The organism is Blautia ammoniilytica (assembly GCF_025566965.1).
Lineage (GTDB): Bacteria > Bacillota > Clostridia > Lachnospirales > Lachnospiraceae > Blautia_A > Blautia_A ammoniilytica.
Genome location: NZ_JAOQJL010000012.1, coordinates 1 through 42857, shown reverse-complemented (window position 1 = coordinate 42857; position 42857 = coordinate 1). Strand labels below are relative to the sequence as shown.

33 protein-coding genes are annotated in these 42857 nt (G+C 42.6%); 5 read left to right on the top strand and 28 right to left on the bottom strand.

Annotation, left to right across the window (positions count from 1 at the left end; all coding sequences use genetic code 11):
• Positions 1-13: 13 nt before the first annotated feature.
• The 4 genes from codY to OCV61_RS07605 form a co-directional block, all read right to left on the bottom strand.
• Positions 14-802 carry a GTP-sensing pleiotropic transcriptional regulator CodY gene (gene codY, locus OCV61_RS07620; RefSeq protein ID WP_158421317.1) on the bottom strand — a complete coding sequence of 263 codons (789 nt, stop codon included), beginning with the start codon at positions 800-802 and terminating at the stop codon, positions 14-16.
• 160 nt (positions 803-962) lie between these two features.
• On the bottom strand, positions 963-3041 hold the full coding sequence (gene topA, locus OCV61_RS07615) for a type I DNA topoisomerase (RefSeq protein WP_158421316.1): 2079 nt from the start codon (positions 3039-3041) through the stop codon (positions 963-965).
• Between the two features lie 38 nt (positions 3042-3079).
• Positions 3080-3964 (bottom strand): DNA-processing protein DprA, encoded by an 885-nt coding sequence (dprA, locus tag OCV61_RS07610; RefSeq protein WP_158421315.1) that lies wholly within the window; start codon positions 3962-3964, stop codon positions 3080-3082.
• 25 nt (positions 3965-3989) lie between these two features.
• Positions 3990-5525 (bottom strand): YifB family Mg chelatase-like AAA ATPase, encoded by a 1536-nt coding sequence (locus OCV61_RS07605; RefSeq protein WP_158421314.1) that lies wholly within the window; start codon positions 5523-5525, stop codon positions 3990-3992.
• 251 nt (positions 5526-5776) lie between these two features.
• Here OCV61_RS07605 and OCV61_RS07600 point away from each other — a divergent pair, with 251 nt between their 5' ends.
• Positions 5777-5992 carry a helix-turn-helix domain-containing protein gene (locus OCV61_RS07600; RefSeq protein ID WP_158421313.1) on the top strand — a complete coding sequence of 72 codons (216 nt, stop codon included), beginning with the start codon at positions 5777-5779 and terminating at the stop codon, positions 5990-5992.
• Between the two features lie 84 nt (positions 5993-6076).
• Here the strand turns inward: OCV61_RS07600 and OCV61_RS07595 are convergent, their stop codons facing one another.
• The 6 genes from OCV61_RS07595 to OCV61_RS07570 all read right to left on the bottom strand — a co-directional run bounded on the left by OCV61_RS07595 (position 6077) and on the right by OCV61_RS07570 (position 17797).
• Positions 6077-7492 (bottom strand): amidophosphoribosyltransferase, encoded by a 1416-nt coding sequence (locus OCV61_RS07595; RefSeq protein WP_158421312.1) that lies wholly within the window; start codon positions 7490-7492, stop codon positions 6077-6079.
• 78 nt (positions 7493-7570) lie between these two features.
• Positions 7571-9529, bottom strand: coding sequence for a fructose-1,6-bisphosphatase (locus OCV61_RS07590; protein WP_158421311.1), 1959 nt, complete (start codon positions 9527-9529; stop codon positions 7571-7573).
• A gap of 9 nt (positions 9530-9538) precedes the next feature.
• Positions 9539-14044: a PolC-type DNA polymerase III gene (locus OCV61_RS07585; protein ID WP_158421310.1), complete on the bottom strand. Its 4506-nt coding sequence runs from the start codon at positions 14042-14044 to the stop codon at positions 9539-9541.
• Positions 14044-15105, bottom strand: coding sequence for a flavodoxin-dependent (E)-4-hydroxy-3-methylbut-2-enyl-diphosphate synthase (ispG, locus tag OCV61_RS07580; protein WP_158421309.1), 1062 nt, complete (start codon positions 15103-15105; stop codon positions 14044-14046). Before ispG ends, OCV61_RS07585 begins: the two co-directional genes overlap by 1 nt.
• A gap of 145 nt (positions 15106-15250) precedes the next feature.
• Entirely contained in the window at positions 15251-16402 is a 1152-nt protein-coding gene (locus OCV61_RS07575; RefSeq protein WP_158421308.1) for a toxic anion resistance protein, read from the bottom strand.
• 102 nt (positions 16403-16504) lie between these two features.
• A complete protein-coding gene (locus tag OCV61_RS07570; protein ID WP_158421307.1) occupies positions 16505-17797 on the bottom strand; it encodes a 5-bromo-4-chloroindolyl phosphate hydrolysis family protein in 1293 nt (430 codons plus the stop codon).
• 226 nt (positions 17798-18023) lie between these two features.
• On the opposite strand from OCV61_RS07570, the gene OCV61_RS07565 reads away from it, so the two are divergent.
• Positions 18024-19049, top strand: a complete 1026-nt coding sequence (locus tag OCV61_RS07565; protein WP_158421306.1) for a branched-chain amino acid aminotransferase — start codon at positions 18024-18026, stop codon at positions 19047-19049.
• 63 nt (positions 19050-19112) lie between these two features.
• On the opposite strand, the gene OCV61_RS07560 is transcribed toward OCV61_RS07565, so the two are convergent.
• Together OCV61_RS07560 and thyA are read right to left on the bottom strand one after the other, a co-directional pair.
• Positions 19113-19604 (bottom strand): dihydrofolate reductase, encoded by a 492-nt coding sequence (locus OCV61_RS07560; protein ID WP_158421305.1) that lies wholly within the window; start codon positions 19602-19604, stop codon positions 19113-19115.
• A 26-nt stretch (positions 19605-19630) separates the two neighbouring features.
• Positions 19631-20479 carry a thymidylate synthase gene (thyA, locus tag OCV61_RS07555; RefSeq protein WP_158421304.1) on the bottom strand — a complete coding sequence of 283 codons (849 nt, stop codon included), beginning with the start codon at positions 20477-20479 and terminating at the stop codon, positions 19631-19633.
• Between the two features lie 134 nt (positions 20480-20613).
• Here thyA and OCV61_RS07550 point away from each other — a divergent pair, with 134 nt between their 5' ends.
• Positions 20614-21111: a VanZ family protein gene (locus OCV61_RS07550; protein WP_158421303.1), complete on the top strand. Its 498-nt coding sequence runs from the start codon at positions 20614-20616 to the stop codon at positions 21109-21111.
• A gap of 123 nt (positions 21112-21234) precedes the next feature.
• On the opposite strand, the gene OCV61_RS07545 is transcribed toward OCV61_RS07550, so the two are convergent.
• From OCV61_RS07545 to OCV61_RS07520, 6 genes are all read right to left on the bottom strand, one after another.
• Entirely contained in the window at positions 21235-21666 is a 432-nt protein-coding gene (locus OCV61_RS07545) for a DUF308 domain-containing protein (RefSeq protein WP_191868057.1), read from the bottom strand.
• A gap of 18 nt (positions 21667-21684) precedes the next feature.
• A complete protein-coding gene (locus OCV61_RS07540) occupies positions 21685-23427 on the bottom strand; it encodes an ABC transporter ATP-binding protein (RefSeq protein ID WP_158421301.1) in 1743 nt (580 codons plus the stop codon).
• Complete coding sequence (locus tag OCV61_RS07535; RefSeq protein ID WP_158421300.1) at positions 23427-25160, bottom strand: ABC transporter ATP-binding protein; 1734 nt, start codon at positions 25158-25160, stop codon at positions 23427-23429. Before OCV61_RS07535 ends, OCV61_RS07540 begins: the two co-directional genes overlap by 1 nt.
• 6 nt (positions 25161-25166) lie before the next feature.
• Positions 25167-26726, bottom strand: a complete 1560-nt coding sequence (gene malQ / locus OCV61_RS07530; protein ID WP_330382901.1) for a 4-alpha-glucanotransferase — start codon at positions 26724-26726, stop codon at positions 25167-25169.
• A 17-nt stretch (positions 26727-26743) separates the two neighbouring features.
• A complete protein-coding gene (locus tag OCV61_RS07525; RefSeq protein WP_158421298.1) occupies positions 26744-26923 on the bottom strand; it encodes a hypothetical protein in 180 nt (59 codons plus the stop codon).
• Between the two features lie 67 nt (positions 26924-26990).
• Positions 26991-27920 (bottom strand): alpha/beta fold hydrolase, encoded by a 930-nt coding sequence (locus OCV61_RS07520; protein ID WP_158421297.1) that lies wholly within the window; start codon positions 27918-27920, stop codon positions 26991-26993.
• Between the two features lie 450 nt (positions 27921-28370).
• On the opposite strand from OCV61_RS07520, the gene OCV61_RS07515 reads away from it, so the two are divergent.
• Positions 28371-29753, top strand: a complete 1383-nt coding sequence (locus tag OCV61_RS07515; protein ID WP_262582740.1) for a DUF5067 domain-containing protein — start codon at positions 28371-28373, stop codon at positions 29751-29753.
• 234 nt (positions 29754-29987) lie between these two features.
• On the opposite strand, the gene OCV61_RS07510 is transcribed toward OCV61_RS07515, so the two are convergent.
• Positions 29988-30560: a M48 family metallopeptidase gene (locus tag OCV61_RS07510; RefSeq protein ID WP_262582739.1), complete on the bottom strand. Its 573-nt coding sequence runs from the start codon at positions 30558-30560 to the stop codon at positions 29988-29990.
• Positions 30561-30659: 99 nt separating this feature from the next.
• Here OCV61_RS07510 and OCV61_RS07505 point away from each other — a divergent pair, with 99 nt between their 5' ends.
• Positions 30660-30875: a DUF378 domain-containing protein gene (locus tag OCV61_RS07505; protein WP_158421296.1), complete on the top strand. Its 216-nt coding sequence runs from the start codon at positions 30660-30662 to the stop codon at positions 30873-30875.
• A gap of 263 nt (positions 30876-31138) precedes the next feature.
• Here OCV61_RS07505 and OCV61_RS07500 read toward each other — a convergent pair whose 3' ends face one another.
• The 9 genes from OCV61_RS07500 to OCV61_RS07460 all read right to left on the bottom strand — a co-directional run bounded on the left by OCV61_RS07500 (position 31139) and on the right by OCV61_RS07460 (position 42615).
• Positions 31139-34438, bottom strand: a complete 3300-nt coding sequence (locus OCV61_RS07500) for a DUF5107 domain-containing protein (RefSeq protein ID WP_158421295.1) — start codon at positions 34436-34438, stop codon at positions 31139-31141.
• 334 nt (positions 34439-34772) lie between these two features.
• Positions 34773-35681: a dihydrodipicolinate synthase family protein gene (locus OCV61_RS07495; protein ID WP_262582738.1), complete on the bottom strand. Its 909-nt coding sequence runs from the start codon at positions 35679-35681 to the stop codon at positions 34773-34775.
• 4 nt (positions 35682-35685) lie between these two features.
• On the bottom strand, positions 35686-36414 hold the full coding sequence (locus tag OCV61_RS07490) for an N-acyl homoserine lactonase family protein (protein ID WP_158421293.1): 729 nt from the start codon (positions 36412-36414) through the stop codon (positions 35686-35688).
• A 14-nt stretch (positions 36415-36428) separates the two neighbouring features.
• Positions 36429-37604 (bottom strand): mandelate racemase/muconate lactonizing enzyme family protein, encoded by a 1176-nt coding sequence (locus OCV61_RS07485; RefSeq protein WP_158421292.1) that lies wholly within the window; start codon positions 37602-37604, stop codon positions 36429-36431.
• On the bottom strand, positions 37604-38563 hold the full coding sequence (locus OCV61_RS07480; protein WP_158421291.1) for a Gfo/Idh/MocA family protein: 960 nt from the start codon (positions 38561-38563) through the stop codon (positions 37604-37606). The genes OCV61_RS07485 and OCV61_RS07480 overlap by 1 nt, the downstream gene beginning before the upstream one ends.
• Before the next feature lie 2 nt (positions 38564-38565).
• Positions 38566-39408 (bottom strand): carbohydrate ABC transporter permease, encoded by an 843-nt coding sequence (locus OCV61_RS07475; RefSeq protein WP_158421290.1) that lies wholly within the window; start codon positions 39406-39408, stop codon positions 38566-38568.
• Between the two features lie 4 nt (positions 39409-39412).
• The gene (locus OCV61_RS07470) at positions 39413-40300 is read right to left on the bottom strand and encodes a carbohydrate ABC transporter permease (RefSeq protein WP_158421289.1); all 888 of its coding nucleotides are present in this window, start codon (positions 40298-40300) and stop codon (positions 39413-39415) included.
• Between the two features lie 66 nt (positions 40301-40366).
• Positions 40367-41683, bottom strand: a complete 1317-nt coding sequence (locus OCV61_RS07465; protein ID WP_158421288.1) for an ABC transporter substrate-binding protein — start codon at positions 41681-41683, stop codon at positions 40367-40369.
• A gap of 32 nt (positions 41684-41715) precedes the next feature.
• On the bottom strand, positions 41716-42615 hold the full coding sequence (locus tag OCV61_RS07460) for a dihydrodipicolinate synthase family protein (RefSeq protein WP_158421287.1): 900 nt from the start codon (positions 42613-42615) through the stop codon (positions 41716-41718).
• Between the last annotated feature and the right edge of the window lie 242 nt (positions 42616-42857).

The window sequence follows — 42857 nt, the reverse complement described above, 5'->3', positions numbered from 1 at the left end:
ATCCCAGCCCTGTTCAGGCTTTCTTATTATTCTTCTGGGCTTTGATCTCCTCCAGTTCATCGAAGATCACTTCATTCAAAACCTTAATATAAGTTCCCTTCATACCTGAAGAACGTGATTCGATCACACCTGCACTTTCAAATTTGCGAAGTGCATTCACAATAACGGAACGGGTGATCCCTACTCTGTCAGCAATCTTGCTGGCAACCAGTATCCCCTCATCCCCATTCAATTCATCAAAGATATGGATGATGGCTTCCAATTCCGAAAATGATAAAGTATTAAAAGCAGACTTCACAACCTGCTTCTTACGGTCTTCCTCCGCATTCTCTTCATGCACCGCCCGCATCATCTCCAGCCCTACAACAGTAGTGCCGTATTCGCTGACAATAATATCTTCTATATCATATGGCCGGTCCTTACGGTACATAAATACCGTGCCAAGTCTCTCACCTGCAATGTCAATGGGATTGATAATCCCCTGGTAGCTTGCAGATACATGCTCAAACCCAAGCGTCTGGAGATTTACATTTTCTTTGGTAGACAGAACGCCCAGAAACCTTTCATTCAACATTCCATCCACATAGCCGCCAACTTTATCTTCAATCAGTTCTGTGATTTCCTCAACTCCAGGACATAAGCTTATACCTAATACCTTACCCTTCTTACTAAGTACAAGAATGTTGGAGCTTAGAGTCTCCATCAGAACCTGGCAGATATCATTAAATACCACCTTGCTGGAGCTGCTGTTGTGAAGAAGCTTGTTAATCTTCCTTGTTCTATCCAGTAACTGAACGCTCATATTGTCCTCCTTTCACTTCTTTTATGAAGCAATCCTGTAATCTGATATAATCATACTACACGTTTTGCAGGATATTTACAAGACATTTTTTACTATTTTTTTATTTTACCCGATTTTTCAGGAAATATATCTTATTAATAAATATTGACTGAAAAATGCATTATTTATCCTCATCATCGGTTGTTTTCTGTTCCACATATCCACAGGTTTCCTGGCTGCATACCAGTTTATTGCCTTTTTCCACCATATAATTACCACATTTTGGGCATTTCTTCTTAGACGGCTTCTGCCAGGACATAAAATCACATTCCGGATTGTTCTCACAGCCGTAATATTTTCTGCCCTTTTTGGTCTTTTTCAGCACAACCTCACCGCCGCACTTAGGACACTGTACACCAATCTTTTCATAATATGGCTTAGTGTTTCTGCACTCCGGGAATCCAGGGCATGCAAGAAATCTGCCATGGGGACCATATTTGATCACCATATGACGTCCGCAGTTATCGCAGATCACATCTGTAACTTCGTCCTGGATATCTACTTTTTCCAGTTCCTTCTGTGCAGCATCCACATCTGCTTTCAGATCCGGATAGAAATTACGGACAACTGTCTTCCACTGTACTGTCCCTGCTTCCACGCAGTCCAGAAGACCTTCCATGGTAGCTGTAAAATTCACATCTACAATACTTGGAAATGCCTGTTTCATAATATTATTTACAACTTCACCCAGTTCGGTTACATAAAGGTTCTTCTGCTCTTTTGACACATACCTTCTGCTGATAATCGTGGTAATGGTAGGCGCATAAGTACTTGGGCGTCCGATTCCCAGTTCTTCCATGGTTTTTACAAGGGAAGCCTCTGTATAATGAGCCGGCGGCTGTGTAAAATGCTGCTGTGGCTTTAATTCCTTTAAGGAAAGCTTCATGCCCTTTTCCAGACTCTGGCTTAATACATTGCCCTTCTTCTCATCATCTTCCTGGGTGTATACACACATAAAACCGTCAAAGGCCACCTTGGAAGCTGCAACTGTGAAGGTATATTCCCCTGCCCGGATCTTCACAGATGTGGTCTCATACTTGGCTGCTGCCATCCGGCTGGCTGCAAAGCGTTTCCAGATCAGCTGATAAAGCCTGAACTGATCTCTTGAAAGGGAGTCCTTGATCATCTGAGGAGTCCTGCTGATATCTGTAGGTCGGATCGCTTCATGGGCATCCTGGATCTTCTGTCCCTTTTTCACTGTTTTTTCGAAATGGGAAACATACTGCTCACCATAATTGTCTCCAATATAAGCTCTTGCAGCACTGTCAGCTTCCTCAGAGATCCTGGTAGAATCTGTACGCAGATAGGTGATCACACCTACTGTGCCGCTGCCCTTGATATCCACGCCTTCATACAGCTGCTGTGCCAGACGCATGGTCTTCTGCGTAGAAAAATTCAATGTTTTGGCAGCCTCCTGCTGAAGAGTACTGGTAGTAAAAGGAAGTGGCGCATTCTTGGTGCGTTCTCCTTTCTTTACCTCGGAAATCTCATACTCCTGCCCCTCCAGAGCCTTCAGTACCTGGTCCATCTCCTGCTTATTATGGATCTCCATCCGCTTGTCTGTGCCATAGAATCTGGCTTCCAGTGGCTTTTTCTCTCCATTTACAATGAAGTTTCCATCCAGGCTCCAGTATTCTTCCGGAATAAAAGAATTGATCTCATCCTCTCTGTCGCAGATGATACGTAAAGCTACAGACTGTACCCTTCCTGCACTTAAGCCTCTCTTCACCTTTACCCATAAAAGAGGACTGATGGTATAACCCACCATACGATCCAGCATACGCCTTGCCTGCTGTGCGTCCACCAGGTTCAGATTTAGTTCTCTTGGATGCTTCAGCGAATCCTTTACTGCAGTCTTTGTGATCTCATTAAAGGTGATCCTGTGCATTTTCTTTGGATCCTCTTTCAGAGCCTGTGATAAATGCCAGGAAATAGCCTCTCCCTCACGGTCAGGGTCCGTTGCAAGATAGATCTTATCTGCTTTCTTCGCTGCCTTACGAAGTTTGGCAAGCAATTCTCCCTTTCCACGGATGGTTATATATTTCGGTTCAAAATCATTATCCACATCAATGCCAAACTGACTCTTTGGGAAATCCCGTACATGTCCGTTTGATGCCTCTACTTCATAATTTGCCCCCAAAAATTTCTTAATTGTCTTTACCTTTGCAGGTGACTCAACTATCACCAGATACTTTGCCATGATAACTCTCCTAAGCTAAATCATAATGTAGTCACATGTTACTTACATCTAACATAATGCTGTCTGCCCACCTCACTGGCAAGCCCCAATACCTGAAGCTGCATCAGCAGCCCGCTTGTTTTTCCTGCTGAAAATCCTGTTTTTTGAATAAAATAATCCAGGTTTTCAGGTCGTAAATCGAGACAACTATACACCAATTCCAAATCTCTTGCAAGTCCTAAGTTCTTTTTTTCTCCTGCTGTCTCCTTCTTTTCAGGAAAAATCCCCCATTCCCCAAGCAGGATTTCCGGACACCAGGCAATGCCTGCCCCATCAAAAATCAGCTGATTACAGCCCTGTGAAAGAGTCTGATCCACCTGTCCCGGAAGGGCATACACTGCCTTTCCCTGATCAAGAGCAAAGCCTGCAGTGATCAAAGATCCGCTTCGTTCTCTGGCTTCCACGATCAGCACCACATCTGCCAGGGCACTGATGATCCTGTTTCTTGCAGGAAAATGTCCTGCCTTTGGCGGCATCCCGGGAGGAAATTCACTGATGATCCCTCCTCCGGTTTCCAGGATCTGATTGTAAAGCTTCCGGTTGGCTGCAGGATAACACACATCCACGCCGCTGCCCAGCACTGCATAAGTTGGCCTTTGTGCCTCCAATGCGCCCAAATGTCCCTGGGTATCGATTCCCAATGCCATGCCGCTTATCACCTGGATCCCGTATTCTGCCAGTACCTTTGCATAACAATGAGCCTGCCTTTTCCCATAGGCACTGCACATTCTAGCCCCTACCACAGCTGCTGTGGGTGCATTGTCTTCCGGCAGATTTCCTATTACATAAAGTTCTTTTGGCATACCTGACAGCTTCTTAAGACGCTTGGGATATTCCTTACTGTTTATGGTGATCTTTCTTATTTCTGTTTGTTTTCCTTCCATATAAAATACCTCACTGTTTCTTCATTTATACCCAGTATTTTTTGTCAAATGCACGATAGGATAAAGCCTGCGAAATGTGGGAAACATGTATCTTATCCTCCTGCTCCATATCCGCAATGGTTCTGGCCACTTTCAGTATTCTGTGATACGCTCTGCCACTAAGTTCCATTTTCCGGAATGCCTGTTCAAGAAGCCTGTTTCCTTCTTCTGTAACCCCGCAGTATTTCTGGATCTGTCTGCCGGAAAGCTCTCCGTTAAAGCATATGTTTTCCTTTTGATATCTTTCCAGCTGGATCTGCCTGGTTCGCTCTACTCTTTCCCGGATCGTATCAGAGGGTTCTCCTTCCGGCGCGCCATTCATCTGCTGAAAAGATACAGGCGATACCTCCGTACAAAGATCGATCCGGTCAAGCAAAGGATTGCTGATCTTCCCCAGATAGTGACTCACTTCTCCAGGAGTGCAGCGACACCTGTTCATATCCGGAAAAAAGCCACATGGACAAGGGTTCATGGCTGCTGCCAGCATAAAGCCTGCCGGAAATGTAAAGGTCCCGCTGGCTCTTGAAAGCTGAATCACTTTATCTTCCATGGGCTGCCGCAGAATTTCCAGGCTTCTCCTTGAAAATTCCGGCATTTCATCAAGAAAAAGCACACCTCTGTGTGCCAGGGTCACCTCTCCCGGACCAGGAATCCTGCCTCCTCCTGCCATTGCCTGGGCAGAACTGGTATGGTGAGGACTTCGATAAGGTCTTTGACAGATCAACGGACTGTCAGCAGACAACAATCCAGCAATACTGTAGATCCTGGTCAGCTCCAGGCTTTCTTCAAAAGTAAGCTGTGGCATAATGGTGGGAAGCCGCTTTGCCAACATAGTTTTGCCGGCTCCAGGAGGGCCGATAAACAGAATATTGTGAAATCCGCTCACTGCGATCTCACAGGCTCTTTTGGCTCCTTCCTGACCATGGATATCCAGAAAATCCACCCTGGTCTTCCACGCATTTTCTGTTTCTTTAGGGCTTGGTCTGTCAGGATTTTCTTTATGAAAATCTTCCGGATTTTTCAGATATCGGATCAATTCTTTCAGATCCTTTACGCCGATCACTGGCATATCTTTTACAAGCCTGGCCTCCTGAAGATTACCATAGGGAACCATACAATATCTGCACTTTAATTCCCTTGCTTTGATCACTCTGGCAAGAATACCCGGCACAGGATAAATCTCTCCGTTCAGGCTGATCTCCCCGGCAAGCATCACGCCTTCAAGCAGGCTTGGATGAAGGATCCCTGCTGCAGATAATACAGCTGCAGCTACAGGTATATCAAATCCTGCCCCTTCTTTTTTGATATCTGCCGGTACAAAGTTCACGGTTACTCTTTTAGGTGGCAGACTGATCCCATTATTGCGGAGAGCAGTACGGACCCGGTCCTGAGCCTCTTTTACCTGAGCTGACGGATACCCCACCATTGTGAAGGATGGAAGACCGTCACTTACATCTGCTTCCACCTGAATGGGACACACTTCCATTCCTAAAATACTGGCTGACAATACACTTGCAAACATGATTTCCTTTCTGCAAAAAGCGCTGCCCCGACCTGTGTTTTTGCCTTTTTAAAATAAAATTCTCATGGATTTTTGTAGATGATTTTCAGAATACTGCACATGAATTCCAGACTGTTTTTGAACAGATAGATAGATTTTAGTATAGCCCATTATGCTCCTATTTGCAATAGTTTAATTGGTTCTGTTTTATACTGCGAATAGACGTTTTCATAGAAATACAAAAGAAAAAAATCGGAAAGGAGAAATACTGTATGAGATTTCAGCGCATTCAGGATCTGCGTACGGATGCTGACCTTTCTCAGAAACAAATCAGCGAAATACTGCATATCAGCCAGCGATCCTATTCCCATTATGAAACAGGATCCAGGAATATACCAATTGAAATGCTCATCCGACTTGCAAACTATTATAATACAAGCATTGATTATCTGGTTGGCCGTACCGATAACAAAAAGCTGTATCACTAAAAAACATGCATTGTATGCTTCCCGGAAGCTGATCCAGCTCCTAGGCACACACAATGCATGTTTTGTTTTAGTTTTATGGAACAATTATTCTACACCATTCCAGCAATAAGTGCAAAGCTTACATGGCTCAATATCAATGGATGCTTCCAGATCATCCAGACGATGGTACTTCAGGGAAGTGAAATTCAGTTCTTTACGAATCTCTTCCAGCATTTCCTTATAGTTCTGTGAATCCGGATTTGCATAATCTGCAAGCACTTTCGGATCCACATGATCCCCTTCTCTTTTTGCCACGATCCGCCTTGTGATCAGATCCATTTCTGATTTGGATCTGGAGAAATTCAGATACTTGCAGCCATAGAGCAATGGCGGACATGCAGGACGGATATGCACCTCTCTTGCCCCATTATTATAAAGAAATTCTGTAGTTTCACGAAGCTGTGTACCACGAACGATGGAATCATCAATCATCAGCAGGCTTTTCCCTTTGATCAGCTTATGTACAGGGATCAGTTTCATCCTGGCGATCAGATTACGCTGGCTTTGCTGAGTAGGCATAAAAGAACGGGGCCAGGTTGGTGTATATTTAATAAATGGTCGTGCAAAAGGCACTCCGGAACGATTGGCATATCCAATGGCATGGGCAATACCGGAATCCGGCACACCTGCTACAATATCCGGTGAAATCTCCCCTGCATCTCTGCCTGCCAGAATGTCTCCGCATTTGTACCGCATTTCTTCTACATTGACTCCTTCATAGGTAGAAGTTGGATACCCATAATATACCCAGAGGAAAGAGCAGATGCGCATTTTATCCCCTGGCTTTTGCAGCACTTCCACCCCTTCAGGTGTAAGGAAATCTACCTCGCCCGGGCCTAATTCCTTATAATCTTCATAACCCAGATTAATGTACGCATGGCTTTCAAAAGAAGCACAGCAGGCTCCTTCTTTCCTGCCGATCACTAAAGGTGTCCTTCCCAGACGGTCACGGGCTGCATACAGTCCTTCCGGTGTCAGGATCAGCATAGTCATAGATCCCTGGATCACTTCCTGTGCATAGCGGATCCCGTCCAGGATACTGCCTTTCTGATTAATCAGAGCTGCCACCATTTCCGTAGGATTTACGCTGCCTCCGCTCATCTCAAGGAAATGTGAGCATCCGTTTTTGAAACAGTTCTGTACCAGTTCCTCCAGATTGTTGATCTTACCAACTGTGGTGATGGCAAAATTCCCCAGGTGGGAACGTACAAGCAAAGGCTGAGGCTCATTATCAGAAATACAGCCGATTCCTACATTTCCGTGCAGTTCCTCCACATCCCGATCAAACTTTGTCCTGAATGGTGAATTCTCGATATTATGGATTGCCCTGTTAAAGCCTTCTTCCCTATCATAAACAGCCATTCCACCTCTGCGCGTTCCCAGATGTGAATGATAATCGATTCCGAAAAACAAATCCATTACACAACTGTTTTTTGAAACTACTCCAAAAATTCCACCCATTTTTCGATTCTCCTCTGTTTTTATTTGCCCTGATGGACTTTTATATAGAAACCAATGCCTGATCCTTTAATGGTTCAGTCACTTTTTCTCTTTGATAATGCCTCTCCTGTAGGCTTCCAGAAGCCATTTCAATTCACTGATCCGCTCCTTCAGTGCCTTTCCATTGTCTGTATCCCCAACCAGGCGCCGTCTGGAAGTATAATGAACTGCCACACGGTTTGAAACAATGTCCTGTTCTCTGATCACTGCATCCTCTGCAGAAGTAAAAGGCTCATGGGCAGTCAGTGCCAGACCATAGGAATTATAGATCAGGGTATATCCGGCGATCCCCGTAATTTTCCGATAAGCTTTGGAAAAACCGCCATCGATCACGATCACCTTCCCACCACACTTCACAGGATTCTCTCCCTCTAGCTGATGCACAGGTACATGGCCGTTAATGATCCTGCCCTCTGCCCCGTCCAATCCAAATTCTTCCAAAATATGATCAACTACTTTTTCATTCTCAAGAAGGCGGTAATAAGCATTTTTATTCTCCTGATGAGTTCCCGGATCTTCTATATAGTACCGTTCAAAAGTAGTCATCTTATCTTTTCCGAAAAGCGGTGAATTAGGTGCTGCCCAGATGTACCACAGTATATCCCTGCTTTTTTCCAGTTCCTTATCGTCCAATTCATAAAACGCCCGTCTTGCATAGGATTCCAGGGTATCATAAAGGGCTTTTCCTTTGTATATGTTCCCATAGATCTGTACTTTCTTAAAGGATCCGTCTTCATTTAATGGAATGCTTCCATGAAACAGCAGATTCCCATTATATACCCTATAAAGCCCTCCTTTGTCAAGAAGAAAACGCATATGCTGTTGAAGCTTTGCACAATTAACAAAACCGGAAGTAAGCCGTTCCATCACTGTTTGTTCTTCTTTAGTAAGCTGATAAGGATGCGTCCAGTCCACAGTGGGAAAACAATTATCCAAAAGTGGATATTCTTTTCCGTCAGGAAGTGTAATCGTTCCTTTTTCCGGATGGATCCGATGAAGCAGGAGTCGATCCTCCATATCAAAGTCCGGATGGTTCATGATCAGCTGACCCTCCAGCTTGAACTGGATCACTGCAATGGCCTTATGCATTTTCCGGCTATATTCTTTTTCCATTGCATTGTAATTAGATGGACTGGAAATCCCTGAAAAAGCTATGCAGGGATCATCCCTATATGCTTCCATTGCAAAGGCTGCCAGCGGCATCATGTTAATCCCATAGCCATCCTCCAAAATATCCAGATTGCCATATCGGACACTATTACGGATCACAGTGGCAATACATGCCTGCTGTCCTGCAGCAGCTCCCATCCATACTACATCATGGTTCCCCCACTGGATATCCAGGGAATGGTAGGACATCAATCGGTCCATAATGAAATGGGGGCCAGGTCCTCTGTCATAAATATCTCCAAGGATATGCAAATGATCCACTACCAGCCTTTGGATCAGTTCGCACAAAGCAATAATAAAGTTCTCTGCCCTGCCGATCTGAATGATGGTTTCTACAATCGCATCATAATAGGCTTCCTTGTCCAGAACCTCTGCCTTTTCAGTGATCAGTTCTTCAATCACATAAGCATAATCTGCAGGAAGGGCTTTTCTTACTTTGGATCTTGTATATTTGGAGGCTGTTGTTTTGCATACCTCGATCAGACGGTATAAAGTGATCTTATACCAGTTTTCCATATCCTCTTCCTGTTTTTTTACCAGTTCAATCTTCTCTTTCGGATAATAAATCAGCGTTGCCAGTGATCGTTTATCCTGATTGCTTAGGGTATGGCCAAACACGTCATCCACCTTCTTACGGACTGCCCCTGAGCCATTTCTCAGCACATGGGAAAAAGCCTGGTATTCACCATGAATATCAGAAAGAAAATGCTCTGTACCTTTCGGCAGGTTCAGAATAGACTGAAGATTGATGATCTCTGTGGACGCCTTCCCAATCGTTGGATAAAGCTCTGCAAGCCGCTGCAGATAGCGCAATTCTTCTGTGGTCATAGTCCCTCCCTACACCGCATTTTTTGAGAAATCAAACAGTGAGATCTGGTTGGACTGAGGAATATCCCCAAATAACCCCAGATCGTCCATCAGATCGATCACTGTCTTACTTACCTTCGTCCTGTCACGGAAATCATCCTTTGACAGGAACTTTCCTTTTGCTGCTGCTTCTACAACAGCGTCTGCTGCCTTGTCCCCCAAACCGTCAATGGTATCCAGCGCAGGCATCAGCTTCTGATCCATGATCTGAAACCTGTGGGCCTTTGCCTTGTAAAGGTCAATAGGAACAAAGTCAAATCCTCTTGCATACATCTCCTGTACGATTCTCATATCCTTCAGGGTTGCCTGCTCCTTCTGGGTAGCCAGATCCCCTTTCTTACGGATCTCTGCCATATAGTATTCCAGTCTTTCTTTACCCATACACATCAGTTCATAGGAAAATGATGTGGCACGAATACTGAAGTAAGCTGCATAGTAAGCCAGTGGCTGAAAAACCTTAAACCAGGCAATACGGTAAGCCATCATAACGTAAGCTGCTGCATGGGCTTTTGGGAACATGTACTTAATCTTTTTACAGGACCAGATATACCAGTCCGGAACCCCGTGCTCTTTCATGGTTGTGATCCATTCATCACGCAGGCCTTTTCCTTTACGTACACTTTCCATGATGGTAAATGCCAGACCGCTTTCCACACCCTGTCCGATCAGATAGATCATAATATCATCCCTGGTACAGATAGCAGTGGAAATAGTGGCCTTTCCTTCTTCGATCAAGGTCTGTGCATTGCCAAGCCACACATCCGTTCCGTGAGATAGTCCTGCAATACGGACAAGATCAGAGAAATACTTTGGTTTTGTATCAATCAGCATCTGCATGGCAAAGTCTGTACCAAACTCAGGAATCCCCAGACATCCCAGCTTACAGCCTCCGATATCCTCTGGCTTGATCTTCAATGCCTCTGTGCTGGCAAACAAAGACATCACTGCCTTGTCATCCAGCGGAACCTTCCTGGCAGAAAGACCTGTCAGATCCTCCAGCATACGGATCATGGTAGGATCATCGTGCCCCAGTATATCCAGCTTCAGAAGATTACCGTCAATAGAGTGATAATCAAAATGAGTAGTGATAAAACCACTGCTGGAATCATTTGCCGGATACTGTACAGGTGTAAATTTCTCAATCTCCTCGCCTTTTGGAAGAACAATGATCCCTCCAGGATGCTGTCCTGTGGTACGGCGTACTCCGGTACAGCCCTGCACGATCCTATTGATCTCACAGTACCGCTTATGCTGGCCTCGCTCTTCAAAATAATTCTTTACATAACCAAACGCTGTTTTATCAGCCAGGGTACCAATGGTGCCGGCCTTAAAGGTCTGGCCTTTTCCGAAAATCACCTCTGTATATTTATGTGCATTTGTCTGATATTCACCGGAAAAGTTCAGGTCAATATCCGGCTCCTTGTCTCCCTTGAATCCAAGGAATGTTTCAAATGGAATATCAAAACCCTGTTTTGTCATCTTTGTACCACACTTAGGGCAGATCCGGTCCGGCATGTCACAGCCTGCCATTCCAGCAAATTCCTTGATTTCAGGAGAATCAAAATCACTGTATTTGCATTCCGGATTAGGGCACAGGTAATGGGGCGGCAGAGGATTGACCTCTGTGATACCGGACATAGTGGCTGCAAGCGAGGAGCCAACCGATCCACGGGAACCAACCAGATACCCATCCTCATTGGACTTCCATACCAGTTTCTGTGCAATGATATACATCACCGCATATCCATTGGAAATAATAGAATGCAGTTCTTTCTCCAGCCGATCCTCCACAATGGCCGGCAGCGTCTCCCCGTACATTTCGTGAGCTTTCTTGAAACATATATCCTTCAGATCCCTGTCGGAATTTTCAATAACAGGCGGAAATTTGTCCGGATGGATAGGGGAAATTTTCTCAATCATGTCTGCGATCTTATTGGTGTTAGTGATTACCACCTCTTCTGCCTTTTCGCTGCCAAGATAAGAAAATTCTTCCAGCATTTCCTCTGTAGTACGAAGGTACAGAGGTGCCTGATTGTCTGCGTCCTTAAAGCCATTGCCAGCCATGATGATCCGTCTGTAGATCTCATCCTGAGGATCCATAAAATGCACATCACAGGTAGCCACTACCGGCTTATTAAACTGCTCTCCCAGCTTAACGATCTTCCTATTGATCTGGATCAAGTCTTCCTTAGAGTGGATGGTATCATTCTTCTCATCCTCGATCATAAACCAGTTATTTCCCAAAGGCTGGATTTCCAGATAATCATAAAAATTCACAAGTCTTGCGATCTCCGGCTCCGGTGCATTCCGAAGCAATGCCTGGTAAAGCTCACCGGCCTCGCAGGCGCTTCCAATGAGCAGTCCATCCCTGTGTGCTTCAAATACACTTTTGGGAACTCTTGGCTTATGGTTAAAATATTTGATATGGGACTGGCTTACCAGCTTGTACAGATTGATCCTGCCTGTTTCATTACGCATAAAGATCACGGCATGATAAGTGGGCAGCTTTTTGATGGTGTCTGTAGAAACCTTTCCTTGTTCATTCAGCTGATCCACATCAAAAATATCTCTTTCTCTGCACATTTCCACAAATTTCTCGAAAATACGTGCCGTACACTCTGCATCATCCACTGCTCTGTGGTGATGATCCAGAGACACGCCAGCTGCCTTTGCCACAGTATCCAGCTTGAAACGGTTCAAGGCAGGAAGAAGGAACCTGGCCATGCCAACTGTATCCACATAAGTAAAATCATGGGCTATTCCCAGCCGGTTGCAGTTTTCAATAATAAAGCTCATATCAAAATCAGCATTATGGGCTACCATGGTAGCTCCCTCACAAAATTCCAGAAATTTTGGCAGAACTTCCTGGATCTTTGGTGCTTCCATAACCATTGCATCATTAATACTGGTAAGCTGCTCGATACGAAATGGGATAGGCACCTCCGGATTTACAAAGGTGGAAAAACGGTCTGTGATCTTTCCTCCTTCTACCAGCACTGCACCGATCTCTATGATTCTGCAGGTAAGAGGTGAAAATCCGGTAGTCTCTATATCAAAAACAACAAAACGTCCATCCAGAGTCTGACCCTTTGGATTTGTAACCATACCTTTCAAGTCATCTACCAGATAGGCCTCCATGCCATACAATACTTTAAAATCCGAGTCCTTGGGTACACATCCGCCCCAGCTGTCAAAACAATGATTTGCTTCAGGAAATGCCTGCACTACACCATGATCCGTAATGGCAATCGCCGGGTGTCCCCATTCATATGCCCGTTTCACCAGTGCCTTGGCCTCGGTAACACCGTCCATATCACTCATCTTGGTATGACAATGCAGTTCCACCCTTTTCTGTGGTGCTGTATCCATCCTTGTGCTGCGGAAATCTCCAATCTTCTTGATCCCACTTACAGAACCAATGGTCAGCTCACTGTCAAAACGGTCAATGGTGGTAACACCTTTCAGCTTAATAAAGGCTCCCTTTTTCAAATGCTCTGTTACTTCCGGCACCTGTTCATTTCGCAGGAACATTTTTACAGTGATGGAGTCTGTAAAATCCGTCACAGGGAAGATCAGAATGGTCTTTTCATTTCGGATCTCCCTTGCCTCCACATCCATTACCTGACCACGAATGGTCACCTCTCCCACAACTTCCACAATGGATTCCAGAGGAACAGGATCATTCTCCACATCCCTTCCATAGATAACATCCGGATTTGGATCCTTGCGATAGCTTCCACGGTCGCCCCATTTACCTTTTTTCTCAAATGGCTTCTTCTCCTTAGGAGCCTGCACGGTTTTGCCTTTTGTTGTTTCACCGGATGCGGCCTTTTCCTGGCCGGAATCAGCTGTCTGTTTCTTTTCCTGGCTTTCGCTTTTTGTTTTCTCATCATCCAGCTTGGCATGACGAAGCACATTCTCCACCTCCTGCTGGATCTGCAGGGCTGCGTTTTTACGGTATTTGCTTTCTCCTGTCTCAATAAAATCAATGTCTGCTTTCAGGTTCATACCACACCGTTCGCAAAAAACCTTATGAAAATACTCCAGCAGGATCTCACTTTTTTCCCTGGCGATCACAGAATCCGGCAGCTGCAGCTGCATCGTTTCCGCTTCCGGAAAGGTGATCTGTGCCCGCTTGAACAGATTGTATTCCAGCATATTATAATTTTTAAGCTCAAGCTCCATGCTGGAACGGTAAACCTCCATAAAATTCTCAGGAGTGTACTGCTCTGACAAATAGAACCGTTCGATCAAAGTAACACCCATGACAATCCCTGGGAAGCACTGTCTCTGGATCTGCTCTTCCAACTCAAAAATATGTTTCTTATGGATCCAGCGGCTGCTTTTAATGTATACTCGCAGCTGTGTCTTTCCAGCATTACAGGATACCTTTGTGACTATTACATCCTCAAGCAGCGCCTGAAGCTCTGTCTTTAATTTCAGTCCTGGAAATACATCAAAAAAAGACTTTTCCATTATTCACTCCAATTCATTAGCTCTTCCCGAAGAACAGCCAGAAGCTGGTTCTCCGGTATCTTACGTACAACTTCTCCTTTTTTGATCAGGAGTCCAACACCATCCCCGCCTGCAATACCGATATCTGCTTCCTTGGCCTCTCCAGGGCCATTTACCACACAGCCCATAACTGCTACTTTAATATCCAGTGGAATATCCTGAACCATAGTCTCTACCTGGTTGGCAAGACCGATCAAATCGATCCTGGTACGTCCGCAGGTAGGACATGATACTACTTCCACCCCGCCTTTTCTAAGACCCAGCGTCTTCAGGATACGCTTTGCCGACTTCACTTCTTCTAAAGGTGCTCCTGTGAGAGATACACGTATCGTATCTCCTATACCCTGATATAAAATGATCCCAAGTCCGATGGCTGACTTGATATTTCCCGAATAAAGAGTACCTGCCTCTGTGATCCCCACATGCAAAGGATATCTGGTCTTTTGTACGATCAGCTCATGAGCCCTGGCGCACATCTGTACATCTGATGACTTAATACTGATCACCAGATTGTCATATCCAAGATCTTCTATGATATGCACCTTATCCAGTGCGCTTTCCACAAGCCCCTCTGCTGTCACCCCGTGGTATTTCTCTACCAGATCCTTTTCCAGGGAACCACTGTTTACGCCTACACGGATGGGGATATTCCTCTCTTTTGCCACATCTACTACTGCTTTGATCCTCTGGACGCTTCCAATATTTCCCGGGTTGATCCGGATCTTATCAGCACCGTTTTCCATAGCTGCAATGGCCAGTCTGTAGTCAAAATGGATATCTGCCACCAACGGGATATGGATCTGTTTTTTGATCTCCTTTAATGCCAGTGCAGCTTCCATAGTAGGTACAGCACAACGGATAATATCACATCCTGCTTTTTCCAGGGCAAGGATCTGTGCTGTGGTTGCCTGTACATCTTCTGTCTTGGTATTGGTCATGGACTGGATCAGTATAGGATTTCCTCCACCGATCTTCCTGTTCCCAATCTGTATTACTTTTGTATGCTCTCTATATGTGCTCATTTTTATCTGCCTTTCTGAACAAAGCGGACAAGTCCGCTTCAAACTCCCAGGACCTCTCAATTTTTGAGGAACCTGTTACGCTTTGTGCGTCCAGAAAGGGGCTGCTGCATATATGTGCCACAACCCCTTTCCGGATAATGAATGATTACTTACGGATCTCCAAAAGCTTGCTCTTAAGCTCTGCTTCCATACGCTGCATCTCAACCTCTGCCTGCTGACGCTTGATCCTGCCTTCTTTCTGGATCCTCATCACATCATCCAGAGTCTGGATCAGATCTGCATTTGTTTTCTTTAATGTTTCTATATCAACGATCCCGCGCTCAGATTCTTTTGCTGTCTCCACAGATGCCATATGAAGGGCTTCCGCATTCTTCTTCAAAAGCTCATTGGTCAGGTCTGTCACTTTCCGCTGTGCATTTGCTGCTTCTGTAGAATGGGCAATACCAAGTGCCAGCACCATCTGGCTCTTCCATAAGGGAATGGTATTTACAATGGTAGTCTGTATCTTCTCAACCATAGTGGTATCGTTATTTTGTACCAGACGGATCTGTGGTGCAGTCTGCATTGAAATGGTTCTTGTAAGCTCCAGGTCATGCAGCTTCTTCTCAAACCGGTTACATTTACTATCCAGATCCTTTGCTTCCTGGGCATCCTGGGCAGATCCGCTGATCTGAGCCTTGGTTTCCAGCTGTGACAGCCGGCCGTTCCGCACTTCCTCCAGCTTCTTCTTACCTGCCAGGATATACATGGTAAGCTCTTTATAATAGTTCAGGTTCTGCTGATACATCTTATCCAGCATAGCAGAATCCTTCATAAGACGGATCTGGTGCTCCTGGAGGGAATCAACGATCTTCTGTACATTCACCTCTGCCTTGGCATAACGGTTCTTCATTGCCTCAATCTTATTGCTCTGTTTCTTGAAAAAGCCGAAAATCCCTTTCTCCTCAGTGGCGTCAAAATCACGCAGTTCTCCTACTACCTCTGCAATCAGATCTCCTGCTTCGCCCAACTCCTGGGTCTTTACATTTGCAAGGGCTGCATCTGAAAAATCCGCCATCTTCTTCTGGGTACCTGCACCATACTGAAGGATCTGGTTGGTATTCTCAATATCGATCCTGGCTGCAAAATCAGCCACCAGCTTTTGTTCTTCCGGTGTAAGAATCGTCTCCTCCATCTCTTTCTTTACTGCAGCTTCTGCAGGCTCTTTCTCCTCTTTCGGTGTCTCTTCCTGTCCGAAATCCGGCTCCAGTGTCAGTGTTGGTGCTTCTGTTTCAAAATCTTTAAAATCTTTTTCCATTACGTTCTCCTCTTTCCTTTTACTTTTTGAATGCCTTGTATATCTCCGACTTCCGGCAAAAAACATGCCAAAACTCTTGGTCGGATACTACCTGCCAGATAATTACAGTGCATCTTTTTTCCGCATCTTTGTAAATTCATCCTCTGTCAGGCCTTCCTGTGCCAACACCGTATGTAATACGGAAATATCACTGGACACATCCATGGCTGTATCTTCAAAAATAGAATCCAACAGCTTCTCAAAAGCTGTATTCAGGGTGTCAATAGTCTTCTCGATCTCAAACTTGGAGTTCTGGATATTCTCTCCCTGGACAGGCTGGCTGTCCATATCCTCATATGCATCCAGCAGCTTCACTGTGGTAGGAAGATAGTAATCCATCAGCCTTTTCAGATCTGGGATCACCTCCGGATGTTCCTGCACCCGCTCAAAAATCTTGCGGACGATCAGTTCCATACGGGAGATCTTGACTGATATTTCTTCTCCTGGGATAGCATCATTACTCCTGTGGATCTTGTCAATAAACTGATTCCCCCGATCAAGCACTTCCTGCACCTGGGCGTTTACTGCCCCGGCTGACGCCTTCTTCTCTTCTTCCTTCCGTGCTGAAGCTGCCCGCTCTTCAAGAGCCTGCTGGGTCTGTATATACTGCTGATAAGTTTCATCGCTGGTGATCAGACAAGTCTGCTGCTGATCCACATGACCTTCCAGGAACCATCCTTTACCGATCATCTTCTTAATGTCTTTTTTTACGTATTTTACAGGCTTGCCTGCGATCCTGGCCAGCTGGTCAAAATTGCAGTATGTTCTCTGACCAAGGGCACGGATATACTTGTTGAAACGTCCAACCCTGCCGATCCGGCTGCATCCTTCCTTAAGAAGCACTACACCAGCTGCGGTAAAGGCACCAAGGGTCACTGCAGTGCTCATCGTAACTGCTGCTCCTGCTGCTGCCGCAATTTCTGCTACAAGAAAAGCAACACCAAAGCCGGCAGTAAAAACACCGCCGAAAATAGTCATCAGGATCCCTTTGGCGCGCTCACCCCCGGTCTTCCTGTAAAGCCCTGGCATGGATAAACCATATCCGCTTTGTTTGTGCATTCTCGGTGGGATCCCCTGAGATCTGCCAAAAGGCGGCTGCTGGTATCCATGGTCTTTATGCGTCTCATAGGCTCTGGCATTATGCTCCGGGTTCTCATTTGTCCGGTAATCCTGCGTCTGACTGCCTCCGAAAGCACCGTTCAGTACACCCTTTAATGCCTCGCTGCCGGAATCAATAGCCTTATTTACTGTCTGATTAATATTCCTGCTGAGCTTTCGGTAATCCTGCTCGTTCACTGCACTGTTAATAATGTCCTGGATCTTTGCGCCCAGATCATCCCACTCCTGATGTTCCATGTATTCCTCCAATCAGGCTTTCCTGTTTCTCCACGTTGCCTGTATGATTTTCATTATAGCGAAATCAATAAAAAAAAACAAGAGAGCGAACATGAAATTACAGTTTTGCTATTGAATTTGACACGTAAAAGTTTTACAATGTGAAAGAATAAACACAGTATCATTCTTTTAATGAAAGACAAAGGCAGGGAACTGTGAATTTGTATTAAGAGGAGGCTCTTTGGTTATGGAAAAAAAGAACATCGACTGGGGCAATCTTGGCTTCGGTTATGTAAAAACCGATTATCGTTATGTATCTAACTTTAAAAACGGCGCATGGGATGAGGGTGGTCTGATCACAGATGATACTGTCACCATCAGCGAATGTGCAGGTGTACTTCAGTATGCACAGACTGTTTTTGAAGGTATGAAAGCTTATACTACAGAAGACGGCCATATCGTTACTTTCCGTCCTGACTTAAACGGAGAACGTATGGAGAATTCCGCCAGAAGACTGGAAATGCCGGTTTTCCCAAAAGACCGTTTTGTAAAGGCTGTTGTTGAGACGATCAAAGCCAATGCTGCTTATGTTCCGCCTTATGGTTCAGGCGCTACTTTATATGTACGTCCTTATATGTTCGGTTCCAACGCAGTGATCGGTGTAAAGCCGGCTGACGAATATCAGTTCCGTGTATTCACCACACCTGTTGGTCCATACTTCAAGGGCGGTGCAAAGCCTATCACCATCCGTGTCAGTGATTTTGACCGTGCTGCACCATGCGGTACAGGCCATATCAAAGCAGGACTGAACTATGCAATGAGCTTACATGCCATTGTAGATGCCCACAAACAGGGATTTGATGAGAATATGTACCTGGATTCCAAAACACGTACCAAGGTTGAGGAGACCGGCGGAGCAAACTTTATCTTTGTCACAAAAGACGGAAAGGTAGTTACTCCTAAGTCTGACAGCATTCTTCCTTCCATCACACGCCGTTCCCTGATCTATGTTGCACAGCATTATCTTGGACTGGAAGCAGAAGAAAGAGAGATTTACTTTGATGAAGTGAAAGATTTCGCAGAATGTGGTCTTTGCGGTACTGCTGCAGTGATCTCTCCTGTAGGAAAGATCGTAGACCATGGCAAAGAGATCTGCTTCCCAAGCGGAATGGAAAAAATGGGACCTGTTACCCAGAAGCTGTATGAAACACTGACAGGTATCCAGATGGGCCGGATCGAAGCTCCAGAAGGCTGGATCCAGGTGATCGAATAAGCCCATATATAATTCCAATATATGCACACAAAAAGGAGCCGTACGGCTCCTTTTTTGCTGGTTTTATTTACATCTTTCATAACGGACAAAACGATATTCCAGATCAAAGTATGTCTGCTCTTCGCTTTCTGCTGCCACCTGCCACTGGGGCATCTCGTCCAGATTGGGAAAATACCTGTCTGCTTCATAAGCAAAGTCAATCTTCGTCACCTGCGCAGTATCACAATATGGCAGAAGCATTTTGTATACACTGTCACCGCCAATGCAATAAACCTGATCCTTTGGATATTTCTTTATTTCCTCCAGAAGCTCCTGAAGGCTGTGCGCAACAATAGCACCTTTTACCTGATAATCCGGATTTCCGGAAAGAACAATATTAGTACGATTCTTTAATGGCAGTCCTCCAGGAAAGCTTTCCAGAGTCTTCCTTCCCATTACAACTACCTTGCCGGAAGTCTCCGTACGGAACATTTTCATATCTGCCGGAATACTGACCAGAAGATCATTATTCTTTCCTATTCCCCAGTTTTTATCTACTGCAACAATCATTTTCATGATAACTTTTCCTCCTGTGATAATTATTATACGGCAATCGGTATATTCTTGATCTGCGGCCAGGTCTGATAATTCTCCACGATCAGATCATCTGTAGTAAAATCATAAAAATCTTTGATCTCAGGATTCAGTTTAACTGTAGGCGCCGGATATGGAGTCCTGGCGATCAGTTCCTTAACTACAGGAATATGACGATCATAAATATGACAGTCAGCGATCACATGTACCAGTTCTCCTGCCTCCATATCACATACCTGAGCGATCATCATCAGCAAAATAGAATACTGGCATACATTCCAGTTATTGGCAGCCAGAATATCCTGGGATCTCTGATTCAGCACTGCATTCAGAGTAAGCCTGTCCTTGCCCGGCTCCTTGGTCACATTAAAGGTCATGGAATAAGCGCATGGATATAGATTCATCTCATGAAGATCCTGGTGTACATAAATATTGGTCATGATCCTGCGGCTGTAAGGATTATTCTTAAGATCATACAGTACACGATCTACCTGATCCATCATCCCCTCTTTGTACTGGTGCTTCACACCCAGCTGATAACCATAAGCCTTGCCAATGGATCCGTTCTCATCTGCCCAACTGTCCCAGATATGGCTGTGAAGATCCTTAATATTATTAGATTTCTTCTGCCAGATCCACAGGATTTCATCCATAGCACTTTTCAGTGCAGTCTTACGAAGGGTCAGTGCAGGGAATTCCCTGCGAAGATCGTACCGGTTCACTACGCCAAATCGTTTAATAGTGTAAGCGGACGTACCGTCTTCCCATACAGGACGTACCTTTTCCCCTTCTGTGCTGGTACCATTCTGGATTACATCCTGACACATCTTTATAAACACTTCATCTGCATAACTCATCTTCATATACCTCCAGGTCCTCTGCTTATGTCACACATATCATTCATTTAAGCCTGGCATCATTATATAAAAAAAGGCGGTACAGTTCAACATAATTCTTTACATCTGATTTATCAGGTGTTATATTAATAGCCATGAAAAAGCTGATGATTACTTTATTGAAGCCCCTTTCTTTTCTTCCGGCGATCCTGATGATGTATGTAATCTATTCTTTCTCCGCCCAGACCGGGGAGGTGTCCGGGCAATTAAGCTACAAGATTTCATACAAGATCGTTGAAACAAAGAATCAGCTCCTGAATGAGAACAAAAGCAGTGCAGAGCTTGCTGTTTCTGCAGATACTATCCATTTTTATGTACGTAAGGCAGGTCATATGACCGAATATTTCCTGCTTGCTGTAGCCATCTCCTTCCCGCTTTACGTTTACGGTGTGCGTGGGATCTGGCTGGTGATCCTGGCAGGCATTATATGCGTAGGCTTTGCAGGCCTGGATGAATACCACCAATCCTTTGTGGCTGACCGTGGTCCTTCCCTGCGGGATGTAGGGATCGACAGCATAGGCGCATTGATTGGAATCCTGATGGTGCAGGCTTTTTGCTGGTCAACCCTGCACAATCCCCAAAAAAGAACATAGCCCAAATGCAAAGATGCTGTATCTTTACAGTCCCCAAAGGTTCTGTAAAGATACAGCATCTTTTTTACTTCCAGGATTCCGGATGGCATCCAGAGCAGAGTATGTCTGCCTTTGTTCTTCCGGTCATTCTTCAGTCTTTTCCTGTTCCTGCTCTTCTGGCTGTGCTTCAGTTTCTGCCTCTTCATTCAGATCTTTCACCAGATTGGCTCTGTCTGAAATGGATTTTTTGGCATTTCCTGCTGCAGCAGCTTCTTTTGCAAGACGGGCCTTTTCTTCGGCTTCTTTTGCACGCTTTTCTTTGTCATCTTTGATCACGTTTTTACCGCCGTAAAAAAGCATACCTGCCCCGATCACCAGGAATGCAATACCTGCAACCATAAAGTACCAGGCACCCCCATCTACGCCATCAATGACATTTTTACACAACTTATAGCCTGTATAAAGCAGGTATATACCTGCCAGACACATCAGCATACAGCTTCGCACAGGCAGACCACTTTGATTCTGGTTTTCTTCGCCTGTATTTTGGTTTTCCTCTTTTCTTGGTTCTTCCAATCCCTTATCCTCCTTTATTTATGACACAGCGAACTGACTTTCATACAGACCTGCATAGAATCCTCCCTTTGCAAGCAGTTCTTCATGTCTGCCCTGCTCAATGATGTTCCCATCTTTCATTACAAGGATCCTGTCTGCTTCCTGTATGGTGGACAGACGGTGTGCAACGATAAAACTTGTTCTTCCTTCCATCAGCTCTGCAAAAGCCTGCTGGACCTTTATCTCTGTACGTGTATCGATAGATGAGGTAGCCTCATCCAGAATCAGCATAGTAGGACGCATCAACATGACGCGGGCAATGCACAGAAGCTGCTTCTGTCCCTGTGAAATATTACCACCGTCTTCTGTGATCACAGTATCATACCCCTGGGGCATACGCTTAATAAAACTATGGGCATGGGCATGCTTTGCAGCTTGGATCACTTCCTCCATAGATGCATCCGGCTTACCATATGCAATATTCTCACGAATCGTACCTGCTTTTAACCAGGTCTCCTGAAGTACCATACCAAAATTCCTGCGAAGGCTGTCTCTGGTAAGTTCTCTTATAGGATGGCCGCTTACTACGATCTGTCCTTTATCCACATCATAGAATCTCATAAGAAGATTGATCATCGTAGTCTTTCCACATCCGGTAGGTCCTACAATGGCAATCCTCTGTCCTGGCTTTACATCAATGGAAATATTCTGAAGAAGCGGAACTTCTTTTCGGTAGGAAAAAGAAATGTTCTCCACATTTACACTTCCATCTGCTTTTTCCAATTCTACAGCGTCAGCCACATCTGGCTCCTGTGCCGGTGTATCAATAAAATCAAAAATCCTTTTTGCACAGGCAAGAGCATTTTCCAGCTCTGTCACCACACCTGAAATCTCATTAAAAGGCTTTGTGTACTGATTGGCATAATTCAGGAAGCTGGTCAGCTGTCCCACACTCATACCGCCACGCATAACCACAAAAGCTCCAAAAATCCCTACGCTGGTGTATACCAGGCCATTTACAAAACGGGTAGATGGATTTGTAATGGATGAAAAGAAAATAGCCTTGATCCCACATACACGAAGTTCTTCATTTACTTTTCCAAACCGTTCCCTGGCACGCTCCTCGTAGGAAAAAGCCTGTACCACCTTCTGGTTCCCCACAAGCTCTTCCACAAGGGAAGTCATCTCAGCCCGCTTCTCAGACTGCTCTTTAAACATCTGAAAGGTCCTGCCTGCAATAAAGCTGGCAACAAATAAAGAAACCGGTGTAAGCAAAATAACGATCAAAGAAATCTTCACACTGATGGACATCATAAAACCAATGGTTCCTAAAATGGTGATCACACCTGTAAAAAACTGGGTAAAGCCCATAAGAAGGCCATCGGAAAACTGACTTACATCTGCAACGATCCTGCTTAAAATATCACCAGGCTGGTTGCTGTCAATATAGGAAACCGGCACCTCCTGCAAATGGGAAAATGCCTGACTGCGGATATCCTGTACCACTCCATAGGTTACCTGGTTTGTAAGAAGGTTCATGATCCATTGCGTGACAGCCGTTCCAAGCACAACCATTGCCAAAGTACCAAGGATCCTGAGCAATGCTTTTGTTTTGATATTCCCGGGCCCGATAATGGTATCAACTCCCTCACCGATCAGAATAGGTGTATACAGGGTAAAAGCCACTGTAAAAAGAGCCATGAGAAGCATCAGGATGATCTTTCCTTTGTAAGGACTGATAAATTTCAACACCCTTCTCATTGTATCTTTGTTCTTTCCCATTATCGGTTCACCTCCTGTTCTGATAACTGTGACAGACAGATCTCGCGGTAAACCTGACAGGATTCCATCAATTCTTTGTGTGTTCCTACACCAGCCAATGCCCCGTCATCCAGCACCAGGATCTTGTCAGCCTGTTTGATGGATGTTGCTCTCTGTGAAACAATAAATACGGTCATCCCCTTTGTCTGCTCATGAATCGCATGACGAAGGGCTGCATCTGTGGCAAAGTCAAGAGCAGAAGCACTGTCGTCCATAACCAGGATCTCAGGCTTTCCTACAAGAGCACGGGCAATCGTCAGCCTCTGTCTCTGGCCTCCGGAAAGGTTGGCACCACCCTGGCTGATCATGGTATCCAATTTTTCAAGCTTACTATCTACAAAATCCTTTGCCTGGGCAATGGAAAGAGCCAGATCGATCTGCTGGTCTGTTGCGTCTGCTTTGCCCCATTTCATATTATCACGGATGGTGCCTTTAAACAACACTGCATGCTGAGGAACCATTCCTATCTTTGTGCGAAGCTGTGCAAAAGGATATGCCTTTACAGAATTACCGTCGATCAGGATCTCTCCCTGTGTTACATCATAAAATCTGGGGATCAGATTCACAAGGGTAGACTTTCCACAGCCTGTACCGCCAATGATACCTATGGTCTCCCCAGGCTTTGCTGTAAAGGAAATCCCTGTTAACGCCGGTACCTGACTGCCGGCATAGGTAAAGGTCACATTGCGAAACTCAACCCTTGCTGTATCTGCCTTATCCTTCTGTGCATTGGTGCCCTCATCTGTAAGAGTAGACTGGGTATCCAGCACCTCATTAATACGTACAGCAGAAGCCATGGCCTTTGTCACTGCAACGATCAGATTGGCAAGCGCAATCAGTGCGATCAGGATCTGGTTCATGTAATTTACAAGAGCCACTACCTCACCCTGACTGATAATCCCGTTTCCTACTTCGATCCCACCGTACCACAAAATAGCAATAATCGCAAAATTCATGATCACAGTTGTTGCCGGATTCAGAAGTGCGGAAATCTTTCCTGCACGGATCTGAATAGCTGTATACTGGTCATTTACTTCTGAAAAATCTTTGTTTTCTTCATACTGTCGTCCAAAAGCACGAACTACCCTGGCACCTACATGATTCTCCCTGGTGATCAGCGAAATCCGGTCCAGGGAAGCCTGTGCCTTTTTGTAAATAGGTACCGTCCATTTCATGATCAGGTAGATCACAATGGAGATCACAGGTACTGCGATCAGAAAAATAACCCCAATCCTTACATTAATAGTAAAGGACATGATCACTGCTCCCACCACAATAAAAGGTGAGCGCAGGAACAGACGCAGAACCATATTTACACCAGTCTGTGCCTGATTAATATCACTGGTGATCCTGGTTACAAGCGTAGGTGTACCAAGCCGGTCAAGTTCCCGGTATGAAAGGCTGCTGATATGGGAAAACATCTCCCTGCGAAGAGCCGTACTAAAACCTGTGGCTGCCTTTGCAGCAAAATACTGTGCTGTAAGTGCACACACAAGTCCGATCATGCCTAACAGCACCATGATCACGCACTGATGCCAAATATAGGCAGAATCTTTATTCTTGATCCCTATGTCCATGATCCCGGCCACCACCAACGGAACGATCAGTTCAAAAGTAGCTTCCAGCATCTTAAACAAAGGAGCCAGAAAAGTTTCCTTCCCATAGCCTTTCAAAAACCGTATTAATTTTTTCATTCTTTTTTATTGCTCCTGGATTCTTCCATAAATTTTTGTCATCCGGCGCATACGTTTGATGGTCTCTTCGTCAAACTGACCCTTTGTCAGTCTCCATTTCCAGTTGTTGCCTAAAGTAGATGGAGTATTCATCCTTGCTTCATTGCCCAGGCAAAGATAATCCTGTACCGGAATCACCGCCAGATCTGCCACACAGGACATGGCTTCACGGATCATCCCCCATACACACTCATCGGCACTTTTCCCTTTGCATCCTGTATATTCCCTGGCAAAAGCTGCATCATGACGACTTAAGTCACGGTACCAGCCCTTTGTAGTCTCATTATCATGAGTACCTGTATACACCACACAATTATGATCATACTTATAAGTAAGATAAGCGCTATTCTCACTTTTGTCAAATGCAAATTGTAAAACCTTCATGCCGGGAAAACCGGATTTCTTCAACATCTGAAGAACTGTATCTGTCAGGTATCCCAGATCCTCTGCAATCACATTCAAATGACGGATATTTTTTCTAAGAACTTTAAACAGTTCCAGTCCTGGACCCTGCTCCCACTTTCCGAATTCTGCGGTAGAATCACCATATGGAATCGCATAATATTCATCAAAACCACGGAAATGATCGATCCTGACCATATCATAAATTTCCATACAATGGCTCATTCTCTGGATCCACCACTGATATCCTGTCTCTTTATGATAACCCCAGTTATAAAGAGGATTTCCCCACAACTGACCTGTTGCGGAAAAAGCATCCGGTGGACAGCCAGCTACCGCTACCGGCTGATTCTCTTCATCAAACTGGAACAGCAATGGATTGGCCCATGCATCTGCCCCATCAAAGGCTACATAGATTGGCAGATCTCCGATGATCTCCACGCCCTTTTTGTTGGCATAAGTCTTCAGTGCACTCCACTGTTTGTAAAACCAGTACTGCTGGAAACGATAGAACTGGATCTCATCTGCCAGACGCTCCTTTGCCTGATCCATGGCCTGCGGATCACGTACCTTTAACTCCTTTGGCCATTCATTCCAGCCAATATTGTCCTGCTCATTTTTGATAGCCATATAAAGGCAGTAGTCCTCCAGCCAGAAGCTATGCTTCTTTACAAATTCCTGGAAATCTGCGTCTTCTTCACAGTTATATTTCTCGTATGCTTTTCTCAGCAGACGAAAACGGGAATTGTACATCTTTTCATAATCTACGTAACTTTCACTTCCGCCCCAGTCGCAGCTGCTGCATTCCTCTTCTGTAAGAAGTCCAAGAGAGATAAATGCTTCAAGATCTATAAAATAAGGATTTCCTGCAAATGTGGAAAAGGCCTGATATGGGGAATCTCCATATCCGGTAGGTCCCAACGGCAGGATCTGCCAGTATTTCTGTCCTCCTTTTGTAATCTGGTCTACAAATTCATAAGCTTCTTTTGAAAAGCATCCGATCCCGTAATCGGATGGAATGCTGGATATCGGAAGTAATACTCCACTGGCTCTCATTTGTTGTTCCTCCTGTTTTTTAAAATTGACATACCGATTAATTATAACAATCCCATGATTGCAGGTCAATATTGCTATTTTTAACTTTATGTAAGAAATCCATGAAACTGGGAAACATGACAAATGCAGGCAGAGGGAAACCTATCCTCTGCCTGTGACCATACCAGCTCGCCCTGTCTATCATCACTGGATGCTTTTTTACCACAGCTTACCAGAAAAGCTACACATACCAGCACAAGAAGCAGGATCCATCCTTTTTTCTTCATCTGTTTTCCCCTTTTGGATTGTTTCTATACCTTCATTATTTGCAAACAGATGTTTCTTTATTCATTTTTAAAAAAGTTTCTTTTTGATATATACGGAAATATCGTGATAAACTTTTTCTTTTCCTTTTTCATTAAGGATCTCATGACGCATTCCCGGATATATTTTCCCTTTTACATCCAGATACCCGGCGTGACGCATAGCCTGCACGGATTTTGCAAAATGACGCACATTGACCATACAAGGATCATCCCCTCCGCTGATAAACAGTACTGGCATTTTAGGCTTTCTGCATTCCCAATGTTTTACATCGTAAGCCCGTTTCATTAGTTCAAATAAAGTAATAAAACCATCATCTGTAAAGGTAAAACCACAATAGTCTGACTGGTGATAAGCATCACATACTTCCTTGTCTGAGCAGATCCAGTCCTTACACTGCTCATCTTTCAGGAATTTTGCATAATAAGAAGCAAAGGACATTGTCTCTAAAAGCTTGCTTTTATGATCCATCCCACAAAGCTTTCCCTCTGCTTTTGCTATGGCTGTGCCTAATGGCCTGGCTGCATTTTTACTTGGAGAGCCACATACGATCAGCATATCCATACAATCATCATGCTCTCTTGTGTAAGCACGTACTGCCAGTGATCCCATACTGTGCCCCATCAGGATCAGGGGCAGATCCGGAAATCTTTCTCTTAGTCCCTGGTTCACAGTATGAATGTCTAACAAAAGTGCATCTGCACCGCCGCCATACATATGCCCCAGGTCTTCTTTTCTCCGCACACTTTTCCCATGGCCTCTGTGATCATGGATGATCGTCAAAAAGCCTTGCTGTGTCATGTATTCCATAAATGGAAGATATCGTTCTTTGTGTTCGGCCATGCCATGGACCAGCTGCAGGATTCCTTTGTAAGGGTGTGCATTCGGAATCAAAGCAAGTACCGAGATCTCCAGCCCGTCTGCCTGGGAATAAAAGCTTCCTTCATATTTTTTGCTCATGTTCTTCCCCTTTCTGCGCCTTGTGTAGATATTAATTATTATAAAGGTGCTGCGTTGCCATTGTCAACGGATTCTGGTATAATGGGGGCGGCTGGGATACAGTAAAGTAACGATTGGCAAGTGTTTCGTTGAGTTATCGAGACGTGTGTAATAATAAAATAATAATGCAGAAAAGATATGTCTTATATATCAGGACTTCGTTTTCGGATTTCTCCCGTGCGCTTATTATCTCTGTCATTTGCCAAACTCACGCCTACGGCGTTCAGACACGGCAAATAACAGAGAAGCTAGCTCGGTCGAAATCTTCGAAAGCCTCGCATGATATATAATCCATATGCTTTTCTGCTTATACCGAACACTACTCTGTATCAAATGTTCAGTTTGCCAATGGTTATTTTACTGTATCTGTGGTATGATTTGTTGACTGTGTAAATTTTATCAGGAGGTATTATGGACGATAATAAATACGATGAGCAGTTAGGTGATATGGCTGAGGAGGACAATAGCGTCCCGGATATTGAAAACAATGAGAACACCCCAGATATTGAAGATAACGAGAACACCCCAGAGGTTGAAGATGACGATTACACCCCAGAGGTTGAAGATGACGATTACACCCCAGAGGTTAAAGATAACGAGAACACCCCAGAGGTTGAAGATGACGATTACACCCCAGAGGTTGTGGATGATGATAACACCCCGGATGTTGAAGATGAGAATGAAGAAGCTGACGCCGAGGATAAGGATGTCACGGTTGATGAGCCAGTTTCGTCAGGGCGAAAGCGCAAGAAAAAGAAGCGTACTGGTCTGATTTTGTTTTTGCTGGTTCTGATTCTGGCAGCTGGCGGGGCTGCCGGTTATTATATGTATCTGCGCACTCAGCCTCAGGAGGCTGTGGAGGAATATCTGTCAGCTGTTCAAAGGCTTGATTTTACCGCTATGGAGGGTATGCTGCAGAGCAATGACCTTTCTGCACTGGATGATGCTGATCTGCGAAATGAAGCTTATACAGAGTTTTTCAAAAGCATTAACGAGAAGATGACTTTCAAGATCATCCGTAATGATTTCAGCCTGAATAACGGTACTGCCCGGATCACAGCTCGTATTCAGTATATTGACGGCACTGAGATTTATAAGGAAACCGTCATCGAGTTTCTCCGTCAGATTGCTTCTAAGGCTCTTTCCGGTGAAAGTCCCACTCAGGAAGATGCTCAGACTCAGCTTGCTTCCATCCTTTGTGAAAAAGTAAAAACCACAACACCGGTTTACAGTGAAACAGATATTCTTTATCCGGTGATCAAAACGGATGATACCTGGAAGATTGTTTCCCTGGATGATGCAACGGTAAAGCTTATGTCTGCCAATGTTAAAAATATAGAAAATGAGATCAACCAGACTCTGGACGGCTCAGCGCAAAATACGTCAGATGATCCTGCTGCTTCCGGTACCGATGGCAGCCAGACAACTTCTATTGACATGACAACTACTAATTTCCAGATCCGTTATACCAGACATCAGACAACAAATGATTATGCAGGAAATCCCTGCCTGCTTGTTTACTATGATTACACAAACCTGAGTTCTGTACCTTCCAGTGCAATGGTGGATGTTTCTCTTAGTGCTTACCAGAATGACACTGTTTTGTCTGCTGCTATTCCGGATACCAATGATGATGCCCTTGACCATTATATGGCTGAGATCCAGCCTGGTGAAACGGTCAGCGTATGCCAGGCCTTTTCCCTGAATGATACCAGTGATGTTACTCTGGTCGCTGGAGAAGGTTTGAGTTTCGGCGGCGGTGCTACTACTTCCCAGGTTCTAAAGTTGCAATAATTCAAGTCGAGCAGCCGCGAGACTTGGCGCGTGATTCTGGTCAGCGTAAGCTGACATATTCTTTACAGAATCACTGCGCATCCTCGCGGAGCGTTTATCTCAGTCGGAGATTGGACTCCCACTGAGACGAACTTGCTGTTACTCACCACCTGAAAGAGGTGGGAGTCTTCTCGACTGAGATAAAAAACTGTGGCTTATCTGATTTTGAGCAATAATCAGGTAAGTCACAGTTTTTTATTCTGTATGATATTCTTTTAGCTTTTTTCTGCAATTTCTGTAGTCTGGGCAGTATTTTTCCACTTCCTCCCAAAATCGCTGGGAATGGTCCATATGCCGCCTGTGGGCCAGTTCATGGACTACCACATAATCCAGAAGTTCTTCTGGCAGGTAATACAGCAGATAATTAAAATTCACATTCCCTTTGGAGCTGCAGCTTCCCCATCTTGTTTTCTGATTGCGGATGGTGACCTTTCCCACCTGTACATTCATAATTCTGCAGTAATATTCTACTCTCTCTGCAATTTTTTCCACAATATTTTTCTTGTCTGCTGCTGTCAGGCTGGTAACTGGCGGGGCCGGCACTTTTTCCCCTGAATCTGTATTTCTTGTTTCCCCATATTTTTTAAAGATCCATTCTTCATGTTCTTTTACAAAGTGAACCAGTTTAGGATCTGACAAACTGTAGGGAATCCGCGCATATATATTGCCTGTCTGTTTCACTTCCAGGCCAATGGTCTTTCGACCGGAACGTACTACCTGAACCTTCAGTTTTTCATTTTGATTTTGGATATATATTTCTGTAAGCACGTTTCCTCCTGTATATTTCTGTACATAGTTTCCCCGTGATCCGGGAATACTGAGGGCAGGAACGAGTAAACCTGCCTCGTTACAGAAAGGATGGTATTTATGGGTAATAAATTTATGCAATATTTTTCTCTGACTTTAGTAGTGATTGGTGCCATTAACTGGGGATTGATCGGATTCTTTGACATTAACCTGGTGGCATTACTGTTCGGAAGCATGTCCTGGCTTTCCAGGATCGTATATGCATTGGTAGGCCTTTGCGGCCTGTATCTGCTGAACTTCTACAGCTTGGTTGCCACAGAAGGCCAGGAAGGTTGAAATAAGTAATAGATTCAAGTCGAGCATCACTTATAAAATCTACCATACAATTCAAAAATGCATCTACAGGATTCCGATTTTCAAAGACTGAATCCTGCAGATGCGTTTTTTCTTGTAGTAATCTTTGTTTCAAAGTATAACTATCAAATCTAATCAAACGGATATTCTGCAATTCCTTTCGCTACTTGCTCATAATAACAAGAACAGGGCAGAAATTCAACTACTACTCTGTTTTCTACCCTGCTCAAATGCTTATTTATACATTACCAAACAGATTCTATACTTTTCAAATACAACTTCGCCATCAGATGATGTGGATCCAGTTGCAATGTTTCTTTCAGGCACTCAACTGCTTTCTTAGTATTTCCAAGACCCATATTTCCAAGACCCATAAGGAAATAGCAATGAGCTTTGTTTTTTTTGGTAAAATCTTCTTTAAAAATTAACAGATCCGGATATGATACTGCAAAGTAATCCATTTTAACTTTGTCATAAATATGTGCCTCACCGTAGCTAATCAATTTGTAAAACCTGGAGTTCGATGCTGCCTTCTCTCCCAGTTCCAAAAGAGCCATACCTTGGAACATTATCATGTCTGCTGGCTGATCATTGTAGAACATCATACCTGCCGGTTCAGAAGTACCTGTGCTGGCTTTATCAAACAATTCTTTGGATTTTTCAACATTACCAAGTGCCTTCTCCGCCAGTCCCATATAATAATAAATATGATTATCTTTTGTTCCTTCCAGTTTACCTTCTCCAAGATTTTCCGGATAAGTAATTGCTTTTTCCAAAAGTGCTTTTGCACTATCATAATTTTCGTTTGCGATCGCTTTTTTTGCCAGTTCTACCAAAGAAGTGGTATATTGAGTTGTAACTTTTCCTTCCCCACCTTCCCATGGATGGAACTTACGTCCCATCAAAAGTTCATATGCCTTTTCATGATGACCTGCAAAATTCTGCATCGTAATATATTCAATAAACACATCATCTCTTTTCGCAAACGTTTCCGAATATTTTTCATAAAATGCAATCCTGTTTTCCACAGAATAACCAAGTTTCTTATATAACTGATCCAGTTCCAGGAAAATACGTGCATCTGTAGTATCCAGCAAAAAGGCTTTTTCCAATACTTCTTTTGCTTTTTCCGACATGTTGCTCTGATTATAATAAACCAGGGACAAGTTTCGTAGTACTGTCGGATAAGTACAATCCAGCTTTGCGGAAGTCTCCCATGCATCCTGTGCTTCTCCATACTGACGCTTGTCATACCAGATATTTCCGATGTAATAATACGCTTTTGGGAGCTGTGGCTGTAATTTTATTGCTAATTCCAGTACCGCAATATCTTCCAAACTATTTGGAAAACAGCAAAATGGATTTATTTTATCAGCGATAATCACCTTTTTCTTTGCAGCTTCTGTATTTCCCATATCCATCAGACAAGCAGCTCTATAATAATCTAACATTGGCCATTGTGCACCACACAGATTCAGAATACCAAGTGCTTCTTCAAAGCATCCGCTTTCTCTATAATCAATGGCTACCCGAATAAAGTTCTGTGGAAAATTACGCATCCGAATCTTCAATGTCTGCTCTTTTATAGCTTTTTCTTCTCCTTCGGTCAGAAGAACTGCTTCATAACCGGATATATAGTCAAATGGATCTATCTTGAAGTTTTCCTTGATCCACTGTTTTGCTTCTTCGATCTTTCCAAGCTTTCTTAGAATCGTTGCCTTCAATCCGCGTGCCTTAACATTATGGCAATTCTTTACCAGTCCTTTTTCAACAAACTCCAATGCCTGCAAAAAGTCTTCTTTTTTTGCTGAAATAGCAGCAAGGAAATAGAAAGACATCTCCTGCTGTTCATTGGACCAAGTAGCCTTGAAGAATGCATCGTAAGCCTCATCATAACGTCTTTGATAGAATAATGTCAGCCCAAGACCATAATAAGCTTCACTATTGTAAGGGTTGGGATTTTTCCAAGTCATACGCTCCAGGGCTTTGCGAAAATACTTCTCACTCTCTGTCAGCAGACCACGACGGAACAGAAGCATGCCATAGGCAGTATTTAGACGGATATCTCCTTCATCACGTTTCAGACCTTCCTGATAATAGTCATCCGGGAGATAGGTTGCGTGGCGGTACTGTTCAATGTGAAGTCCTGTCAGATACAGTTCTTCGCAGGTTTGGATTTCTTTCGGGTCTTTTGCTGCTTTTGCAGGCTCAGGGATCTTTGCAATCTTTTCTTCCAATGGAGTAAATTCTACAAGTTCTCTGCCATCTGCATTAAACACCCGGACAGTAATGTCAGTCTTATTCTCTACTGGAAGGCTGAGTTTCTTCTCATATACAGCTACAGGAGAAACATCTGCGATTTCCTCGAACACCTCTTCACCCTTCTTCTCCAGAACTATTCTTGCATTCATTTCCACTCCTGTTGCATAAACACACAAAGATATTTCATCGTTTTCAATTTCCATGTTTATCATTGCATCAATAGTGGCGTTCTTTACATAGCCCACCTTCTTGTATGGCATAAAGTACTGCTTAAATGTCTTTTCTTCAAATGGTTTTAACCAGGAGAAATCTGGCTGGTTGTCTGTGTAAACACCGGTCATCAACTCAATATACGGACCATCTTCATCTGTAAGATTGCGATCCCAGGCTTTTCCAAAATCACCGCATCCCCATGTCCACTGTTTCTTACCAGGAGAAATATGATGGTCTGCTACATGAAGAATTCCTGCTTCTTCTCTGTAATCATATCCTCCTACGAAATCAAAGTTGGATTTCTCTGCCATGTAAGATGTAGGAACCGGAATATTTTTATATCTGGAAATATCCACACCTGCACTGTAGTTATGTTTATAATATACACCCGTAGCGATTGGAAATTTAGATACATCACGTTTTCCATGATCCATAACAGCATGTACATCTGGCGGAAAAACAGATTGTGTATAGTCGTTTACAGGTACTGCCGGGTTAGCCCACCACAGGAAAGTTTGCGCCATTGGTGTACGGTTGTAAAGCTGTCCGCGAATCTCAATATATGCTTTGTCCGGATATAAAGTAAAGGATGTGATACCTTTAGTTCCGTACATTTGATCTACATCATTGACCATCACGGTCTTGCTGCCATCCTTGTGTTCTGTCATGGTATAATCTACCGGCAGATAAGTTGTTGGACGGTGATGTTGCGGCCAATTAAACTCAATTCCTCCGGAAATCCATGGTCCTGTCAGGCCAACCAGTGCTGGTTTAATCACATGATTATAATATACAAAATCATAATTATTGGTCTTATCATAGGCCCGCTGAATTCTTCCTCCCAGCTGTGGCAACACCATTACCTTCAAATATTGATTTTCTAGATATAACGCTTTCCAGATCTTATCATGTTTTTCATCTTCTATTGTTTCAATTACTGGATACGGGTACACTCTCCCTGAACTACCCTGATAAACTCGTTTTTCTGAAAAAATAGGATTCTTCTCTGCCACACCAATTTCATAAGTAGGAATGAGCACATCTTCCTCCCAGATTTTTACTGTTTCCATAGGAACCTCCTTATCTTTGCTATACTTCATTTCTTTTATAACTACTGACATAACACAAATTCGCAATGTACCAATAATGCATAATACATATTCATTAATAAAAAGGATCTTCCTGTAAGATTGGTATTGCATCTTGCCAAATATAAACAAACCAACCAAAAGAAGATCCTCTGTCATGAATTGTATGTGAAACAAACCTGTAGGTAAATAGTATTTACATAATCCACTTATTCTTTAAAGATTCTTTTCTAGAGCGAACAAGTTTATTATATTTATAAATACACGAACTCTTCAAGCTATTTCAATCATGCATGTTTTTATTATGTAACACTTCTTATATCGTAGGAAATTCTCTGTATACATATTCCAAGTGTTGCTCCAAAAGTGACAATGTCTGTTTGTCCGGATAATTTCCCGGTTGCCGACATACAGCATTTTTCATAATCCCTCTCCGCTTTAAAATGATTTTTTCAAGAGCAACAAAGGATTCTATATCTCTTTGCATAAAGTGAATGTGGGGCAAATATTTATTAAAAAGCTCAAAAGTTTTTTCTTTCTCTCCATTTTCAAATGCATCATAAATCATACGATATGGGCGAATTAATGCCGCTCCCGGCATTACAGCACAGGCGCCACGAAGTAGTGCTTCATACATGCATTCACCTCCATTACCTACTATGATATCATATTTGTTATTCGTTGCTGTTCTTAATGCTGTAATCGCTGGTCCTGTAGGAGATGCTTCCAGCTTAATATACAACTCTCCAGAATGATGTTCACTGATTTCCTCAAATGTCTGAAGCGAAATCGCCATTCCATTTAAAGCAGGTGCGTACTGAATAATAATTGGAATTTTTACATTTTCTGATATTTCTCTTAAATGGTTTACTAACATTCCCGATGTTGGTGATGCATAACTAGGTGGCATAATATTCAATGCTGCCGCTCCCTTTTTCTCATAGTAAGTAGCTTCTCTTATTGCTAAAACAGTAGCATGACTACTTACAGTTGCAATAATCGGAACCCTTCCTCTATTTGCCTGAATGGCTCTCTGGAACAGTTCTTTTCTTTCATCCATTGTTAGCTTATAAAATTCTGCACCAGCAGCAAATAGACAAATTGCATGCGCTCCATCCCTTATTGCTATGTCTACTATATCTTCAAAATTGCCATAATCTACATATTTACCATCATCAGTAAAAGGAGTTGGTATGACCGGAATAACACCTTTTAGTTTTCCCATTAAACTACCTCCTGTCAAAAATTTTAAAATCATGGGAAGGATATATCATCACAGGCTTCCATGCCCTGATTTTTTCAAATACAGTTTCACATTCTTTACCGTTTACGCACAAACCCACCGGTATTTCCTCCTGTAAGTTCTTTTCTGTCATTACTACATCACCAGTAATAACGCCATATCCTTCTTCCATATTAACAATCACCATCTGAGAGCCATATGTATGCCCACCTATATATTGTATATAGATTCCCGGAATTATTTCCTGTGCACTTTCCGCTTGAATTAAATGCACTCTGTCCCTGTTCTTTTTCAGCCAGGAAAACCACTCCTCCGGATATTCCTCCGGATGATTTTCCGCTCGATTCCATTCCTTTTCATGACAATAGTATTGGGCATTTGTAAAACATTCAGCATTTCCAGCATGATCCCAATGAAGATGCGTAAAAATAACTGCCTCTACTTCTTTCGGTTTCACAGATGCTTCTTTAAAAATATCTTCCAAGGATTGACTACGTTTTACACTTAACTGAAGTTTTTCTGCACATACCGATGGATCTCCAAAGCCTGTATCTACTACCACTAAATGTCCACAAGTTTCTAAAAGAAACATTACAGAGGGCACATACCCCTGGTTTTCTGGTTTTCCATTTCTATACTTAATATCATCTCTGACCATTCCAAAACTTCCAGTCAAAACAGGAGTTATTTTCCAAATCTGCTTTTCCTTTTCCACAGTTCTCTCCTTATTTAATACAATGGGACAAATTCTCCTTTATTCACCGCATCAATATCATTATATGCATATTTCTTTATTGTTTCTTCTTTCAGTTCTACTCCCAGTCCAGGTAAATCCTGTATTAGCTCCACATACCCATTTTTATATAAAATAGGCTTTATCAGAAGTTCCTCTCTAAGAGGATTTAAAGTCTGATCATGTTCCATGATAAAGGCTTCTGGTTCAGATGCCATAAAATGCATGTTCGCCATAAATCCTACCCCGCTTCCAAAAATATGCGGTGCCATTCTCATATGATGTGCTGATGCGATTGCAGCAATTCTCTTACACTCAGATATTCCTCCTGAGCGCGTCACATCTGGCTGTATCATATCCACAGCATGCCCTGTGATCAAAGGTGCAAAACCATACCTTGTAAATTCATTTTCACCTGCAACAATGGGAATGCTTGTATTCGCAGTTAGACGTTTAAATCCTTCTACATCATCGGGATGAAGTGGCTCTTCCAGCCAAAAAAGGTCACAATTTTCTAGTTTTTTACATACACGATATGCTGTATCATAAGTCCAAGGAAAGTTCGTATAACATTGACCTGCATCTACAAGAAGAGCTGGTTTAGGTCCTACTCTTTTTCTCAATTCCTGAATTAATTCAATATCTTCCTCTGGATCTTCATTTCCAATTCTAACCTTAAATCCAAAATATCCTTTTGAAATATATCCAAGAGCTTCTTCAGCCAGAGAATCAACAGATTTTGCCATTCCCCCACTAGCATATGCCTTGAATTTTGTTCTATATTTTCCACCAATCAAATCATAAACAGGTCTTTGAAGTATTTTTCCTATAACATCATATAAAGCAATATCAATGCCGCTAATGATTGTTGCAATTACTCCTCGCCTTCCATAATGTGCAGACTGAACATAGAGTTTTCTCCATATTTTTTCAATATTAAATGGATCTTCTCCCAGAATCATCTTTTTAAATCGTGTATTTATCATCGTTTCTATTGCTCTCGGAAGATACGCTGACTCACCAATTTCTCCAAGACCAGTATATTTATCATCCACGGTAATACGTACTAACACACAATTTCTTTGGAGTGTAGCACCCCCTGACCACTTCCACTTTTCATCCTGTTCATATCTGTAGCATAATAAAATTGTTTCCACATCCGTTATCTTCATTACAGTCCCTCCACAACTACTTTTTCGTTAATTGCTTTTACAATTGCTTTATGAAGTAAGCAAACCTTTTTCGCATCCTCCATTGTGGAAATCGGTTGTTTTCCCTCTAGAATACATTTCTCAACAAACCATTTCATCTCTTCATTAAACATTTCCTGGTACAAACTTTGTTCATATTCAACATCCGTTTTTTCCATAAAATCTCTTCTGGAAAAACTCATACATCCTTTATTTCCTATAATTTTGATTTTAAATGTCCACGGTTCTGATGAACAATCCTCGGCCGCCCATGTTACAAAAATTTGTACAATCGTACCCTGAGCATATTCCAACATTACCGAAACCTGAGCACCATCTGTCTCATTTTCCTTTCCCTCTATACATGTACGAAATGCTGTTGTCCGCATTGGCATACCTAAAAATGCCAAACAGAGATACAATTGATGACAAAGGACATCTGTTTCTGGTCCTGTATACTTTACCGCCAATTCTTTCGGCATATAATACATCTCTGATAAATAAACGTATGCAGGAACTCCCAGTCTTTTTCCTTCAAGAGCACGTTTCATCCGTATTAGTTCTGGCAAATAGATATAACTATGTCCAGGCATACAAACCACTTTATTTTTCTTGGCTGCTATGGACATCTCTTCTATTTCTCTATCAGAAAAACTCACAGGTTTTTCTACCAAAACATGTTTTCCCGCTTCAATACCTTTCATCGCATATATATAATGAAACTCCGGAGGTGTAAGAATACACAAAGCATCTACAAGAGAGGATTCACAGATTTCATCTCCTGACAAAACAGGAACTCCTATTCTTTCTCCAAGTTCTTGAGCATGTCTTCCCCCTGAAACGGCTGCAATTTCTGCCCATTCACACTCTTTTATCGCCAAAATATGATTTTCCGCTACTCTTCCGCACCCTATCAGACCTATTTTAATTTTATTCTTCATTTTCACTCCTTAACTGCCCCCATAGTAAATCCCTGCACCAAATATTTTTCTAGATATGTAAATAACAATAATCCTGGTAAACATGCCAATACTGATCCGGCCATTATCTGTCCCCAATTCACGCTGCCATGTTGTCCTTGCATAAGAGCTATTCCTACGGTAATTGTTCTCATACCTTCAGTTCTGGCAAACGTAAGTGCATACATATATTCCTGCCATGAAAGAATAAATGCAAACATGGCAACTGTCACTATTCCCGGAGCAGCCAAAGGCACAATAATCCCAAACAGTATTCTCAAACGACTACACCCGTCAATTCTCGCAGCTTCTTCAAGCGATACTGGAATCGTATCAAAATATCCCTTTATCATCCATGCACAAAACGGCATTGCAAAAGTTGTATATGCTATAATCATAGACAAATGCGTATTTAAGAGTCCCAATTTGCTCATGATCATATACATTGGAATTAAAAGAAGCATAGAAGGAAACATCTGCACTACAATCAACAATGCAGAAAAAAAGAATCTGCCATGGAAACGAAAACGGGATATCCCATATCCTGCGAACATGGCAACTACAAGCGATACCCCCATAGTTGCAAAAGAAACTATGAGCGAGTTTACAAAATATGTTTTAAAATATCCCCTATTCCATATTTCTCCGTAATTTTTAAAACTAAATTCTGATGGCAACCACTTTGGTATCTCCTGAAAAATTTCATCTGCTTCTTTAAAAGAAGTAGAAACCATCCATAAAAATGGCAAAATCAAAACAACTGTTAAAATCAAAATTACAAAAGTATATCCTATTTTACTATATTGTTTCTTTTGTGCCCGTGTCATTTACTCACTCCTTCAATAATTTCTTCACATACACAATACATGGAACAATCAGCACAAGCATCATGATAACGGCTGCTGCCGAAGCATAGCTTGTTTGGAATGTTTGCATGAACAAACGGTATATATATACAGGAAGAGATAACGTAGCTTCTCCTGGTCCTCCCTTTGTTACAACTTGTATAATTTCCAACTGATTAAAATTCCATATGGATGTAAGAATTGATGTAATCAACATGATACTTTTTAACATAGGAATCGTAACAAAACGAAAACACTGACTTCCTCTTGCGCCGTCTACTTTTGCCGCTTCATACAAATCACCAGGTATTGCCTGAATTCCAGCAAGTAATGTAATCGCAACAAAAGGAATGCTCTTCCATATAATGACCATAACAACTGATACAGCAGCCAATTTCTCATCAGATAGCCACGAAAGATTATGTGAAATAATCCCTATACTTTTCAAAATATAATTCATCATTCCAAAAGATTCATTCAAAAACCATTTCCATATAATACCTGCTATGGCATTTGGAATAATCCATGGAATCAAAACCAAACATCGAAATAATTTCTTGCAATAAATATCTTTGTTTAAGAGTACCGCAAACAATAGGCCAAAAAACAATTCAAATACAAGAATAACAAGTGTCCATAAAACAGAACGTCTTAATGCATCCAAGAACATAGAATCCGTTAATAATGATTTATAATTATCCAGTGCTACAAATTCTGGTTGTACAGGACGAATCAGACTTTCATTATAAAAGCTGTTAATAATTCCTGACAAAACAGGATAAATTAAAATAACCAAAATCAAAGCAGCACATGGAAAAAGAAATAAATAAGGTGTTGCTGTTGTCTTAATTTTTGTTTTTATTCTTTTTTTCATCCAATGTCTCCCTCGCAAATTGAATCCGAGAGTGCTTTTTCAGCACTCTCGCTTCAATTATGACCATCACTCTCCGTGAAATTCCTTTAACTTTTCATCAAGCATATGAATCCCCTCGTCAACTGAAACACTTCCCATCAGCATCTGCTGCACTGTAGAATTGCCATACATACTGGTAAGGGATTGCCATGAAGGATCAAGCGGTGGTATCATACAGTAATCTACTTCATCTAAGAACGGCTGAAGTTTTTCATCATAGTTTTCCTTTGCATACTGTATAAAGTCTTCAGAATACAACATACCTCCTGCAGCATTGCAAAAAGCTCCAGCTATAGTTAATCCCTCTATATCACTTGGTGTATTATAAAAATAATCTAAAAACTTCCATGCTTCTTCTTTATGCTCTGAAGCTTCCAAAATATTGAATGTATTAGGATAACCTCTGTATACAGTATTGTCCGGACCATCAAACATAACGGCGGTTCCCCATTTACCATCCAAATCTGGTCCCTTTTCTGCAACAGATCCCGTCACCCATGCTCCGTTCTGCATCATTGCAACTTCTCCTGATACAAAAGCATTTGTTACTGCCTCCCAGTCATAATCAACAACACTATCAGGAGTTACTTTATGTGTCTGTACAAGATCAACCATCAATTGGGTTCCTTTTATCGCTGTTTCATCAGAAAGCCTTGATTCCCATTTTCCCTCGTCATATGTTGAGATATCTGCTCCGCACATTTGCATAAACTGTACCCAATAATCGGAAGCATTCTCTGCCTGTACCGGCCAAGCATATCCATACTGATCTATTACCCCATCTCCATCTGTATCTTTTGTCAAAGCTTTTGCATATTCCAGAAATTCATCATATGTTTTTGGAGGCTTATTTGGATCAAGTCCTGCTTCTTCAAAAAGATCTTTTCTATAGAACAATGCCCAGTTACATCCTTCTTGCGGCAGTCCATCAATTTTTCCATCTTCCGCTGTAATCATTGCTTTTGCACTTGGAAGAAAGCTATTTATAAGTTCTTCCGGTACCAATGTACTTAAATCTGCTATCGCTCCAATTCCTCTGTATTCTGCAAGCATAGATGTATTGCACATAATCAAATCTGGTGCATCTCCACTTACAATAGAAGTCATAATCTGAGATGGTGCATCTGTCCAGCTACTCCGTGTTTCTATAATTTTAATACCCGGATTTTTTTCTTCAAAATCTGCAATTGCACGTTCCAAAATTTCAAGCTGTGCAGGAACCCACGCTGTATGCAGAAACTGAATTTCTACCGTTTCCTCTGCTTTAGCTTCATAACTCATGGCACCAAACATTCCTATAGATAGTGCTGCACAGAGAAACATACTTACAAACCTTTTTTTCATTACCAAACCCTCCTGTTCTATTATACTTTTCTTTAGCTCATCCTCAACTTCTGCACCAAAATTGTCATCTGCTCAATCCACTGATAACAAAATACATCGTTTAAATTATAAAAATGACGCTGTATTTCACCTGAATCCACACCTATAACCTTTGATAAAATACGGTAGTTTTCCGGAAATGAAATCCCATCCAAATGCCTTACAAGCTGTATAATATTCATTTGAATCTCTGATGCCCTTTCCAAATTTCTTTGATGGTATGATTCCAACAGTTCATTTTCTTCTTTATCAAACATCCAACTAAGTGCCGATATGCATCCCGATACTCCAAGAGTAAGCGCTGGCAAAAAACATGCATCTTGTCCTGTAAAGACATGAAAATCTGGTCTTTTGTCTTTTACCACCCCCATCACCTTTGATAAATACAAAAAATTACCACTACTATCTTTCAACCCGATAATATTTGGAATAGCAAGAAGCTCTTCCATATATTGCAAGGGAATTTCAGGCGCACAAAACGGAATATTATACATAAGAATTTTTATTCTTGGTGGAGCTTTTTTAGATATGGTTCTATAAAAATCCAATACATTTTCCGGCGTCTGAGGAAAATAATACGGAGGACATATAAGTGCATATTGATATCCGATTTTATCCATATACTTTAAAAGATTCAGCACACTTTCTTCCGTAGGTGCACTTGCTCCTCCAATTAAAATCTTATTTTTTCCAGCCACCTCCATACCTGCTGCAAGAACTTTCTTCTGTTGCTCAGCGTTCATATAAATAAATTCTCCCGTTGAGCCACACATAAGAAGACCTTTCACACTCGTATCTCTGCAATAAATAAGTTCTTGATATAGTGCTTCCATATTTAACTGCCCATCACTGTCAAAAGTAGTCAGTGTAACTCCATATATTCCCCGTTCCATTTACCCTCCTAACTGTTCTTATATATGAACGTTATTTACATATCCGGATTATGTTTATATAAATATTATCATAATAAAGTTAAACTGTCAATATTCTTATTTTCACCATTTTTTTTACATCTATTTTGTCTATATTTCACATATATTCAAGTTTGTGCAAATTCTGCTCGAACGGTACGCCTATTCTGAAATCAGCGGTACATTCATTCTGATTTAGCGGTACGCGTTTTCTGCTCAAAACG

Coding starts and splice junctions, on each gene's coding strand:
- OCV61_RS07500 (WP_158421295.1), bottom strand. CDS start 34,438: ATGGAAACAGTAAAAATCTGGGAGGAAGATGTGCTCATTCCTACTTAT.
- OCV61_RS07585 (WP_158421310.1), bottom strand. CDS start 14,044: ATGGAAAAGTCTTTTTTTGATGTATTTCCAGGACTGAAATTAAAGACA.
- OCV61_RS07515 (WP_262582740.1), top strand. CDS start 28,371: ATGGACGATAATAAATACGATGAGCAGTTAGGTGATATGGCTGAGGAG.
- OCV61_RS07475 (WP_158421290.1), bottom strand. CDS start 39,408: ATGACACGGGCACAAAAGAAACAATATAGTAAAATAGGATATACTTTT.
- OCV61_RS07495 (WP_262582738.1), bottom strand. CDS start 35,681: ATGGGAAAACTAAAAGGTGTTATTCCGGTCATACCAACTCCTTTTACT.
- OCV61_RS07605 (WP_158421314.1), bottom strand. CDS start 5,525: ATGTTTGCAAGTGTATTGTCAGCCAGTATTTTAGGAATGGAAGTGTGT.
- OCV61_RS07570 (WP_158421307.1), bottom strand. CDS start 17,797: ATGGAACATCAGGAGTGGGATGATCTGGGCGCAAAGATCCAGGACATT.
- OCV61_RS07480 (WP_158421291.1), bottom strand. CDS start 38,563: ATGAAGAATAAAATTAAAATAGGTCTGATAGGGTGCGGAAGAGTAGCG.
- dprA (WP_158421315.1), bottom strand. CDS start 3,964: ATGGAAGGAAAACAAACAGAAATAAGAAAGATCACCATAAACAGTAAG.
- OCV61_RS07460 (WP_158421287.1), bottom strand. CDS start 42,615: ATGGAACGGGGAATATATGGAGTTACACTGACTACTTTTGACAGTGAT.
- ispG (WP_158421309.1), bottom strand. CDS start 15,105: ATGAGCACATATAGAGAGCATACAAAAGTAATACAGATTGGGAACAGG.
- OCV61_RS07525 (WP_158421298.1), bottom strand. CDS start 26,923: ATGAAGAAAAAAGGATGGATCCTGCTTCTTGTGCTGGTATGTGTAGCT.
- codY (WP_158421317.1), bottom strand. CDS start 802: ATGAGCGTTCAGTTACTGGATAGAACAAGGAAGATTAACAAGCTTCTT.
- OCV61_RS07550 (WP_158421303.1), top strand. CDS start 20,614: ATGAAAAAGCTGATGATTACTTTATTGAAGCCCCTTTCTTTTCTTCCG.
- OCV61_RS07600 (WP_158421313.1), top strand. CDS start 5,777: ATGAGATTTCAGCGCATTCAGGATCTGCGTACGGATGCTGACCTTTCT.
- OCV61_RS07470 (WP_158421289.1), bottom strand. CDS start 40,300: ATGAAAAAAAGAATAAAAACAAAAATTAAGACAACAGCAACACCTTAT.
- OCV61_RS07535 (WP_158421300.1), bottom strand. CDS start 25,160: ATGAAAAAATTAATACGGTTTTTGAAAGGCTATGGGAAGGAAACTTTT.
- topA (WP_158421316.1), bottom strand. CDS start 3,041: ATGGCAAAGTATCTGGTGATAGTTGAGTCACCTGCAAAGGTAAAGACA.
- OCV61_RS07465 (WP_158421288.1), bottom strand. CDS start 41,683: ATGAAAAAAAGGTTTGTAAGTATGTTTCTCTGTGCAGCACTATCTATA.
- OCV61_RS07560 (WP_158421305.1), bottom strand. CDS start 19,604: ATGAAAATGATTGTTGCAGTAGATAAAAACTGGGGAATAGGAAAGAAT.
- OCV61_RS07540 (WP_158421301.1), bottom strand. CDS start 23,427: ATGGGAAAGAACAAAGATACAATGAGAAGGGTGTTGAAATTTATCAGT.
- OCV61_RS07575 (WP_158421308.1), bottom strand. CDS start 16,402: ATGGAAAAAGATTTTAAAGATTTTGAAACAGAAGCACCAACACTGACA.
- OCV61_RS07595 (WP_158421312.1), bottom strand. CDS start 7,492: ATGGGTGGAATTTTTGGAGTAGTTTCAAAAAACAGTTGTGTAATGGAT.
- thyA (WP_158421304.1), bottom strand. CDS start 20,479: ATGAGTTATGCAGATGAAGTGTTTATAAAGATGTGTCAGGATGTAATC.
- OCV61_RS07590 (WP_158421311.1), bottom strand. CDS start 9,529: ATGACCACAGAAGAATTGCGCTATCTGCAGCGGCTTGCAGAGCTTTAT.
- OCV61_RS07505 (WP_158421296.1), top strand. CDS start 30,660: ATGGGTAATAAATTTATGCAATATTTTTCTCTGACTTTAGTAGTGATT.
- OCV61_RS07565 (WP_158421306.1), top strand. CDS start 18,024: ATGGAAAAAAAGAACATCGACTGGGGCAATCTTGGCTTCGGTTATGTA.
- OCV61_RS07485 (WP_158421292.1), bottom strand. CDS start 37,604: ATGAAGATAACGGATGTGGAAACAATTTTATTATGCTACAGATATGAA.
- OCV61_RS07520 (WP_158421297.1), bottom strand. CDS start 27,920: ATGAGCAAAAAATATGAAGGAAGCTTTTATTCCCAGGCAGACGGGCTG.